Source organism: Massilia aurea, from assembly GCF_014200505.1.
GTDB lineage: Bacteria > Pseudomonadota > Gammaproteobacteria > Burkholderiales > Burkholderiaceae_D > Telluria > Telluria aurea_B.
This window is the reverse complement of the sequence record NZ_JACHBX010000004.1, coordinates 1-57,671: the sequence shown is the minus strand read 5'-3', so window position 1 is coordinate 57,671 and position 57,671 is coordinate 1. Positions and strand designations below refer to the sequence as shown.

General features: G+C 64.4%; 47 protein-coding genes and 2 rRNA genes (1 of these 49 running past the window's edge). 18 read left to right on the top strand and 31 right to left on the bottom strand.

Annotated elements, in window-relative coordinates; translation table 11 throughout:
* From HD842_RS17300 to HD842_RS17250, 11 genes are all read right to left on the bottom strand, one after another.
* On the bottom strand, positions 1-1,275 hold the 5' portion of the coding sequence (locus tag HD842_RS17300) for an APC family permease (RefSeq protein ID WP_183556004.1). The gene continues 210 nt to the left of window position 1, outside the view; only the first 1,275 of its 1,485 coding nucleotides appear in the window; its start codon is at positions 1,273-1,275; its stop codon lies off the left edge, out of view.
* 140 nt (positions 1,276-1,415) lie between these two features.
* A complete protein-coding gene (locus HD842_RS17295; protein ID WP_183556003.1) occupies positions 1,416-2,291 on the bottom strand; it encodes a head GIN domain-containing protein in 876 nt (291 codons plus the stop codon).
* Between the two features lie 124 nt (positions 2,292-2,415).
* Positions 2,416-3,528 (bottom strand): NADH:flavin oxidoreductase/NADH oxidase, encoded by a 1,113-nt coding sequence (locus tag HD842_RS17290; protein ID WP_183556002.1) that lies wholly within the window; start codon positions 3,526-3,528, stop codon positions 2,416-2,418.
* 241 nt (positions 3,529-3,769) lie between these two features.
* Positions 3,770-4,771 (bottom strand): succinylglutamate desuccinylase, encoded by a 1,002-nt coding sequence (locus HD842_RS17285; RefSeq protein ID WP_183556001.1) that lies wholly within the window; start codon positions 4,769-4,771, stop codon positions 3,770-3,772.
* A gap of 13 nt (positions 4,772-4,784) precedes the next feature.
* Entirely contained in the window at positions 4,785-9,491 is a 4,707-nt protein-coding gene (locus tag HD842_RS17280; RefSeq protein ID WP_183556000.1) for an NAD-glutamate dehydrogenase domain-containing protein, read from the bottom strand.
* Positions 9,492-9,588: 97 nt separating this feature from the next.
* Entirely contained in the window at positions 9,589-10,929 is a 1,341-nt protein-coding gene (astB, locus tag HD842_RS17275) for an N-succinylarginine dihydrolase (protein ID WP_183555999.1), read from the bottom strand.
* Between the two features lie 2 nt (positions 10,930-10,931).
* Positions 10,932-12,416 (bottom strand): succinylglutamate-semialdehyde dehydrogenase, encoded by a 1,485-nt coding sequence (gene astD / locus HD842_RS17270; RefSeq protein ID WP_183555998.1) that lies wholly within the window; start codon positions 12,414-12,416, stop codon positions 10,932-10,934.
* A complete protein-coding gene (astA, locus tag HD842_RS17265; RefSeq protein WP_183555997.1) occupies positions 12,409-13,488 on the bottom strand; it encodes an arginine N-succinyltransferase in 1,080 nt (359 codons plus the stop codon). Before astA ends, astD begins: the two co-directional genes overlap by 8 nt.
* Positions 13,479-14,531, bottom strand: a complete 1,053-nt coding sequence (locus HD842_RS17260; protein ID WP_183555996.1) for an arginine N-succinyltransferase — start codon at positions 14,529-14,531, stop codon at positions 13,479-13,481. Before HD842_RS17260 ends, astA begins: the two co-directional genes overlap by 10 nt.
* Positions 14,532-14,599: 68 nt before the next feature.
* Positions 14,600-15,901 carry an acetylornithine/succinyldiaminopimelate transaminase gene (locus HD842_RS17255; RefSeq protein ID WP_183555995.1) on the bottom strand — a complete coding sequence of 434 codons (1,302 nt, stop codon included), beginning with the start codon at positions 15,899-15,901 and terminating at the stop codon, positions 14,600-14,602.
* A gap of 309 nt (positions 15,902-16,210) precedes the next feature.
* A complete protein-coding gene (locus HD842_RS17250) occupies positions 16,211-17,149 on the bottom strand; it encodes a GlxA family transcriptional regulator (protein ID WP_183555994.1) in 939 nt (312 codons plus the stop codon).
* Between the two features lie 225 nt (positions 17,150-17,374).
* Between HD842_RS17250 and HD842_RS17245 the strand changes: the two genes are divergently transcribed.
* The 5 genes from HD842_RS17245 (at position 17,375) to HD842_RS17225 (ending at position 21,893) form a co-directional block, all read left to right on the top strand.
* Positions 17,375-17,803: a MarR family winged helix-turn-helix transcriptional regulator gene (locus HD842_RS17245; RefSeq protein WP_229424815.1), complete on the top strand. Its 429-nt coding sequence runs from the start codon at positions 17,375-17,377 to the stop codon at positions 17,801-17,803.
* Positions 17,800-18,081: a hypothetical protein gene (locus HD842_RS17240; protein WP_183555992.1), complete on the top strand. Its 282-nt coding sequence runs from the start codon at positions 17,800-17,802 to the stop codon at positions 18,079-18,081. Before HD842_RS17245 ends, HD842_RS17240 begins: the two co-directional genes overlap by 4 nt.
* A 92-nt stretch (positions 18,082-18,173) precedes the next feature.
* Entirely contained in the window at positions 18,174-19,007 is an 834-nt protein-coding gene (locus HD842_RS17235) for an HDOD domain-containing protein (protein WP_183555991.1), read from the top strand.
* A gap of 263 nt (positions 19,008-19,270) precedes the next feature.
* Complete coding sequence (gene fabG / locus HD842_RS17230; RefSeq protein WP_183555990.1) at positions 19,271-20,068, top strand: 3-oxoacyl-ACP reductase FabG; 798 nt, start codon at positions 19,271-19,273, stop codon at positions 20,066-20,068.
* On the top strand, positions 20,061-21,893 hold the full coding sequence (locus tag HD842_RS17225; RefSeq protein WP_183555989.1) for a glycoside hydrolase family 15 protein: 1,833 nt from the start codon (positions 20,061-20,063) through the stop codon (positions 21,891-21,893). Before fabG ends, HD842_RS17225 begins: the two co-directional genes overlap by 8 nt.
* A gap of 4 nt (positions 21,894-21,897) precedes the next feature.
* Here HD842_RS17225 and HD842_RS17220 read toward each other — a convergent pair whose 3' ends face one another.
* The gene (locus tag HD842_RS17220) at positions 21,898-22,926 is read right to left on the bottom strand and encodes a zinc-dependent alcohol dehydrogenase family protein (protein WP_221290704.1); all 1,029 of its coding nucleotides are present in this window, start codon (positions 22,924-22,926) and stop codon (positions 21,898-21,900) included.
* 102 nt (positions 22,927-23,028) lie between these two features.
* Here HD842_RS17220 and HD842_RS17215 point away from each other — a divergent pair, with 102 nt between their 5' ends.
* Both HD842_RS17215 and HD842_RS17210 read left to right on the top strand, forming a co-directional pair.
* Entirely contained in the window at positions 23,029-23,922 is an 894-nt protein-coding gene (locus tag HD842_RS17215; protein ID WP_183555988.1) for a LysR family transcriptional regulator, read from the top strand.
* A 103-nt stretch (positions 23,923-24,025) separates the two neighbouring features.
* Entirely contained in the window at positions 24,026-24,994 is a 969-nt protein-coding gene (locus tag HD842_RS17210; protein ID WP_183555987.1) for an IS1595 family transposase, read from the top strand.
* Between the two features lie 150 nt (positions 24,995-25,144).
* On the opposite strand, the gene secF is transcribed toward HD842_RS17210, so the two are convergent.
* The 5 genes from secF to queA all read right to left on the bottom strand — a co-directional run bounded on the left by secF (position 25,145) and on the right by queA (position 30,806).
* Positions 25,145-26,167, bottom strand: a complete 1,023-nt coding sequence (gene secF / locus HD842_RS17205) for a protein translocase subunit SecF (RefSeq protein WP_183555986.1) — start codon at positions 26,165-26,167, stop codon at positions 25,145-25,147.
* Positions 26,168-26,183: 16 nt separating this feature from the next.
* A complete protein-coding gene (gene secD / locus HD842_RS17200) occupies positions 26,184-28,058 on the bottom strand; it encodes a protein translocase subunit SecD (RefSeq protein WP_183555985.1) in 1,875 nt (624 codons plus the stop codon).
* A gap of 58 nt (positions 28,059-28,116) precedes the next feature.
* Positions 28,117-28,449 (bottom strand): preprotein translocase subunit YajC, encoded by a 333-nt coding sequence (gene yajC, locus HD842_RS17195; RefSeq protein WP_183555984.1) that lies wholly within the window; start codon positions 28,447-28,449, stop codon positions 28,117-28,119.
* Between the two features lie 180 nt (positions 28,450-28,629).
* Positions 28,630-29,769: a tRNA guanosine(34) transglycosylase Tgt gene (gene tgt / locus HD842_RS17190; RefSeq protein ID WP_183555983.1), complete on the bottom strand. Its 1,140-nt coding sequence runs from the start codon at positions 29,767-29,769 to the stop codon at positions 28,630-28,632.
* A 14-nt stretch (positions 29,770-29,783) separates the two neighbouring features.
* On the bottom strand, positions 29,784-30,806 hold the full coding sequence (gene queA / locus HD842_RS17185) for a tRNA preQ1(34) S-adenosylmethionine ribosyltransferase-isomerase QueA (protein WP_183555982.1): 1,023 nt from the start codon (positions 30,804-30,806) through the stop codon (positions 29,784-29,786).
* 118 nt (positions 30,807-30,924) lie between these two features.
* Here queA and recG point away from each other — a divergent pair, with 118 nt between their 5' ends.
* Entirely contained in the window at positions 30,925-32,985 is a 2,061-nt protein-coding gene (recG, locus tag HD842_RS17180) for an ATP-dependent DNA helicase RecG (RefSeq protein WP_183555981.1), read from the top strand.
* Here the strand turns inward: recG and HD842_RS17175 are convergent.
* Complete coding sequence (locus HD842_RS17175; protein ID WP_183555980.1) at positions 32,982-33,719, bottom strand: NYN domain-containing protein; 738 nt, start codon at positions 33,717-33,719, stop codon at positions 32,982-32,984. The genes recG and HD842_RS17175 overlap by 4 nt on opposite strands.
* A gap of 209 nt (positions 33,720-33,928) precedes the next feature.
* Between HD842_RS17175 and HD842_RS17170 the strand changes: the two genes are divergently transcribed.
* The 3 genes from HD842_RS17170 (at position 33,929) to HD842_RS17160 (ending at position 35,765) form a co-directional block, all read left to right on the top strand.
* Positions 33,929-34,675: a tetratricopeptide repeat protein gene (locus HD842_RS17170; RefSeq protein ID WP_183555979.1), complete on the top strand. Its 747-nt coding sequence runs from the start codon at positions 33,929-33,931 to the stop codon at positions 34,673-34,675.
* A 66-nt stretch (positions 34,676-34,741) separates the two neighbouring features.
* Positions 34,742-35,404: a nucleotidyltransferase domain-containing protein gene (locus tag HD842_RS17165; RefSeq protein ID WP_229424814.1), complete on the top strand. Its 663-nt coding sequence runs from the start codon at positions 34,742-34,744 to the stop codon at positions 35,402-35,404.
* Complete coding sequence (locus tag HD842_RS17160; protein WP_183555978.1) at positions 35,334-35,765, top strand: hypothetical protein; 432 nt, start codon at positions 35,334-35,336, stop codon at positions 35,763-35,765. The genes HD842_RS17165 and HD842_RS17160 overlap by 71 nt, the downstream gene beginning before the upstream one ends.
* Before the next feature lie 31 nt (positions 35,766-35,796).
* On the opposite strand, the gene HD842_RS17155 is transcribed toward HD842_RS17160, so the two are convergent.
* Genes HD842_RS17155 through pyrC form a run of 4 tightly spaced genes read right to left on the bottom strand, consistent with a single transcriptional unit; the run spans position 35,797 to position 39,028 of the window.
* Positions 35,797-36,156, bottom strand: coding sequence for a glyoxalase superfamily protein (locus tag HD842_RS17155; protein WP_183555977.1), 360 nt, complete (start codon positions 36,154-36,156; stop codon positions 35,797-35,799).
* Entirely contained in the window at positions 36,153-37,154 is a 1,002-nt protein-coding gene (locus tag HD842_RS17150; RefSeq protein ID WP_183555976.1) for a Gfo/Idh/MocA family protein, read from the bottom strand. The genes HD842_RS17155 and HD842_RS17150 overlap by 4 nt, the downstream gene beginning before the upstream one ends.
* Before the next feature lie 15 nt (positions 37,155-37,169).
* Entirely contained in the window at positions 37,170-37,973 is an 804-nt protein-coding gene (locus tag HD842_RS17145; RefSeq protein WP_183555975.1) for a DUF3025 domain-containing protein, read from the bottom strand.
* 5 nt (positions 37,974-37,978) lie between these two features.
* Positions 37,979-39,028 (bottom strand): dihydroorotase, encoded by a 1,050-nt coding sequence (pyrC, locus tag HD842_RS17140; RefSeq protein WP_183555974.1) that lies wholly within the window; start codon positions 39,026-39,028, stop codon positions 37,979-37,981.
* A gap of 264 nt (positions 39,029-39,292) precedes the next feature.
* Between pyrC and HD842_RS17135 the strand changes: the two genes are divergently transcribed.
* From HD842_RS17135 to HD842_RS17125, 3 genes are all read left to right on the top strand, one after another.
* Positions 39,293-40,561 carry a dicarboxylate/amino acid:cation symporter gene (locus HD842_RS17135; protein ID WP_183555973.1) on the top strand — a complete coding sequence of 423 codons (1,269 nt, stop codon included), beginning with the start codon at positions 39,293-39,295 and terminating at the stop codon, positions 40,559-40,561.
* Between the two features lie 84 nt (positions 40,562-40,645).
* Complete coding sequence (locus HD842_RS17130) at positions 40,646-41,929, top strand: metal-dependent hydrolase family protein (protein WP_183555972.1); 1,284 nt, start codon at positions 40,646-40,648, stop codon at positions 41,927-41,929.
* Positions 41,930-41,960: 31 nt separating this feature from the next.
* The gene (locus HD842_RS17125) at positions 41,961-43,034 is read left to right on the top strand and encodes a type II asparaginase (protein WP_183555971.1); all 1,074 of its coding nucleotides are present in this window, start codon (positions 41,961-41,963) and stop codon (positions 43,032-43,034) included.
* A 107-nt stretch (positions 43,035-43,141) separates the two neighbouring features.
* On the opposite strand, the gene HD842_RS17120 is transcribed toward HD842_RS17125, so the two are convergent.
* Positions 43,142-45,025, bottom strand: a complete 1,884-nt coding sequence (locus HD842_RS17120; protein WP_183555970.1) for an ABCB family ABC transporter ATP-binding protein/permease — start codon at positions 45,023-45,025, stop codon at positions 43,142-43,144.
* Positions 45,026-45,081: 56 nt separating this feature from the next.
* Here HD842_RS17120 and HD842_RS17115 point away from each other — a divergent pair, with 56 nt between their 5' ends.
* Positions 45,082-45,525 carry an acyl-CoA thioesterase gene (locus tag HD842_RS17115; protein ID WP_183555969.1) on the top strand — a complete coding sequence of 148 codons (444 nt, stop codon included), beginning with the start codon at positions 45,082-45,084 and terminating at the stop codon, positions 45,523-45,525.
* A gap of 54 nt (positions 45,526-45,579) precedes the next feature.
* On the opposite strand, the gene HD842_RS17110 is transcribed toward HD842_RS17115, so the two are convergent.
* From HD842_RS17110 to HD842_RS17095, 4 genes are all read right to left on the bottom strand, one after another.
* Positions 45,580-47,262 (bottom strand): long-chain-fatty-acid--CoA ligase, encoded by a 1,683-nt coding sequence (locus tag HD842_RS17110; RefSeq protein ID WP_183555968.1) that lies wholly within the window; start codon positions 47,260-47,262, stop codon positions 45,580-45,582.
* An 89-nt stretch (positions 47,263-47,351) separates the two neighbouring features.
* Positions 47,352-49,040, bottom strand: a complete 1,689-nt coding sequence (locus HD842_RS17105; RefSeq protein WP_183555967.1) for a long-chain-fatty-acid--CoA ligase — start codon at positions 49,038-49,040, stop codon at positions 47,352-47,354.
* 173 nt (positions 49,041-49,213) lie between these two features.
* Positions 49,214-50,290, bottom strand: a complete 1,077-nt coding sequence (locus HD842_RS17100; RefSeq protein WP_183556510.1) for an aminopeptidase — start codon at positions 50,288-50,290, stop codon at positions 49,214-49,216.
* Positions 50,291-50,315: 25 nt separating this feature from the next.
* The gene (locus tag HD842_RS17095; protein ID WP_183555966.1) at positions 50,316-52,418 is read right to left on the bottom strand and encodes a molybdopterin-containing oxidoreductase family protein; all 2,103 of its coding nucleotides are present in this window, start codon (positions 52,416-52,418) and stop codon (positions 50,316-50,318) included.
* A 244-nt stretch (positions 52,419-52,662) separates the two neighbouring features.
* Here HD842_RS17095 and HD842_RS17090 point away from each other — a divergent pair, with 244 nt between their 5' ends.
* Positions 52,663-53,856 carry a M20 aminoacylase family protein gene (locus tag HD842_RS17090; RefSeq protein WP_183555965.1) on the top strand — a complete coding sequence of 398 codons (1,194 nt, stop codon included), beginning with the start codon at positions 52,663-52,665 and terminating at the stop codon, positions 53,854-53,856.
* A gap of 45 nt (positions 53,857-53,901) precedes the next feature.
* Here HD842_RS17090 and HD842_RS17085 read toward each other — a convergent pair whose 3' ends face one another.
* Entirely contained in the window at positions 53,902-54,603 is a 702-nt protein-coding gene (locus tag HD842_RS17085; RefSeq protein WP_229424813.1) for a suppressor of fused domain protein, read from the bottom strand.
* A gap of 140 nt (positions 54,604-54,743) precedes the next feature.
* Between HD842_RS17085 and HD842_RS17080 the strand changes: the two genes are divergently transcribed.
* Complete coding sequence (locus tag HD842_RS17080; protein ID WP_183555964.1) at positions 54,744-55,307, top strand: acyloxyacyl hydrolase; 564 nt, start codon at positions 54,744-54,746, stop codon at positions 55,305-55,307.
* Positions 55,308-55,427: 120 nt separating this feature from the next.
* Positions 55,428-56,870 (top strand): DHA2 family efflux MFS transporter permease subunit, encoded by a 1,443-nt coding sequence (locus tag HD842_RS17075; RefSeq protein ID WP_183555963.1) that lies wholly within the window; start codon positions 55,428-55,430, stop codon positions 56,868-56,870.
* 1 nt (position 56,871) lies between these two features.
* Here the strand turns inward: HD842_RS17075 and HD842_RS17070 are convergent, their stop codons facing one another.
* From HD842_RS17070 to HD842_RS17060, 3 genes are all read right to left on the bottom strand, one after another.
* The gene (locus tag HD842_RS17070; protein WP_183555962.1) at positions 56,872-57,156 is read right to left on the bottom strand and encodes a hypothetical protein; all 285 of its coding nucleotides are present in this window, start codon (positions 57,154-57,156) and stop codon (positions 56,872-56,874) included.
* A 174-nt stretch (positions 57,157-57,330) separates the two neighbouring features.
* Positions 57,331-57,443 (bottom strand): 5S ribosomal RNA (rrf, locus tag HD842_RS17065).
* Positions 57,444-57,598: 155 nt separating this feature from the next.
* Positions 57,599-57,671, bottom strand: a 23S ribosomal RNA gene (locus HD842_RS17060); the annotation flags it as partial.

Here is a 57,671-nt window from a genome sequence, read left to right as displayed (position 1 = left end):
ACGGATCACCGGCACCGCGATCGACACCACCATGAACGCCGTCAGCGTGCCCATGCTGACCATATCCCACAGGAAGGTCGAGTCAACCGTGCCGGCCACCAGGCCCACGACGGTGCACACGATGATCGTATTGGCCACCGGCGCCTGCGTACGCGGGCTGACTTTCTGGAACACCTTCGGGATCAGGCCATCACGGCTGATCGCGTACAGGATGCGGGTCTGGCCGTAGATCGTCACCAGCGTCACCGAGAACACCGACACCACGGCGCCAGCCGACAGGATCAGCGCCGGCCAGGCCTGGCCCGTCACGTTCTGCAGGATCACGGACAGGCCGGCTTCCTGGCCTTCGAACAGGTGCGCCGGCTGGGCGCCCATCGCGGCAATCGCCACCAGCATGTAGAACACGGTGACGATCACCAGCGCCGACAGGATCCCGATCGGCACGTTGCGGCGCGGGTCCTTGACCTCTTCGCCGGCGGTGGCGATGGTGTCCAGGCCAATGAACGAGAAGAACACGGTGCCGGCAGCGGCGGTCACGCCGGCCATGCCCGCGTAACCCTTGCTCTCGTCCATATTGAAGAATGGCTGGAAGTTGTTGGCGTCGAAGCCGGTGAACGCAATCGCGGAAAAGAACACCAGGATCGCCAGCTTGATCATCACCATGATGGCATTGGTCGTGGCCGATTCCTTCGTGCCGCGCACCAGCATGATGCCGCACATGATCACGAGCAGGATCGGCGGCAGGTTGATGTGGCCCGGATTGAACGAGACGTTATGGTGGTCCGACACGAACATCGGCGAGCGCAACTCGATCGGTATCTGCCAGTGAAACGCGTTGAGCAGGAAGTTGTTCAGGTAATCGGACCAGCCGATCGACGTCGCACTGGCCGCCAGCCCGTATTCGAGCAGCAGGCAGGCGGCGACGATGAATGCCGCGAACTCACCCAGCGTCGCATACGCGAACGAGTACGAAGAGCCCGATGCCGGCACGCGCCCGGCCAGTTCGGCGTAGCACAGCGCGGTCAGGCCGGCGGTGATCGCCGCGAGCAGAAACGAGAGGACGACGGCAGGACCGGCTTTCGGCACCGCTTCGACCATCGTGAAAAAGATGCCGGTACCGATCGTGGCGCCCACGCCGATCATCGTCAGCGGGAACAGCCCGAGCGAGCGATGCAGGCCGGGCAAGGCGCCGGCAACGCCAACGGATGTGCCCTCGTCGTGATGGCGTCCCGCCGGTTTGGTACGTAGCAGCTTTTGGCCCAGAGTCTGATTCACGGCGAGTCCTTCAGTACGCGGTTGCAATCGCGTTCGACGCCGCCGGTAAGCAGTCCCCAAACGCAGTCTCAAAACGAAGCTGCGATTATAGGGGACTCTGCTGTCGCTGAAGACATTTTGTTTGCATGCGCGACAAGACCTCAATCGAGCAGGTGGATGCGCTCGCCCGTCATGCTGCGCTGGGCCGGCTGGCCATACACGCGGATGCCGCCCGAGCCCGAGGTACGGGCAAACAGCGACTGCCTGACCGTGGCCCGGATGCTGCTGCCGCCGCTCGCGCCCAGGTCGGCATCCTGCGTCGTCAGGCCCGCCAGATCGGCGCTGGCCGAGCCGCTCACACGGGCGTTGAGCGAGCGCACCGCGCCGCTGGCCTCGAGCGAACTCGATCCACTCAGCTCCATGCGCGCGACCTCGCCGTTCACGGGCCCGACGCGCATCCGGCTCGACCCGGACAGCGTGACATCGATGCTGTTGCTGGTGAGCCGGGCCGCATCCAGCAGACCGGAGCCGCTCGCGCGTGCATGCAGGTTGCCGGCGGTGCCGGCCAGCGTCACGCTCGCCGAACCGCTCTTGCGCACATCGAGCGGGGCGCCATTCAAGCCACTCACGTCGACGCGGGTCGCACCCGACGCGCGCACCTCGGTCAGGCGCGGCGTCGTGTAGATGATGCGTAGCGGCGTCTTGCTGCGCAGGTTCTGCTCGGACCAGATGCGCAGCGTGTCGCCCTGCGTCTCGGTGCGAATCAGCGGCAGCAGGTTGCTGTCGGCTTCCACCACCAGCGACGCAACCGGCCCCACGCGCACATCGACCGGCAGCGCGCCGCTCACGTCCAGTGCCGGCAGCGCCGCGATGGCGCGGGCATCGCGCGCCGCAACCCCGTTGCCCTCCGTCGTCCCGCTGCTCCACGATGTATGAACGCGCATGTCGCTGCCATCCTGCGGCGCGACGATGATGGCGCAGCCGGCAAGGGCAGAAAGAGCAGCAAGAGCGGCGGCAAGGGCGATGGAGGTACGCATGGCAGTCCTGACAGGTTGTTGTTCGGGTGATGGCACTCTACCAACCGCCCTGCCCCCCAACGTGCTGCATGCGACGAACTGCAAAAACGGCGCCGTGGACTGCATGCCCCCGGCGCGAACCGTGTCAGCCCTTGCCAGGGTGCGTGGTGTCGAACAGCGTCTTGAATTCATGCGGCTGCGAGCGCCAGTACTGTGGCGGCGCACTTACCTGCGCCCCCAGTTCGGCCGCCGCGTGCCACGGCCAGCGCGGGTCATACAGCATTGCGCGCGCCAGGGCGATGACGTCCGCCTGGCCCGCCTGCAGGATGGCTTCGGCGTGGCGCGCCTCGGTGATCAGGCCCACGCCGATCGTCGGCAGGCCCGTGTCACGCTTGATCCGTTCGGCGAAGCCGATCTGGTAGCCCGGCTCCACCGGGATTTTCTGGGCGGTCGACACGCCACCGCTCGAGACGTGGATGAAGTCGCAGCCGATGCGCTCGAGCTCCTGCGCAAGGCGCACGCTTTGCTCGAGGTCCCAGCCGCCATCGACCCAGTCGGTGGCGGAGATGCGCATCCCGAGCGTCATCGACGGCACGGCGGCGCGCACGGCCGCGAAGACTTCCAGCGGATAGCGCATGCGGTTCTCGAGCGAGCCGCCGTATGCGTCGGTGCGGTGGTTGGCCAGCGGCGAGAGGAACTGGTGCAGCAGGTAGCCGTGAGCGCCGTGCAGCTCGATCGCATCGAAACCCAGCGCGTGCGCGCGGCGTGCCGCGGCAACGAAGCTGTCACGCACCCGCGCCAGGCCGGCGGCATCCAGCGCCAGCGGCGCGGCGTCGCCCTCGGTATGCGGCACGGCAGACGGGCCTTCGGTCTGCCAGCCGTTGGCCGCGTCGGGGCCGATCTGCGCGCCGCCGTCCCACGGCACGTTCGTCGACGCCTTGCGGCCCGCATGGCTCAACTGGATGCCGATCTTGATCGGTGAATGACGACGCATCGCCGCCAGAACCGGCGCCAGCGCGTCGGCATGCGCGTCGGACCACAGGCCCAGGTCATTTGGTGAGATGCGGCCTTCCGGCACAACGGCGGTGGCCTCTAATGTGATCAGCGCGGCGCCGGACAGCGCCAGGCTGCCCAGATGGATCATGTGCCAGTCGGTGGCCAGGCCATCGACAGCGGAATACTGGCACATCGGGGCGATGGTAATACGGTTGGACAGCTCGAGGGGGCCGAGCGAGTACGGTGAAAACAGCATGGTCATGGTGGCTCCTGCATATCAAGAGCACCAGTCTAGCCCGACCTGAAAATTCGTGTCGTCGACCAAAAAAAGCGGGCCGCAGCCCGAATGTGTTCAGTCAAGGACCGTAGGGTGGATGGGTTTCCCATCCACGCGTTCAACCCGCCTTCGCATGCCACAGAGCGGGATTGGTTTGGACGCGTGGACGGCATAGCCGTCCACCCTACAGCTGATAGAACGACATCAGGCCATGGCCCGTTTCGTCCTACCCGATGCGCACCACCATGATCCCGGCGCGCAGTCCTACCCGTACATCCGGGTTCGGGAACACGACCAGTTCTTCGTCGTGCTGCACCGTGTAGGTCGTTGCACCATCCTGCGCGATGACCTCACCTTTTTGCATCGGCGTGAAGTTCCAGGTCTCGCGTCCCACCCGCATGGTAAATGCGTCGGACAGCTTGATGATCGACTGCGCAGTGGCGAACACGCGCGGTGGCGACGTCGCCTGCTGCGCCGGCTGCCCGCGCAGCAGGCGATCCAGCGCACTGGATGCAGCAGCAAACTGCGACAGATCATTCTGTCCCAGCGTGCCAACACGGCCCAGTTCGACCGTGCTGCTGGCCGCGCCGAGATGCTCGGCGGTGAAGTAACTGTAGGTGCCGGCCGATTCGGGATTCATGATGATCGCTTCGATCCCCGCCTCGCCCAGCCACCCCATCAAGCCCTCACGCGCTGCATCGGCAATCAGTTCCGGCACGATCGCGAACATCGGATAGTGCGACGGCCTGATTGCCGTGTGCAGGTCCAGGTGCCAGCGCGCCGGGCCGCTGCCCTCGAAAAACGCGCGCGTTGCCTCGATCAGCGCATCGGCGCGCCCGGCCTCGAAGGTCCCGGCGAGCGAGCCGCGTTCGGCGCGAAACATCCGGTTCAGGTCCGCGTCGATGAAACGCTTGCCGGCGCGGATGGCGTCGATATGCCCGACACACAGCATCAGGTCCACCGCCAGCGCGCTGGCAGAGCGTGACAGCGCATCGACCAGATACGCCACCATCTCGATCGGCCCGGTTTCGTCGCCATGCACGCCAACCGACACCAGCACGCTGGGGCGATCGGCGTCCGGCGTCGCGGCGCGCACCGTCAGGATGCCTGACGCCGGCAACGCAACGACAAAGCCGGCGTCACGAAAACGCTGCGCGACCGCGCCGAAGTCGGCTTCGGCCAGTGCGCGCACCGCTTCCGGCAACCCTGCTGCGGCTGGGGTGCTCATTTCAGTGCTCACCTTATGCAGCCAGACGTTCTGGCGAGAGGCCTTCCGACAGCGCCCAAACGTCCAGCATCGCCTGCTCCAGCTCCGTCGGCGGCGCAAAGCCCGTCAAGCCACGCGCGGCGGTCACTTCGTCCACGGCTGCCTGCATGTCGTTGCCGTTGTGGCCCGCATGCTCGATCACCTGCAGCAGCAGGCGCTGTTGCGCGCGGCGCAGCGATTGCAGCGCGTAGTTGCGCAACTGTTCCTGCGACTTGCTCTGTGCCGGCAGCTTCAGGCCCAGTTCCAGCGTGTCGATGCCGACCTGCTGGCGCAGCAGCGTGCCCACCTGCAGGAACTGCAGCAGCGACATGCCTTCTGGCCGTGGCACCGAGACCGCCGCGAACAGGAACGAGGCTTGCGACTCGATGATCTCGACCGCCTTCCAGGCCGCCGCGAACTGCGGTGGCAGGCCCGTATGGCCATCGGCCTCGGAGCGGAACTTGGCGGCCGCACTCTCGTCGGCTTCGGCGAACAGCGTCGAGAGTTCGTCCAGACCTTGCGAGCCTGGCGGCAGCGACAACACGCCTTCGATCGTGGCGCGTTGCAGCGCGCGGGTGCGGTTGTCGACCGAGACCGACACATCGCGCGGCACCACCAGGGCATCGGCGTCGAGCGCATCGAACACCGGCGCCAAATGCAGCGCAGCCCAGGCCTTGGCCCACGCCTTGACGACTTCGGTGTCGTCGATGCGGTGTTCCAGCGCCAGGTCGCGCAGCATCAGCGGGCCGCAGCGGTTCACAGCTTCGTTGGCCAGCACGGTGGCCAGGATGGCGTTGGCCAGCGGATGGTCCAGCGGATCGCGGGTGGCGACCAGCTGCGCCGGGAAGTAAGGCCGCAGCAGTGCGTCGGCCCAGACTTCGTCGGTCAGCGGCAGCGCAGCCAGCGTGCGCTTGAAGCGGTTCTTGACGTTGGCAATGACCACCGCCAGTTCCGGCGCCGTCAGGCCCAGACCCAGCGCCTTGCGGCGCAGCAGTTCGACATCGCTCGGGAGCTGTTCGAGCTCGCGCGACACGGCGCCTTCGGCTTCCAGGTTGGCGATCAGGGCGATGTAGCCATCGACCACCGCGCCCGTTGCCTGCGCCTGCACTTCGCGCGTCAGCAAATGGGTCTGCAGCGTGTTGTCGCGCAGGACCAGGCGCTCGATCTCGCCGGTCATTTCGTTCAGCGTGCGATTGCGGTCGGTTTCCGACAACTGGCCGGCATTGACTTCGGTGTCGAGCCAGATCTTGACGTTGACTTCATGGTCCGAGCAATCCACGCCGGCCGAGTTGTCGATCGCATCGGTGAAGATGCGGCCACCGGCGAGCGCAAACTCGATGCGGCCGGCCTGGGTCGCACCCAGGTTGCCGCCTTCGCTCACCACCTTGCAGCGCAGCTCATTGCCGTTGACGCGGATCTGGTCGTTGGCGCGGTCCTTCACTTGCGCGTGCGTCTCGGTCGAGGCCTTGATATAGGTACCGATGCCGCCGTTGTAGAACAGGTCGACCGGCGCCTTGACGATGCGGTGCATCAGTTCCTGTGGCGGCAGCGATGTCTCTTCGATCTGCAGCGCCTCGCGGATCTGCGGCGAGAGTTCGATCGAGCGGGCATTGCGCGGGTACACACCGCCGCCGGCCGAGATCAGGCTCTTGTCATAGTCTTCCCACGACGAGCGTGGCAGCGCGAACATGCGCTCGCGTTCCTTGAACGAGACTTCGACATCCGGGGTCGGGTCCAGGAAGATGTGGCGGTGGTCGAACGCCGCCACCAGTTTCAGCTGGCGCGACAGCAGTACGCCGTTGCCGAACACGTCGCCCGACATGTCGCCCACGCCGGTCATCGTGATCGGGTTGTTGGCCAGGTCGTGGCCCAGCTCATAGAAGTGGCGCTTGACCGCTTCGAACGCACCCTTGGCGGTGATGCCCATCTTCTTGTGGTCGTAGCCGTTCGAGCCGCCCGACGCAAACGCGTCGCCCAGCCAGAAGCCGCGCTGCACAGCGATGCTGTTGGCGATGTCCGAGAACGTCGCGGTGCCCTTGTCGGCTGCCACCACCAAGTACGGATCGTCCTGGTCATGACGCACGGTTGCCTCTGGCGGCACGATCTCGCCGCGCACGCGGTTGTCGGTCACTTCCAGCAGGCTCGCAATGAACAGGCGATACACGGCTTCGCCCTCGGCGGCAACCACGTCGCGCGCCGCATCCTTCGGCATCTGCTTGCAGACAAAGCCCCCTTTCGAGCCGGCCGGCACGATGACGGCGTTCTTGACCATCTGCGCCTTCACCAGGCCCAGCACCTCGGTGCGGTAGTCTTCCATGCGGTCCGACCAGCGCAGGCCGCCGCGGGCGACCGGGCCGCCGCGCAGGTGCACGCCTTCGAAGCGGCGCGAGAACACATAGATTTCGCGGAACGGCCGTGGCTCCGGCGCCAGCGCCAGGTCGCTCGTGTCGACCTTGAAGATGATTTTTTCGCCGCTGTTCTGGAAGTAGTTGGTACGCACGGTGGCCAGCGCCAGGTCGATCAGCGCCGCCATGATTTCTTCGGTGTCGGCGTGGTTCACGCCCGGCAGGCTGGTTTTCAGCAGGTACAGCGCACTGCTGCCTTCGTTGCGTTGTTCGTCGGTCAGGGCCGGATCGAAGCGCTGCATGAAGCCGTTGACGAATTCCTTGACCAGGCCAGGCTGGGCGCGCAGCGTTTCGGCCATGTAGCGCACCGAGAACTTCGAGCCGAGCTGACGCCAGTAGCTGATGTACGCGCGCACCAGCTGCACTTCGCGCAGCGACAGGCCGCCTTCGATCGTCAGACCGTTCATGCGGCCATCTTCGGCTTCGTCGTTGAACAGGGCCGAGAACAGTTCTTCGGCCACTTTGCCGATGCCCGGCTTGGTGAGTTTGGCAGCGCTTTCGGCGTCGACCGACAGCGCGGTCACGTAACGGCGCACGCCATCCAGGCCCGTGTGACGGAAGGTCTGCTCGCGGTCGACCGCGATGCCGGCGTTCTGCAGCGCTGGCAGGATGCGCGACAGCGACGGCACGGTCTCGCTCGAATACAGGCGGATCGAGGTGCCGGCAGCGTCATCCTGCTCGATGCGCGCAGTCACGCGATCCGGACGGCAGCGCGTCAACAGTGCGTGCACGTCGCGGAACGCCGTTTCGGGCGCCGTGGCGGAGACAAAACTCACCGGCAGCGTCGGCACCACCTTGCGCATCAGGCTGCGCAGGCGGCTTTCATCGACGCTGTTGGTCAGCTGGGCAAAGCGGTCATGCCAGCCATCGAGCACGCCCAGGAGCGGCGCCTGCAGATCGGTTTCCAGGTCGAGCGGATAGCGGGCCGCATGTGCGATCAGGTACACGCGTGCCAGCGGGCCATCGGCCACCAGGGTCTGGACGTCGACGTCGCGCGCGCCCGAGCTTTCCTTCAGGGCGGCTGCCAGGCTCGCGGCCACGGCGGCGCTGAAGCGCTCGCGCGGCAGGTACACCAGCACGTTCAGGTGACGGCGATACACGTCGCGGCGTGCAAACACCTTGGCGCGCGGCTGCTTGTACAGCGACACCACGGCGCTGCAGACTTCGGCCAGCCATTCCGGCTCGGCTTCGAGCGCTTCGTTGCGCGGCAGCGATTCGAGGATCTCGATGAATTTCTCGGCGCGGAAACCTTCCTGGCGCACGCCGGCGATGCCGAGCACCTTGGCCACGCGGCCACGGGCGAACGGCAGGCGCGCCAGCGGGGTCGAGGTAGCGGCGCGGGTGAACAGGCCAATGAAGCAATGCTCGCCCAGGATGCGGCCCTGTGCGTCGGTATCGCGCACGCCGATGAAGTCCAGCGGCTGGTCGCGGTGCAGCGTGCCGCCCACGTCGGCCTTGACGATCGACAGCGTGTCAGCGCGGCGCGACAGCGTATCGAGGTCGCCCGGAATGCTGGCCAGGCAATCGCCATACACCGGATGCGCGGTGTCTTTCAGCACGCCGATGCGGCTGCCCAGATCGCGTTCGAGTTCGCGCTCGCCCGCCTTGACGACGTAGTAGGCGTAGCCGAACGGCTCGAAGCCTTCGTTCTTGGCCCATTCGAGGAAGGCAGCGGCTTCCTGGCCGTCCGGCGTGCCGGCGGCGGCAGCGGCTGCGGCCACGGCGGTCATGCGGTCGCCCATGGCGACGGCGTCGCGCTGCACGGTGGCAGCGTCGCTGGCGACCATGCGGATGCGCGCGGTCAGCTTGTCGAGTTCTTCGTACTGCAGTTCGTCGTTCAGCAGGCACAGGACGATGGATTCGAGCGGGCTGCCCGCTTCGCCGATGGCGGCCAGCGCGCCGGTGGCGTCGCGGCGTACCGGCAGCACGGCGTTCATGACGCCGGCGGCGACGATGCGTTCCTTGCGCAATGCCATGACGAACGAGTCGACCAGGTACGGGCGGTCATCGTTGAGAATCAAGAGTGCGGTGGCCTTGCCGCCGCGGCCGTCCGAGTAACCCATCGTGGCGATCTGCGCGCCAGGGCCGGTGCGCTGGGCCAGCTGCGAGAAACCGTCGACCAGCACGGGCGCGAGGCTGTGCGGCGCGGTGCCGGCCAGGTCTTCGTCATCGAGCGACTCGAGCCAGGCGGCGATCAGGGCATTGACCTGCGCGCTGCCGGCCGATTGATTGGCTGAACCGTTCTCGTTGATCAGCGCCAGCGTCTGGCCGCGCAAATCGTTGGGCATATCTTTCATCTTGCTTCTCCAAAGTTGTGTGCCTGGTGCGCCGCAGCTCGTGGCATGGCGCTGCCCTGCTTTATATGGACAGGGATTACCCGCCCGAATCCTGCTGTTACAAGTCGTACAGCCCCGGCAAGCCGAGGATGCGTGTGAGTTCTTCCAGCGCAGCGGTGCATTCGAGCGCCAGCTGCGGGTCCATCAGATCCTGCGTCTCGATGCGGTCGCGATAATGGCGTTCGACCCAGGCGACCAGTTGCGCATACAGGGTCTCGGTCATGATCACGCCCTGGTGCATCGCGGCCGCTTCGGCATCGGTCAGCGCCACGCGCAGGCGCAGGCACGCCGGCCCACCGCCGTTGCGCATGCTCTGGCGCAGATCGAATTCGATCAATTCGTCGATCGGTCCACGCCCCGCCAGCAAGCCTGCCAGATAATCGGCAACCGCGGCGTTCTCGCGGCATTCGTGTGGCACCACCAGCGCCATGCGGCCATCGGCCTTGGACAGCAGCTGGCTGTTGAACAGGTAGCTGGCGACAGCGTCGCCCACCGCCACCTGGCTCGTCGCCACGCGCACCGGATGCAGCTCGGTGCCGGCCACGGCCAGCGCGCGCCGCAGCGCGTCGAGCGTGCCCGCTTCATCGGCAAACGCCTGCTCGTGGTAGAACAGCACATTGCCATTGCCAACCGCGATAACGTCATTGTGGAAGACGCCCTGGTCGATCACGTCCGGGTTCTGCGACGCAAACACGGTGCGCGCCGGGTCCAGGCCATGCAGGCGCGCGATGGCTTGCGAGGCTTCCAGCGTCTGGCGCGCCGGGTATTTTTTGGGCGCCGGGGCCGACGGGTCGAACTCGACGCGGCCATACACGAAGAACTCGACGCCGGCGGCGCCGTGGCTCGCGGCAAAGCGCGTGTGGTTGGCCGCGCCTTCGTCGGCAAAGGCCGGCACCGATGGCAGCGGGTCGTGCACCATGAAATGCTCGCTGTTGCCGAAGATCGCGCGCAGCGTACGCGTGGCCTGCACGTGTTCTTCGGAGCGGTGCAGCTTGTTGTTCAGGTTCGCGGCGGTGAAGTGCACGCGGCCATCGAGCGAATCGGCCGACGGGCTGACGGTGGCTGCGTTGGCGGTCCACATCGGCGCGGCCGACCAGGCGCAGGCCAGGATCACGGGCGCTTCACGATAAGCGCGGGCCAGCACGTCGGCGTCGGTGCCCGAAAAACCCAGGCTGCGCAGCAGGCGGAAGTTCGGGCGGCCCTGCGGCGGCATCACCGCCTGCGCAAAACCGCGCGCAGCCAGTTCGCGCATCTTGGCCAGGCCCTGCAAGGCAGCCTGGCGCGGATTGGAGCTGCTGCGCACATTGCTGAACGAGGCCACGTTACCGAACGACAGGCCGGCGTAGTTGTGCGACGGGCCAACCAGCCCGTCGAAATTGAATTCGCGTGCGTCACGCATGGTCAAGCTCCTTCGGCCGGGAAGCTCAAGCCGGGCGAGAGCTTGGCCGGCATGTCCAGCACGGGGTTCTCGATCGAAGCGACCGGATAGGCGCAATAATCGGCGGCGTAATACGCGCTCGGGCGATGGTTGCCCGATTTGCCCACGCCGCCAAACGGCGCCGAGCTGGCCGCGCCGGTGGTCGGCCGGTTCCAGTTGACGATGCCGGCGCGGGCGCGCACGGCAAAGCGCTGCCACAGGTCTTCAGACGGCGACAGCAGGCTTGCGGCCAGGCCGTAGTCGGTGGCGTTGGCCACGCGCAGCGCGTCGTCGAAACTCGCCACGCGGATCACCTGCAGCAAGGGGCCGAACCATTCTTCGTCCGGGATGCCCTGCGCATCGGTCGTGTCGACAATGCCGGCGGTAACAAAACCGGTGTTCGGATCGAGCTGGCGCATCGACAGCAGCAGCTTGCCGCCCTTGGCGACCATGTCTTCCTGCGCCTGCACCAGGCGCGCGGCGACGGCGCTGGAGACGACGGGGCCCATGAACGGCTGCGGTTCGGCGTTCGACGGGCCGACCTGTAACTGCGCGGCCACGGCCACCAGGCGCGCGAGGAACGCGTCGCCGGCAACGCCGTTTTCGATCACGAGGCGGCGCGCGCAGGTGCAGCGCTGGCCGGCCGAGATGAAGGCCGACATCACCGTGTGATGCACGGCCGCGTCGATGTCTTGCACGTCCCAGACGACGAGCGGATTGTTGCCGCCCATTTCCAGCGCCAGCATCTTGCCCGGCTGGCCACCGAACTGTTTATGGAGCGCGGCGCCGGTCTGGCTGCTGCCGGTAAACAGCACGCCGTCGATCAGCGCTTGCTGGCCCAGTGCGATGCCGGTTTCGCGGCCGCCGTTGACCAGGTTCAGCACGCCCTTGGGCAGACCGGCCTGCTCCCACAGCTGCACCGTCTTGACCGCCGTACGCGGCGCGTATTCGCTGGGCTTGAACAACAGCGTGTTCCCCGCGATCAGCGCCGGCACGATGTGCCCGTTCGGCAGGTGGCCCGGGAAGTTGTACGGCCCGTAGACAGCGAACACGCCGTGCGGGCGGTGGCGCAGCACGGCGTTGCCGTCGGCGACCTTGGTTGCGCTTTCGCCGGTGCGGGCTGCATGCGCCTGGACCGAGATGTCGATCTTGTTGGCCATCGTCGCCACTTCGGTGCGCGCTTCCCACAAGGGCTTGCCCACTTCTTCGGCGATCGTCGCGGCGAGCGACTCGGCGTTATCCTTCAGCAGATCGCGAAAACGCGTGGCGATGGCGATGCGTTCGGCCAGCGGCGTCAAGGCCCAGGCTTCGAAGCTGTCGTGCGCGGCTTGCGCAGCGCGTGCGATGTCATCCGGGCTCGAAGCATTGCTGGTCCAGGTCTGGCGGCCAGTCGACGGATCGATCGTCGCGAGTTCAGCGCCGCTGCCGGCGAGCCATTCGCCGTTGATGTAATTCGAGAGATTAGCCATGGGTGTTTTTCCTGGTATTGAGTGTCAGGGTACGCACATTGTCGCCGGCGGCGATGCGCAGCAGCGCCAGCTCGTCGGGACTCAGGACCACGCTTCCTGCGCCAGGCACGGCGCGCGTGAGGATCATCCGGAAGTCGTCCAGGCGCGTGTTCGACACCAGCATGTGTTCGGTGTCGTGGGCGATGTCCTTGGGCGCACCCTCGACCACCTCGCCGGCGTCGATCGCCGGCAAGCCTTGCGCCGCCACGGCCAGCACGCTATCGCGCACGGCGCGCAGTTCCGACACGCGGCCCTGCAGCACGGGGCCGGCGTCGAAAATGTCGACATAGCCTTCGTAGTACATGCCCTCTTGCTCCAGCAGGCGGCGCGCCGGCTGGGTCGAGGTGTGCACCTTGCCGATGACGTCGATGGCCGATTGCGGCAGGTAGTCGACATACAGCGGCTGGCGCGGCATCAGTTCGGCGATGAAGGATTTCTTGCCGATCGCGGTCAGGCCGTCGACATGGTTGAAATCCATCTTGAAGAAGTGCCGGCCCAGGCCTTCGTAGAACGGCGAATCGCCGCCCTCGTCCTGGTAGCCGCGCATCTCGGCGATGATCTTTTCGGTAAACAGCTGCTGGAACTGGGCGATGAACAGGAAGCGGCTCTTGGAGAGCCACTTGCCGTTGAAGCCCACGCGGTATTCAGGCAGCAGAAACAGCGAGCACAGTTCGGTCGAGCCAGTGAGATCGTTCGACAGGTACAGCGTCTCCATGCGCGTGAAGACATTCAGTTCGCGGCTGCAGTGCACCAGCGTACCGATGCGGTAGTTGTAGAACGGTTCGGTCAGGCCCACCGCGCCCTTGATCGCGCAGACGCCGGCAATGCTGCCGTCCTGCGGCTCTTCGAGCACGAACATGTAGTCGCGCTGTTCGGGGCGGATGGTTTCGGCAAACGAGGCCTCGGACGTGGCCAGGCGCTGGCCCAGCATCTCGGGATCGGGCTTCAGCGTCGTCATGCCGCTGCCGGCCTGGTGCGCCATATTGATCAGGGCGTCCAGGTCGGACGTTTTGGCGGCGCGGATCACGAGCATGATGCTTCTCCTTCGATGCGCAGGCAGACGACCTCGTCGCCCGCTGCGACGCCAAGCGCCTGCTGGACGTCGCGCGGTAGCGCGATCGTTGAGCCTTGTTCGAGCGGCGAAGAGTGCAGCGTCACGGCCCGGAAGCCATTGTCGACGCTGGCAACGGCGTAGGCCACCGGCGCGCCGTGGTTCGGCGACTCTTGCCCGGCAGCGGCCACGCGCAGGCGCTGCGACGCGCCGAACGAGCGCAGCGCGTTCTTGTGCGCCTGCAGGATCGGGCCGCCGTCGAAGATGTCGATGTACTCGTCGGCTTCAAAGCCTTCCTGCGCCAGCAGATCAAACGCCATCTGGCCACCCGGATGGATCTGGCCCAGCGCCGCCTGGGCGTCGCCCGGCAGCAGCGGCACGTAGACGGGATAGTGCGGCATCAGTTCGACGATCAGCGTGCGGTTGCGGGCGCCTTCGATCAGGCGCTCGGCTTCGAGAAAGTCCATCTTGAAGAACTTGCGGCCCAGCGCATTCCAGAACGGTGACTGGCCATCGGCATCGACGCGCCCGGCCAGCGGCACGAAGAAGCGGTCGCCAAAGCGGTGCGGCGCGAGCATCGCGTACAGCAGGCGCGCGCGCGACAGCAGCGCCGCCTCGACGCCCGCGCTCTCGCGGTTGCGGACAAAAAAGCCCGACAGGTGCGAGTAGGCAGTCAGCTCGGAGCACAGCGTCAGTGCGTGCACGTTGTGGCTGATGTTCAGGTCACGCGAGACCTGCTGGATGACATCGTTGCGAAACGCGAAATAGGTGCCGTTCGAGCCGGCCGACGCGTGGATGGCGGCGGTGCCGACGACCTCGCGCGAGCGCAGGTCTTCGAGCACGAACAGATACGATTCTTCGCTTGGAATATCGACTTGCGCGGCGAACGAGGCGAGCGAGCGCTCGACGGCGGCATTGATGCCTTCGCGCGTGCGCGGGAGCGTATGCACCCCCGGCATCGAAATAGCAGCCATCGCTTCGAGCGCGCCGATATCCGCGCGATCTACCGGACGGACAACATACATGTGGTCTCCCTGTGGGTCAGTGCGTGCGGCCGGCCGCCTGATTCAAGGCGACCGGCGGGTCCGATGCATCAGGCGGCGTCGGGTGCAGGCACGGGTGCCTCTTTGCGTGGCGCCGCAGGCTCGTCAATGGCGTCGGCCAGGAACTCGGCCACGGCGGCGCGCATGATGCGGTTCGCTTCGGCGATCTGCGCGTCCGAGACGATCAGCGCCGGCGCCAGGCGCACGACGTCCGGACCGGCGATCAGCAGCATCAGGCCCATCTTCTCGGCGATCTTGGTGAAGTCCTTCGAACGGCCTTTCGACGTTTCCGCCATCGGCAGGCCCAGGAGCAGGCCCATGCCGCGTGGCTGGCCGAACACCTGCGGGAAGTCCGCCGCCAGTTGCAGCAGGTTCGTCATGATTGCCACGTTGGCTTCTTTCACGCGCGCCAGGAAGGCCGGCTGGTTGATGATCTCCAGGACCTTCAGTGCGACCGTGGTGGCCAGTGGATTGCCGCCGTAGGTCGTGCCGTGGCTGCCCACGCCCAGGTGCTTGGCGATCTCGGTGGTGGTGAGCATCGCGCCGATCGGGTAGCCGTTGCCCAGCGCCTTGGCCGACGTCAGGACGTCCGGCTTGACGTTCATCTGCTCGTAGGCGAACAGCGTGCCGGTGCGGCCCATGCCCGACTGGACTTCGTCGAAGATCAGCAGCGCGCCGGTCTGGTCGCACAGCTCGCGCAGCGCTTTCAGGTAGTCCGGGTTGCCCGGAATGACGCCGCCCTCGCCCTGGATCGGCTCGACGATCACGGCCGCGACATCATCGGTAATCGCGGCGCGCGCGGCCTCGATGTCGTTGTACGGGATGTGGCTCAGTTCCGGTGGCAGCGGCTCGAAGCCTTCGGTGTACTTCGACTGGCCGCCGACCGACACGGTAAACAGCGTGCGGCCGTGAAACGAGGCCAGGCACGACACGATGCGCGACTTGTGCGGACCGAACTTGGTGTGCGCGTATTTACGGGCGAGCTTCAGGGCCGCTTCGTTGGCTTCGGCGCCCGAGTTGCAGAAGAATGCGCGCTCGGCGAACGTCGCTTCGGTCAGCGCACTGGCCAGACGCAGCACCGGCTCGTTGGTGTAGCCGTTGCCGAGGTGCCAGAGGGTGTTGAGCTGCTTGGTCAGCGCTTCGTTCACTTCAGGGTGGGCGTGGCCCAGCGAGGTGACGGCGATGCCCGAGGTGAAGTCCAGATACTGCTTGCCTTCCTGGTCCCACAGGTCCAGGCCCGATGCGCGCACCGGCACCATGGCGGCCGGGGCATAGGTCGGGACCAGGACGTCGTCGAAGGTCTGGCGGGTGACAGACCGCGTGGCGATACCCGAATCAAGCTGAGCGTTCATGGCTTTTTCCTCATCCAATCAATGTAAATGGCGCGGGATGCTTCTCCCGCATGATCAATTCATTATAGAAACGCTGGCCGACAACTTCTTTTAGAAGTGCGACAGGCATTTTCATTTTTGGACGAGGTAGTTATTGGCATGGAGATAACGGCGCTACTGGCTGGCTTCCATCGCACGTCGTTCCAGCGAAGGCTGGAACCCAAGCTCGTCGCGTGCCTGTAGCGTTAAACTTTGCCGATATGCACGCACACTTGGGTTCCAGCCTCTGCTGGAACGACGTGCGAGGGGACGTAGCCAAGAGGTAAGTAATCACTGCGCCAGCTTCCTCTGCCGCTCTTCGCGTGGCGTATTGCCGAACAGAGCCCCAAAGGCCGTCGAAAAGTGCGAACCCGACGAAAACCCGCACATCAGCCCCACCTGCACGATCGAGTGATTGGTGTCGAGCAGGAGCTGGCGCGAGCGGCGCAGGCGCAGTTCGAGGTAGTAGCGCGATGGCAGGCTGCCCAGGTATTGCTTGAACAGACGCTCGAGCTGGCGCCGCGAAATGCCGGCCAGTTGGGCAATTTCGTCGGTGGACAGCGGCTCTTCGATATTGGCTTCCATCAGCGCCACCGCCTCGGACAGTTTGGGTTGCAGCGCGCCGAAGCGGGCCTGCAGCGCCACGCGCTGGCGCTCGTCCGGGCCGCGCACGCGGTCGATGCACAGCGTTTCTTTTACTTGCGCCTGGACGGTCGCGCCAAACAACAGGTCGACCAGCGTCAGCGCGAAGTCGATACTGGCCGCGCCGCCGCAGCACGTGAGGCGGTTGGCATCGAATTCGTACAGGTTGGGGGTGAGCAGGGCCTGCTCGGCCTGGGCATTGACGTCCGGGTACAGCGCCCACGGCAGCGCCGTGCGCACGCCATGCAGGACGCCCGCGTCGGCCAGCCACAGCACGCCGGCGCCGACGCCGCCCCAGAACGGCGCGGCGCGGCAGCGCTCGACCAGCGCGCGCAGATTGGCCGGGCGCAGCGCGGCTTCGGCTTCGTCGGCCACCAGCAGCACCAGGTGCCAGTGACGCTGCGCGTCGCCCATGAACTTGTCGGGACTGCGCACGTCGACGTGCAGGCGCTCGGGCCCCAGTACCTTGGCGGCCAGCCGCAGCGGCTGGTACAGCCCGGACCAGGTCAGCGCGTCCGGCTCGCCAGCGTTGACCAGGAGCACGCGCAGCAGCCGCTCCTGGGTCAGCAGGGACAGGTCAGGCTGCATCGCGGCGGATGGTCAGGGTCACGAAAAGGAAATGGCCACAGGCCTGTGCAAACGACATGGGCGTACATCATACCGGAGAACATTCACGCAACGGGCCTGTGACTGCCTGCCCGGTAATATTGCGTATCGGTGGACGCGTGGTGCTACCGGCAATGCAGCGGGCGGCTATAATCCCGGCCCATGGGGGAACGATATCTAAAAAGCGTCCGACTGCTGGCCGAGTGCATGCAGAGCTTCGAGCGCGTCTCGGGCGACGCCGTGCGCCAGAATGGCTTGACGCATGCGCAGTTCGATATCATCGCCACGCTCGGCAACACGAGCGGCATGAGCTACAAGGAGCTGGGCGAGCGCACCCTGATCACCAAGGGCACGCTCACCGGCGTCATCGAACGCCTGGAGCACAAGGGCCTAGTACTGCGCGAGCGCAGCTGCGACGACAAGCGCTCGTTCTTCGTGCGCCTCACGCCGGCCGGAGAACAGGTATTCTGCGATGTATTCCCGCTCGTGATCGCACGCGGCAAGGAATTATTCCACGCTTACAGCGACACCGACTTCGCCACGCTCGAAACCGCCCTGACGCTGCTGCGCACCCGGATCACCAGCCACGGCAACGGTCCCCTGCCATCACCACCCCACCTGAAGGAAACGCCTTGAAAACCGCCCTCATCGACGACAAGAAGCCCGCCCATTTCGACAAGCACATCATCGGCAACATCCTGCTCGACGTCGCTCCCCTGGATGAAGTCCAGCAAGAACCGATGCTGATCGGCGTGCGCAACGAAGCCGGCGAAATCTACCGCCTGATCGGCGCTACCAAGCTCAACAGCTACATGAATGCCGTCGAAGAACTGTTCGACCTCGGCCTGGCCGACGAGCTGGAAAATACCGAAGAGCCAAAAGAAGGCTGCGACGCCATCTTCAGCGAAGCGTAATCCGGTCGCAGGGACACCACAGGCCACCGCCCGTGGTTCTCTAGAGCAATATATTTGGTCGCGTTCTGATGGGTTGGGGGTATAATTTTTTGATGGACCAACTCTCCTCCCTCGACAGCATCGCTGCTGAAGCCAGCCGGGGCGAACTCACGTTCCCCACCAGCGTTCACGCATCGCTCAAGTTGCAGCGGGCGTTGAGCGAACCCGATTGCCATATCGACGCCGCCGCCCGCCTCGTGCAGGCCGAGCCGCTGCTGGCCGCGCGCACTGTAGCGATCGCCAACTCCGTCGCCTATAACCGCTCCGGCAACGACGTCACAAGCGTGTCCGCCGCCGTGCAGCGGGTGGGCTTTCGCACGCTGGGCGCGCTGGCCGCATCCGTCATCGTGCGCCAGCTGGCCAGCGAAATCCGCGACCCTGGCCTGCGCAAGAAGGCCGACCAGCTCTGGACGCACTCGGCCCACGTGGCCGCACTGGCGCAAGTCATCGCGCGCCGCGTCTCGTTCGTCGACCATGAAACTGCGCTGTTCGCCGGCATCGTGCACGAAGTCGGCGGCTTTTATCTGCTGTCGCGTGCGGAAGCGATGCCGGGGCTGCTGGACGATAATCTGGAGGCCTGGCTCGACCACGGCGAAGCCGCCATCGGTCGTGGCGTGCTGCACCAGCTGGCCGTGCCGGCGCCCGTGATGAGCGCCATCGAAGCGCTGTGGGACGGCATGCGCGCGCTGCCGCCCGAAACCCTCGGCGACACACTGCTGCTGGCCAATGATCTGGCGCCGTTCCCGTCGCCGCTGTTCGCACCCGTGGGCGCCACGACCTATGCGGGCGCGGCCACCATCGACTTCGTGTTCGGCCACGGCACGCTCAAGGGCGTACTGGCAGAGTCGGGCGAAGAGGTCAAGAGCCTGACCTCGGCGCTGCTGTAGGCAAAAAAATGCCCGCTCGGTGAGGAGCGGGCCAAAGTCCAAAACTAGGGATGTCCTGAAAGAGACAGCCCGATCTTATGTCTGGCGGGGTGCGCACTCGGTGCGCTGACTCACACTGGACGCATTTCAAGCGCCTTATTCAATCCTTCTTTTTCCGCACGACATTGCCACGGCACGCGTGCCGGGCCCATCGCCGCTTTCTGCTAAGGTCATTCTCATATCCGGCGCACGCAACAGTGCGCCCCGACCTTCTGGAGAATCCCATGAAAATCAGCTTGCAAGACCAGGTGGTGCTCGTTACCGGTGGCGATTCCGGCATTGGCCGCGGCATCAGCCTCGCGTTCGCCGAGGCCGGCGCCCAGGTCGTCGTCAACTACAACAGCAGCCGCGACAAGGCCGAAGAGGTCGTCGCCCAGATCACGGGCGCCGGGGGCCGCGCCGTCGCGGTCCAGGCCAATGTCGGGCACGAAGACGACGTCACGCGCCTGTTCGACGAAACCGTCAAGGCGTTCGGCGGCATCGATATCCTGGTATCCAACTCGGGTATCCAGAAAGACGCGCCAATTGCCGAGATGACGCTCAAGGACTGGCAAGCCGTCATCGACGTCAACCTCACCGGCCAGTTCCTGTGCACGCGCGCGGCCATCCGGCGCTTTCGCGAGCAGGGCAACCGTGGCCGCATGCGCGCCAACGGCGCCATCCTGTGCATGAGTTCCGTGCACGAGATCATTCCCTGGGCCGGCCACGTCAACTACGCCGCCTCGAAAGGCGGCATCGGCATGCTGATGCGTTCTCTGGCGCAGGAAGTGGCGCCAGACCGCATCCGCGTCAACGCCATCGCCCCGGGCGCGATCCGCACGCCGATCAATGCCGAGGCAACCGAAGGCGCGGCGGCCGACAAGCTGCTCAAGCTGATCCCGTACGGCCGCATCGGCGACGTGGAAGACGTCGCGGCGCTGGCACTGTTCATGGCATCCGACCTGGCTGACTACATGACCGGCACCACGGTGTATGTCGACGGCGGCATGACGCTGTACCCGGGCTTTGAAGACAATGGTTGAACGTTCAGATCATTCGGCCGGCACCCCGGCGCCAAGACCGATTGCCGATCACGGCGCCATCGGCAACCTGGCCACGATGGCGCTCGTCGCCACCGACGGCACGATCGACTTCTTGTGCTGGCCCGACTTCGACAGCCCCAGCATCTTCGCCGCCCTGCTCGACCCGGACAAGGGCGGCCACTTTACGCTGGCCCCGCAGATGGCGGATGCGCGCGTCGTGCAGACCTACCTGCCCGACACCAATGTTTTGCTCACGCAGTGGCTGAGTGACGAGGCCAGTGTCCAGATCACCGACCTGATGGCCGGCCCCGAGGAAATCGGTCACGGCGCGGCATGCGTGCTGCGGCGCGTGGAAGTCACGAAGGGCGAAGTACGGATGCGGCTCGATTGCCAGCCACGCTTCGACTACGCGCGCCTGCAGCCCGAGGTCAGCATCACGCAGGACCAGGTGGTGTTTTCCGCCGCCGGCGCGCCGTCGCTGCGCCTGTGCGCGCCGGTCGACTTCACCGCTGTCGACGGCGGCGCCGGCGCCACCTTCGTGCTGAAGGCCGGCGAGTCGATCGACATCGTCATGGACGAAGAAGGCGACCCGCCCCTCGACCAGGCGGCGCGCGATACGCTGGTGGTTGACGTGGTCGCGCACTGGCGCAACTGGGCCAGGCGCTCGACCTACAAGGGCCGCTGGCGCGAAGACGTCACCCGTTCGGCACTCGTGCTCAAGCTGATGACATCGCGCCGGCATGGCTCGATGGTCGCTGCCGCCACCTTCGGCCTGCCCGAGGTGCTGGGCGGCTCGCGCAACTGGGATTACCGCTCGACCTGGATCCGCGATGCCTCGTTCACCGTGTATGCGCTGATGCGCCTTGGTTACACCGAGGAAGCCAAGGCATTCACGCGCTGGTCGGCCGAGCGCCCCGGCCATGGGCCCGATGACGGCCAGTTGCGCATCATGTACGCGCTCGACGGCGGCGAAGTGCAGGCCGAAGTCGATCTGGATCACCTGGCCGGTTATGCCGGCTCGCAGCCGGTCCGGATCGGCAACGATGCGGCGACCCAGCTGCAGCTCGATATCTTCGGCGCCCTGCTCGATGCGGTTTATCTGAGCAATAAATACGGCGAGGCGATCTCGCATGCCGGCTGGCTGGGCGTGTGCCACGTGGTAGGCTTCGTGTGCGACAACTGGCGCCGGCCCGACGCCGGCATCTGGGAAGGCCGCGAAGCGCCGCGCGAGCACCTGCACTCGCAACTCATGTGCTGGGTGGCGGTCGACCGGGCAATCCGCCTGGCCAGCAAGCGCTCGCTCACCGCCCCGTTCGACCAGTGGATTGCGGCGCGCAACGACATCTCCAACTACATCTGGGCCACGTTCTGGAACAAGGAACTGGGCCACTTCGTGCGCAGCAAGGGCTCCACCGACCTCGATGGCGCGATGCTGATGATGCCGCTGGTGCGCTTCATCGGTTCGACCGATCCGCAGTGGCTGGCCACGCTCGACGCCATCGGCGACCAGCTGGGCGACGACGCGCTGGTGCTGCGCTACGACCGTGACGATGGCCTCGAAGGCGAGGAAGGTGCGTTCGCGGCCTGCTCGTTCTGGTACGTGGAATGCCTGGCGCGCGCCGGCCGTCTGGAACAGGCGCACAACAATATGGAAAAGCTGCTCGCCTACGGTAACCACGTCGGGCTGTACGCGGAGGAGTTCACCGGCAAGGCCGAGCTGCTGGGTAACTTCCCGCAGGCGTTCACGCACCTAGCGCTGATCAGCGCCGCGACGTATCTCGACAGTGCGCTCGATGGCAGGAACAACCATCCGTGGCAGTTGTGATGGCCTAGGCCATCTCGATCACGATCTTTCCGAACGGGCCTGCCGCCAGGTGTGCCAGCGCCTCCGGTAGCGCCGCCAGCGGGTAGCGCCGGTCGATCACGGGCGCGATGCCGGTGCAATCGACCGCGCGCACCAGCACTTCGAGCGCGCGCCGGTGGCCGACGCTGCTCCCCTGCAGCGTGACCTGCTTGCGCAGCATCAGGCCGGACGAGCCCGAGAACGTGAAGCCGTCGAACACGCCGATCAGCGAAATCCGCCCCTGCACCGCCACCGCATGCAGCGCGCGGTCCAGGTGCGCGCCACCGACCATCTCGAGCACATGATCGACGCCCCGCTCGCCGGTGATGCGGTACACCGCCTCGACCCAATCCTCGCGCGCATAATTGATCAGGTGCGCCGCGCCCAGTGCCTTGGCCCGGTCGAGCTTGGCGTCGCTGGACGACGTGACGATCGCCGTCGCGCCATGCGCCACCGCCAGTTGCAGCGCGAACAGCGAAACCCCGCCCGTTCCCTGGATCAGCACCGTCTGGCCGGCGTGCAGCCGCCCGTGTTCCACCAGCGCGCTCCAGGCGGTCAGGCCAGCCACCGGCAGCGTGCTGGCCTGTGCATCGTCCAGACTTTCGGGCGCCGTCACGAACCAGTCTTCCGGCAACGCCACGTACTCGGCCAGCACGCCGGGCGCCACGCCGCCGAGCGTATGGGCGGGTGGGTGGCGCGCAGTCCCAGCAGGCAAGCCATCAAACCAGCCTGCCTCGAAGGTCGAGATCACGCGCTGGCCCGACTGCAGGCGCCGGGCGTCCTCGCCCACCGCGACGACGACGCCGCACAGGTCCGAGCCCGGGGTCAGCGGAAACACGGGCGGAATGCCCATGCCAGAATCAATCGCCAGCAGGTCGCGGTAGTTCAGCGCTACTGCACCGACCCGGACCAGGACCTCGCCCGGACCAGGCCGGGGCACCAGCGCGCTCGCCAGTGTCAAATTGTCGCGGCCGGGCGCGGCCAGGCGCCAGTGGCGCATCGTGGTTGGAAGCATGAGATAACCTTTAGCGCAGATGAGATGGCTGCCATGGTAATTGCGGATATCCCGGATAATTAGTCCCAAAAACATCACATGATTTATGCCGAAAGTTCTTGAATGACTGCGATTGTCGATACCTCTGCCGGCCTGGCCGCATTTGTCCGCACGATCGAGGCCGGGTCGTTCAGCGATGCTGCGCGCCTGCTGGGCGCGAGTCCCTCGGCGGTATCGAAAAGCGTGGCGCGGCTGGAAGCGCGGCTCGGTGTGCGGCTGATCCAGCGCTCGACACGCACGCTGGCACTGACGGCCGAAGGCGCGCTGTATTTCGAGCGGGTGGCGCCGCTGATCCAGGCGCTGGCCGATGCCGAACAGGCGCTGCGCACGCCGGCCGATGTGAGCGGCCTGCTGCGCGTGGCGGCGCCAAGTGACCTGGGCCGCACCGTGTTTTCCGGCTGGGCCGAACGGTTCGCGCTCGCGCACCCCCGGCTCAAGCTCGAACTAGGGATTGCCGACCGCCAGGTCGACCTGATCCGCGAAGGGTATGACGTGGCGATCCGCGTTGGCGCCCTGCTGGACAACCGCCTGACGGCGCGCCGGTTGACGACGCTGCAGCCGGTGCTCGTCGCCGCGCCGGCTTACCTGGCGCGGTGCGGGCAACCAGCAGAACGGGCCGATCTGGCCGATCACGCCTGCCTGCGCTACCTGACGCCGGCCGGCCCCTTCCCCTGGACCTGGGCCGACGGCAGCAGCCTGGTGCCGGACGGTCCATTCGACACCAACGATGGCGTGGTGCTGCGCCAGGCTGCGCTGGCAGGCGCCGGTATCGCCCAGCTGGCCAGGATTGCGGTGGCCGACGATCTGGCCGCCGGCCGCCTCGACATTGTGCTGCCGCACTTGCCGATGCCAGGGCTGGAGGTACACGCGCTGCATGCCTACGGACGCCAGGCGCCGCAGCGGGTGCGCTTGTTCATTGCCTTTTTGCAGCAGCAATTTGCAGCCGACCACGCTTAGCGACAGGGCAAAAAAAAGGCGCAGTCAACGTTAAATAGAGACTAGTTTTGAACTGAAGAGCACTTCAATGGTCTGACCCTTGTCCCAGCGTCAGGAGTCCATCATGAAAGCGCCACGTTTCAAGGGCTGGTTCGCAAAACTGCCTTCACTGAATCAGCCGCAGCGCCGGCAAGTGCTCGATGCCCTGCATCCTGCAGCCGGACTCGATCAGGTGGTTGCGCTCATCACTGAGGTCAGAGCGGCCGGCCGCTGCTGCCCCAGATGCGGCAACGAGTGTTGCTACCGGCACGGTTTCGCCAACGACTTGCAGCGCTACCGCTGCTGTGCCTGCGGCCGCACCTTTAACGACCTGACCGGTACGCCACTGGCGCGACTCAGGCTCAAAGGCAAATGGCTCGCGTATTCGCAAGTGCTGCTCGATTCACTCCCCGTCCGCAAGGCAGCAGATCGGGTCGGTGTACACCGCAATACGGCCTTTCGTTGGCGCCACCGCTTCCTGCAGTGGGTCAAACTCGACCGACCCGCCGCGCTTAACGGCATCGTCGAAGCTGACGAAACATTTCTGCTCGAATCACAAAAAGGTTCGCGCACGCTTGATCGGCCACCGCGCCGTCACGGCGGCCGCGCTGCCAAACGGGGCATTTCCAGTGAACTGGACTGCATTCTGGTCGCGCGCGACCGCGAGGGACGCACGATCGATGCCGTCACTGGCCGGGGTGCGCTCACGGCTGCGCAACTCGAACGCGACTTGCTGCCCAACCTCCATCGGCAGGCGTTGCTGGTCAGTGACAGCCACGCTGCCTACCGCGCCTTTGCACGCAAGCACAGGATCGCGCACCATAAGGTCAACTTGCGCGCCGGGATGCGTGCGAGGCGGCTAGGCAACCTGGCCATTCATGTGCAGAACGTGAATGCCTATCACCAGCGTTTCAAGTCCTGGTTACAGGGCTTTCGTGGGGTGGCGTCGCGCTACCTGCCCAATTACTTGGGCTGGCTCTGGGCGCTGGATGGTGAGCGGGTTACGTCGCCAGAACAATTGCTTAGCATCGCTATCAGGGTCATCAACAGATAACGCTGACTGAGCCAAAAAAAAACCCGCGCCGTTGCCGGGGCGGGTGAAGTCCAAAACTAGGGATGTCCTGAAAGAGACAGTTCCACTATAAATACGGGCATATTGCGGCTCCGTGCGTTGACACACACAAAACCGCAAAAGTGCAATCGATCAGACGACGGCGCCGTCGGTGTCGTCTTTCTCTTTGACCGGCTTGATCAGGTCTTCACGCTTGACGCCCAGCCACATTGCCACAGCCGCGGCCACGAACACCGACGAGTAGATACCGAAGCAGATACCGATGGCCAGGGCGATCGCGAAGTAGTGCAGCGCGTAGCCGCCGAAGAACAGCATCGACATGACCATCATCAGTGTCGAGCCGTGCGTGATGATCGTGCGCGAGATCGTGCTGGTGATCGCGTGATCGATCACTTCCGGCACGCTCATGCGGCGCTGCTTGCGGAACATCTCGCGGATCCGGTCGAAGATGACGACCGACTCGTTGACCGAGTAGCCCAGCACCGCCAGCGTTGCCGCCAGCACCGTCAGCGAGAATTCCCACTGGAAGAACGCGAAGAAGCCCAGGATGATGACCACATCGTGCAGGTTGGCGACCACGGCGGCGACAGCGAATTTCCATTCGAAGCGGATCGCCAGGTAGACCACGATGCCCAGGATGACCATCAGCAGCGCATTCAGGCCGTTCTGCGCCAGTTCGTCGCCCACCGACGGACCGACGAACTGCACTTGCTGCAGGCTGATCAGCTCTTGCCCGCCGGGGGCGACGCAGCTGGTGCGGTTGAGCACTTCACCCTTGTCGGTCGTCGTTTGCGTCTGCTTGGTCGTGCCCTGATCGTCGCGGCAAATCGCGTTGAACACGGCCGTCGAGCTGCTCGCCGCCGGCGCGCCTGCGACGATCGGCAGACGCAGCATGATGTCCTGCGCGGTGCCGAAGCTGGCCACCTCAGGGTGCGAATAGCCCATGCCGCGCAGCGTGTTGCGGATCTTTTCCTGGTCCGCCGCCTTTGGATACAGCAGCTCCATCACCGTGCCGCCCGTGAACTCCACCGAGAAGTTCAGGGGCTTGGTGATCAGGAAGAACACCGCCGCCACGAATGTGATCACCGAGATCGCATTGAGGACCAGCGCGTGGCGCATGAACGGGATGTCCCGTTTGATCTTGAAAAATTCCATTGTCGTATCCCGGTGCTTACTTCTTGTTAGGCGTCATGCCAGGCTGCCAGACCGTGCCGATCGAAATCTTCGTCAGCTTCTTCTGGCGGCCGTACCACAGGTTGGCGAAACCGCGCGCCACGACCACGGCCGAGAACATCGAGGTCAGGATGCCCAGGCAGTGGACCACGGCAAAACCGCGCACCGGACCGGAACCGAAGATCAAGAGCGCCAGGCCGACGATCAGCGTGGTGACGTTGGAGTCGACGATGGTGTCCCAAGCGTGCTTGGAACCCGCCGAAATCGCCGCCTGTGGCGTCGCGCCGGCACGCAGCTCTTCGCGGATACGTTCGTTCACCAGCACGTTCGAGTCAATTGCCACGCCCAGTGCCAGCGCGATTGCCGCGATACCCGGCAGCGTCAGCGTGATCTGCAGGATCGACAGCAGGGCCAGCAAGAACAGCACGTTGGCCGCCAGCGCCAGCGCCGAGAACACGCCGAACAGGTGGTAATAGATGATCATGAAGATCGCGATCGCCACGAAGCCCCAGATGGTCGAGTGCAGGCCGCGCTCGATGTTCTCGGCGCCCAGTTGCGGGCCGATCACGCGTTCTTCGACGAATTCCATCGGCGCCGACAGCGCGCCCGAGCGCAGCAGCAGTGCCAGCTCGTTGGCGTCCTGCGAGGTGCCCATATTGGTGATCTGGAAGCTCGAACCCAGTTCGCTCTGGATGGTCGGGGCCGACAGCACGTTGTAGACGCCTTTTTCTTTCAGCAGGATCGCCATGCGCTTGCCGACGTTTTCACGCGTGGCCAGGCGGATGCGGCGGCCGCCGTCACCGTTCAGGTCGAGCGAGACGGCAGGCTGCTGGTTCTGGTCGAAGCTGGCGGTGGCGCTCGAAATCGATTCGCCGGTCAGGATGATGTCGCGCGAGACGACGATCGGTGCGCCGCGGCCTTCGGTGAACAGTTCGGAGTTCAGCGGAATCGCTGCCGACAGCTCGGTGCCCGGGGTCACGGTGGTGTCGACCATGCGCAGTTCGAGTGTCGCAGTGCGGCCGATGATGTCTTTCGCGCGCGCGACGTCCTGCACGCCTGGCAGCTGGACCACGATGCGGTCGGCGCCCTGCTGCTGGATGATCGGCTCGGTGGTGCCCAGTTCATTGATGCGCTTGGACAGCGTCATGATGTTCTGCTTGATGCCGTCTTCGACCGAGCGCTTGATGGCTTCGGGCTTCAGGCTCACGACCAGCTTCATGTCGGCGCCATCGGCGGCTTCGGCAAATGCCAGCTCGGTCGACTGCGCGGCCAGCACACTGCGCGCGCTGCTGCGGGTCGCGGCATCGCGGAAGCGCACCTCGATGGTGTCGCGCACGCGCTCGATGCCGGTGTGACGCACGTTCTTGTCACGCAGATTGCTGCGCACGCTCGACTGCAGGGCCTTGACCTTGTTGTCGAGGACCGCCTTGGTGTCGACCTGCAGCAGGAAGTGCACGCCACCGCGCAAGTCCAGGCCCAGGCTCATTGGCGCTGCGCCAATGGCCGTCATCCAGGCCGGGGTGTTCTTCACCAGGTTGACGGTGACGATGTAATCGGGATTGGCAGGGTCGCGGTTCAGTTCGCGTTCGAGGGCCAGCTTGGCCTTGAACTGCTCTTCGGTACCGGCGAAGCGCGCGCGCACCGAGGTGGTGTGGCCCGTGCCTTCGAGGCTGATACCGGTGGATGGAATGCCGGCACGCTTGAGCGCATCCGCAACCACGGTGGTGGAGGCACTCGTGATATTCAGGGTAGAACGGCCTGATGTGACCTGCAACGCCGGCGTTTCGCCAAAGTAGTTGGGCGCCGTATACAAGGCGCCCAGCAACAGCGCAATGACGATCAGTAAGTATTTCCAGACGGGATAGCGATTCATAGTGTTCCGGCGTTCAGGTTAGGCAGTGCGGGTTGCCCCGCACGGCGCACGGCGAGGCTTACAGGGCTTTGAGCGTGCCTTTTGGCAGCAGCGTGGTCACCGAATTTTTTTGCACGGTGATTTCGGTGCCGACGGCAACTTCCAGCGTCACATAGGCTTCGGCCACTTTCGAAACACGGCCGACGATACCGCCAGCGGTCACGACTTCGTCGCCCTTGGCCAGTGCGTCCATCATGGCTTTCGCCTCTTTCTGGCGTTTCTGCTGAGGACGGATCATCAGGAAATACATGACCACGAACATCAGGATCAGCGGCAGGAAGGTCGTCAGGCTACCCATGATGCCGGCGTCGGCGACAGGGGCAGTTTGCGCGTACGCGTTGGAAATGAACACAAGAACTCCGATGGTGAAGTTAAAAAAATAAGCGGTGTATTCTAGCATCGGCCAGAAGCCGCAAACCATATCCGGCAGTATGTCGTCTTGCTTTCAGGTATTGCAAGACAAACCGGCCGATATTGCATGCAGCCCCGACCGTCAATACCGCAAGATCGGGGCCGCAGAGTAAGCAAGTGCTTACACGCCGCGTGCGCGGTCGGCCGCGAACTTGACGCGGAACGCCTGGAAGGCGTCGGCGTCGATCGCGTCGCGCATTTCCTGCATCAGATTCAGGTAGTAATGCAGGTTGTGGATCGTGTTCAGGCGCGCGCCCAGGATCTCGTTCGAGCGGTGCAGGTGATGCAGATAGGCGCGCGAGAAATTCTGGCAGCAGTAGCAGGTGCAGCTCTCGTCGAGCGGCGCCATCTCTTCTTTATAGCGCGCATTCTTGATCTTGACGTCGCCAAAGCGCGTAAACAGCCAGCCGTTGCGGGCGTTTCGGGTTGGCATCACGCAGTCGAACATGTCCACGCCATTGGCCACGCCATCGACCAGGTCTTCCGGCGTGCCCACGCCCATCAGGTAGTGCGGCTTGTTCTCGGGCAGGCGCGGGCCGACGTGGGCCAGGATGCGCTTCATGTCTTCCTTCGGCTCACCAACCGACAGGCCGCCAATGGCCAGACCCGGGAAATTGATGTCTTCCAGGCCAGCGAGCGACTCGTCGCGCAGGTGCTCATACATGCCGCCCTGGACGATGCCGAACAGCGCGTTCGGGTTGCCGCCGCTCGTGAATTCGTTCATCGAGCGCTGGGCCCAGCGCAGCGACATGCGCATCGATTTCGCCGCTTCGTCGGCGGTGGCCGGGCGGCCGTCGATTTCGTATGGCGTGCATTCGTCGAACTGCATCACGATGTCCGAGTTCAGCGCGCGCTGGATCTGCATCGAGATTTCCGGTGACAGGAACAGTTTCGAACCGTCGATCGGCGAGGCGAACTTGACGCCCTCTTCCGTGATCTTGCGCATCGCGCCCAGCGAAAACACCTGGAAGCCGCCCGAGTCGGTCAGGATCGGACCATCCCAGCCCATGAACTTGTGCAGGCCGCCGAACTTGTTCATCACGTCCACGCCCGGCCGCAGCCACAGGTGGAAGGTATTGCCCAGGATGATCTGCGAGCCGACGTCCTTCAGCTCGATCGGGTCCATCGCCTTGACCGAGCCGTAGGTACCGACTGGCATGAAGATCGGGGTTTCGATGGTGCCGTGGTTCAGCTTGAGGCGGCCGCGGCGGGCATGCGACAGGCCGCTGGTGTCTTTTTTGAGCAGGGTAAATTCGAGCATCGTGTTCTCTAGACTTATCGTGAGGTGGTGCTCAAGAGCATGGCGTCGCCATAGCTGAAGAAGCGGTATTCGTTGGCGATCGCGTGCGCATAGGCAGCGCGGATCGGCGCGTAACCGGCAAAGGCCGACACCAGCATCAGGAGCGTCGACTTGGGCAGGTGGAAGTTGGTCACCAGGCGCGTGACAGTTTTAAAGGTGTAGCCGGGCGTGATGAACAGGGCCGTGTCGGCGCTGCCGGCGACCAGCTCGCCGCTTTGCGAGGCCGACTCCAGCGCGCGCAGGCTGGTCGTGCCGACGGCAATCACGTCGCGGCCTGCGGCCCGGGTGGCGCGCACCGCGTCCACCGTCTCTTGCGCGATCGTGTACCACTCGGTGTGCATCTTGTGTTCGCTGAGGTCTTCGACCCGCACCGGCTGGAACGTGCCGGCGCCCACGTGCAGCGTGACATACGCGAAGTTCACGCCTTTCGCGGCCAGGCGGTCCAGCAGCGGCTGGTCGAAGTGCAGGCCGGCCGTGGGCGCGGCCACGGCGCCCGGCTCTTTCGAGTACACCGTCTGATAACGCTGTTCGTCGAATTCGTCGGCGGTGTGCTCGATGTACGGCGGCAGCGGCAGGCGGCCGTGCGCTTCGATCAGGTCGAACACGTCGCCTTCAAAGTGCAGCGTGAAGAATTCGCCGGCGCGCTCGCCTGCCGTCACATCGAAGGCGTCGGCCAGGCGGATGCGGTTGCCCGGCTTGGGCGACTTCGACGCGCGGACCTGGGCCAGTACCGTGCGGTTGTCGAGCACGCGCTCGACCAGCACCTCGACCTGGCCGCCGGACTCCTTGACGCCGAAAAAGCGCGCCTTGAGCACGCGGGTATTGTTCATCACGAGCAGGTCGCCCGCCTGCAATTGGTCGACGATGTCGGCGAACTGGCGGTCGATGATCTGGTCGCCATCGAGGTGCAGCAGGCGCGACGCGCTGCGGTCCGGCAGCGGCAATTGCGCAATGCGCTCAGGGGGCAGGTCGAAGTCGAAATCGGATAGCGAATACATGATGTTCAATTGGTTGGGCAAATCTCGGCAAATCAATGCTGCCAGCTTTACAATAGAGGCTTGAAGCGCATACGGCGAACCTTCTATTTTACGTCAGCAAGCGCCACTTTGCCGCAATATGCCCGCCCCTAAAACCACAACGCCCCCAAAAACGCTCGAAAGCAAGCTCGCCCGCCTTGGCCTGCGCACCGACATGGACCTGGTGCTGCACCTGCCGCTGCGCTACGAGGACGAGACCCAGATCATCACGATCCGGGATGCCTGCATGCGCGGCGGCCAGACCTGGCAGGTCGAAGGCATCGTGACCAAGAACGAAATCTCGTTCAAGCCGCGCCGCCAGCTGCTCGTGACGATCGCCGACGCGTCGGGCGACCTGCTGCTGCGCTTCATGAATTTCTACGGCAGCCAGGTCAAGCAGATGGCCGAAGGCGTGCGCATCCGCGCGCGGGGCGAACTCAAACACGGCTTCTTTGGCGCCGAGATGGTCCACCCGGGCTACAAGATCGTCAACGAAGGCGCGCCCCTGCCCGCCTCGCTCACACCCGTGTACCCGGCCGGCGAAGGCCTGTCGCAGACGGTGCTGCGGCGCGCGATCGCCGACGCGATGAAGCGCATCGACTGGGCCGACACCGTACCGCCCGCGATCCGCAAGCGCATGGACCTGATGGACTTCGAGCCGGCCGTCAAGCTCCTGCACTACCCGCCTGCGGATGTCGACGAGCACGCGCTGATCGAGCGCTCGCATCCGGCCTGGGACCGCATGAAGTTCGACGAACTGCTGGCGCAGCAGTTGTCGCTGAAACGCGCGCAGCGTGCGCGCCGCGAAAAAGGCGCGCCGCCACTGCGCGCGGTGGGCCAGTTGTCCGAAGGCTTCCTGGCCGGGCTGCCCTTTGCACTGACGGGCGCGCAGCAGCGCGTGGTCGAAGAGATCCGCGCCGATCTGCGCGCCGGCTACCCGATGCAGCGCCTGCTGCAGGGCGACGTCGGCAGCGGCAAGACGGTGGTCTCGGCGCTGGCCGCCGCGCAGGCGATCGACAGCGGCTACCAGGCAGCGCTGATGGCGCCGACCGAGATCCTGGCCGAGCAGCACTTCCGCAAGATCGCGGCGTGGATGGAGCCGCTTGGCGTGAAGGTCGCGTGGCTCACCGGCAGCCTGAAGAAAAAGGACAAGGCGGCGTCGAACGCGTTGATCGAATCGGGCGCGGCCAACCTAGTGATCGGCACGCACGCGCTGATTCAGGACTCGGTGCAGTTCGCGAAACTGGGCCTGGTGATCGTCGACGAACAGCACCGCTTCGGCGTCGGCCAGCGCCTCACGCTGCGCAACAAGGGCAGCGACGGCCTGGTGCCGCACCAGCTGATGATGTCGGCCACGCCGATCCCGCGCACGCTGGCAATGACGTACTACGCCGACCTCGAAGTCTCGGTGATCGACGAACTGCCGCCGGGGCGCAGCCCGATCGTCACGCGCGCCATCGACCAGAACCGCCGCGACGAAGTCGTCGAGCGCGTGTACGCCGCGGCGCTCGAAGGCCGCCAGGTGTACTGGGTCTGCCCGCTGATCGAGGAATCCGAAGCGCTGCAATTGCAGACCGCCACCGAGACCTACGAAACACTGGCCGAATCGCTGCCCGACCTGCAGGTAGGCCTGGTACATGGCCGCATGAAGCCGGCCGAAAAGCAGGAAGTGATGGACGCGTTCACGGCGGGCCAGGTGCATGTGCTGGTGGCGACGACGGTCATCGAGGTGGGCGTGGACGTGCCCAATGCGTCGCTGATGGTGATCGAGCATGCGGAGCGGTTCGGCCTGTCGCAGCTGCACCAGTTGCGCGGACGCGTGGGCCGCGGTTCGGCGGCGTCGGTGTGCCTGCTGCTGTACCAGTCGCCGCTGGGCCAGGTGGCCAAGCAGCGCCTGTTGACGATGCGCGAGACGACGGACGGTTTCGAGATCGCGCGGCGCGATCTGGAGATTCGCGGGCCTGGTGAGTTTCTGGGCGCGCGCCAGTCGGGACAGGCGATGCTGCGCTTTGCCGACCTGGAAATCGACCAGTGGATGGTCGATCGGGCGCGCGACGTGGCGCAGTGGCTGCTCGATGGCGAGACGCCGGAGAAGATGGCGGTCGTCGATGCGCACCTGGCGCGCTGGCTGGGTGGGCGTGAGGAGTTCTTGAAGGTTTAGACGGCGCGCAGAATGGGAGATGCCGGTTCAGCTTTGGAGGCCATGCCGACGCTGCAGTGGCCACCGGCAGTCTGGTGCAATCGCAACTGCTCGCAAGCCTCGATCATTGTGCGCAACTTGGTATGGCCGTGCGCTGCTGGCGAAAACCCGGGGCTGGCTTTCCTGAGCTGAGTTCCCAGTTCGCTCAGGTTGACCAGTCCATTTTGGGAGACTTTGGCGACTTTGCGAACTGTCTTGACCAATAAGCTGCGCCAATCAACCACCACGTTTTCAGCGACCGGCGCCGCTGGCGGTTCGACTTTCGCTGCGATGGGCACCGCTTCGTGAAACCGGTCGCACGCATGACGCAAGGCCGCAGGCGTCTTCACTTCGCCAACGACATGCACACCAGCCCCGCGCTCCTGCAGCTTGCGGCACAAGCCGACAAAATCCGAGTCGCTCGTCACGATCACGAACTGGTTGGCGCGCCCGTCGAGCAGCATCTCCAGCGCATCCAGCGCCAGCGCGATATCGGCCGTGTTCTTCCCGCCCACATACTGAAATTGCAGGCACGGCGCAAAGCCGTGGCGAATCAGCGCTTCCTGCCATTTGTTGGTCAGCGAAGCCGCGTTGCCGTAGCCGCGCCGCAGCACCACACGCCCGAGAGTCGATGCATGCTGCATCGCCTGATCGAGCACGGCGCTCTGCGCATTTTCGCAATCGACCAGTACCGCGACATTCCGTTCTGCAGACATGAGAATTCCCGTTAGGCAACAGCTTAACTCTAGCAGGATATTGGGGACAGCCAGATGGCATTTCCCGTCTGGGCGCTTACCGTGTTGTACAAACGCACTGTGACAATCCGTTAGAAATTTCCACCCTGTTTACGGCTATCTTGGCTGAGTTGCAACGCCCTGCCCGGGGCAGTTGCGCCTCTCCTTCACCATTCAATACGGAACCTGGCATGCCTATCGTCGGACTCGGACTGCACTTTCTGATCGCGCTGTTCTTCGCGGTCCACGCGCTGCGCAACGGGCGCCAGATGTACTGGCTGCTGATCCTGTTTTCGTTCCCGGTCCTGGGCAGCCTGGTCTACTTCGTGGCCGAGTACCTGCCCGCGTCGCGCCTTCAGCGCCAGGGCCGCATCGCCACCCGCGCGCTGCAGAAGACCATCGATCCGGGCCGTGACGTGCGTGAAGCGCGGCGTGCGTTCGACCTGACGCCGACGGCCCATAACCAGATGCGCCTGGCCGCCGCGCTGCTGGCTGCGGGCCAGTCCGACGAAGCGGTGCAGCATTACGATGCCTGCCTGCGCGGGCCGTTCGCGGGTGATCCGGAAGTGATCCTGGGCGCTGCGCGCGCCAATGCGGCGCATGGCCAGCCGGCCGCAGCGATTGCGCTTCTCGCGTCGCTGCAAACCCGGCAGCCAGGCTTTCGCGCCGATGAAGTCGCGCTGGCGCTGGGCCGCGCGTATGCCGCGAACAATCAGCAGCTTAAAGCCGGCGTGGAATTCGAGTCAGTGGTGGAGCGCTTCGGCAGTATCGATGCGCGCGTCGAACTGGCGCTGTGGGCCATTGCCAACGGCAAGGACGATGTGGCGCAGCGCGAGCTGAAAGAGATTGCGCATGCGCGCAAGCACATGGAAAAGCACACGCGGGACCTGCATCGCGAGTTGTTCAGGCGGCTGGATGGGGTGACTGCACCAACGTGACGCTTGCCTCCTGGCGCAACCATTGAGTGAACCGTCTATTCAGCCGCGACTTTGACAATACCTCATTTGGGTACTATCATTCCCTTTATGGGTACTTATGCCGAAGCACTTTTCACTAAAACACAGCAACGCGTGCTGGCAGTATTGTTCGGCCAACCGCATCGTTCTTTTTATGCGAATGAAATTATCGAACTGGCGCAGTCCGGTTCAGGTGCCGTACAACGGGAGCTGGCGCGTCTGCAAGCGTCACGCCTCGTGACCGTACAGAAGATCGGAAACCAAAAGCATTATCAGGCAAACCCGGACGCGCCAATCTACGAGGAACTGCGCGGCATCGTCATGAAAACGTTCGGCGTGACCGACGTGCTGCGCAATGCGCTCATCCCATTGTGGCCTCTTATCGAGGTAGCGTTTATTTACGGTTCTTTGGCCAAGGGCACGGAACATGCAGGCAGCGATGTTGATCTAATGGTGGTTGGATCACTGCCATCAAACGTCCAGTTACTCGAACTACTGCTGCCAACGCATGCTCTGCTGGGCCGCGTCGTCAATCCGACGCTCTATACAGCGGCCGAATTTTCGCAACGCGTACAGGTTGGCAAGTCGTTTATTATTCGCGTGCTGGAGCAGCCTAAAGTCTTCGTCAAAGGAAACGAGCATGACATTTCCCGAATCGGCAGCGCTGGCGAACCTGGCCCGGATCGGCAAGTTGAAGGCAGAGCCGCCTGACGCTCGCGAGAGCGCCGGCTTGTTACGCTCAGCGACGGTACGTCTGCAGGATGCCCGGCAACCCATTCTGTCGCTCGAGAGTCGCTTTGACCTGGCCTACAATGCCGCGCACGCGGCCGCATTGTCGGCTTTGAGAACGCATGGCTACCGCAGCGAGAACCGCTATCTGGTCTTTCAGTCCCTCGAACACACATTGGGCTACGCACTGACGCAATGGCTGCTACTCGATCAAGCGCACAAGAAACGCAATCTTGCCGAGTACGAGGGCGATCTTGACGTCACAGAGGGCTTCGTCGAGGAACTGATTGACGCTGCCGCTGCGTTGATCGCGGCAGTACATGCATTGCAGAAGAGATCATGACGTTGATTCTGACACCTGCATGCCGTGAATTCTACGAAATGAAAAACGTCAGGCGATTCCCAAACGGGTCACGCACGGTGAGCTCGCGCGATCCCCAAGGCGTATCTTCGATTGAAGGGCGCGCATAACCATACGCCCTGCCCGTCAGCTCGGCATGCAGAGCATCGATATCGTCAACGGCGATCCGCAGCGCCGCACCAGGACAGCAATCGCCATGATGTTCGCTCAGGTGCAACACGCACCCGTCACGCGCGATCTGCAGGTACAGCGGCAGGTCGGGCGCGAAGCGGTGTTCCCAGTCGACCTTGAAGCCGAGGTAGTCGACATAGAACTGCCTGGCCTTGGCTTCGTCGAAGATGCGCAGGATCGGCGTGACGGCGCCAAGCATCATGCTGGCGGGCGTACCCGGTCTGCCTCATAGCGCAAGCCGATCTGGCGCCGGATCTCGTCCATCACGCCCATCAGCGCCAGCGTTTCGCGCTGCGTCATCACCGGGCTTTCCAGCAAACCGGCTTGCCAGCAGCGCTGCGCTTCGATGGCTTCGTGCACATAGCCGTTGCCGAGATACGGCGTGTCGATCGTGCGCGAAGTGCCGTCGTCGAGCGTGACCGTGACCGATGTCGCGCAGTGGAAGCGCGTGTTTATGCGCACGTGGCCACGCTCACCCGCCACCGTCAGTTCGGCCGGCGTGCGCGCCAGCAGCGAGCAGCTGCAGACCGACATGCCGCCGCCTTCGTGCTTGAGCGTGAAGCCCGTCTGCACGTCGACACCCGTCGGGCCCATCTCGGCCTGGGCGCGGATTTCCGATACCGGACCAAGCAGGCCGGCGGCGATCGACAAGGGATAGATGCCCAGGTCGAGCAGCGCGCCGCCGCCCAGCTCGGGATTGAAGACGCGGTGCTCGGGGCCGAACGTGGCGGCGAACCCGAAGTCGGCCACCACCTGGCGCGGCGTGCCGATTTCGCCGGACGCCAGGATGCGCTGGACTTCCTGGTAGGCCGGCAAGTAGCGCGTCCACATCGCCTCCATCAGGAACAGGCGCTTCGTGCGCGCCAGCGTCACGACCTGCTCGGCTTCGCGCAGGTTCATCGTGAACGGCTTTTCGCACAGGACGCCCTTGCCGGCGCGCAGGGCCATCAACGCATTCTCGACGTGCTGCGGGTGCGGCGTGCCGATGTAGACCAGGTCGATGTCCGGGTTCGCGGCCAGGGCCTCGTACGAGCCGTAGCTGGCCAGCGCGCCGAATTCACGGCCGAACGCATCGGCCGTTTCCTGGCTGCGTGACGCCACGCCGGCCAGCACCGCGCCCGGCACGTCCTTGAGTGCAGTGGCGAAGGCATGGGCAATCTTGCCCGTGCCGAGGATTCCCCAACGTACCGCTTCAGCCATGCACATTCTCCTTGGTTAGCCCGTCCGGCGTGGACGGAACACGGTGGTATCACGATAAAAATCGGCGTCCTGCCCGGGCCACCAGCCCGGCACGCCCAGCACCTGCAGCGGTGTGAAGCCCGCTGTGGCCCCGTTACTCGCCAGGCCTTCGCCCGCCAGTGCCGCGGCCACCTCGCGGTCGATCCAGGCGCGGCGTGCAGCCGGCGTCAGTAGAAAGTAGGCGTCGTCCACGAACACGACGCGCGTGTGCGCCGTGATTGCCTTGCGCGGCGTGACCAGCTTTTCCATCAGCGCGTGGCCGAACAGCCAGACCTCGGCGTCGCGGCCGAACATCGCGCGTCCGTCGTACAGCGCGTCGAGCCAGCGATGCGCGCGCAGGTCGTCGACCAATGCATGTCCAGCGTCATTGTCGCGCACCACCAGCAGCGCCGCGTTTTCGTCAAAAATCGTGGCGGCGTCGCGCGCCGGTCCACGCGACTTGCCCACGCCGGCCTGCGCGATCTGCGCCGCCTGCAGCGTGTTCAGGGCGCGTTTGATCCCCGGGAACGTCAGCCACACCAGCGCATTGAAAAAGTCGTGCAGATTGTCGCGCGTGGGCACCTGCCCTGTCGCGCCGATAAAAGCCTCGTACGCCATGCCGTCGGGCAGGCTCGCTTGCGGCACGAAGCGCAAAGGCTGGCCGGCGCCGTTGCGCAGGTCGAGCGCGCAGGCGGCCGCATTGAAGGCGTCGATGAAGCCGTCGGGCGGCGGCGCGGCGCGCTCGAAGGCCGGGCGCACCGTGTCGTACCACGGCTGCGCCCAGTCGATCGGCGGCAGCATCGGTGTTACAGCATCTTCCAGTTGATGGTCTCGCCCGCGTTGAGCGGTACCAGCTGGTGCTCGGCCATCGGCACCGATGCGGGCAGGGTCCAGGCTTCGCGCTTGAGCGTGATCGTGCCCTCGTTGCGCGGCAGGTTGTAGAACGCCGGGCCGTTGAAGCTGGCGAATGCCTCCAGCTGGTCGAGCGCGCCGGCCTGGGCGAAGGCTTCGGTATACATCTCCATCGCGTGCAGCGCCGTGTAGCAGCCCGCGCAGCCGCAGGCCGCGTACTTGGTGTGCACCGCGTGCGGGGCCGAGTCGGTACCGAGGAAGAAGCGCTCGTCGCCGCTGGTGGCAGCGGTGACCAGCGCCAGGCGGTGTTCTTCGCGCTTGAGCACCGGCAGGCAGTAGAAGTCCGGGCGGATGCCGCCCTTGAACAGCTCATTGCGGTTGTACAGCAGGTGGTGCGCGGTGATGGTGGCAGCGATCGGGCCTTCGGCTTCGGCCACGTACTGGGCCGCATCCTTCGTGGTGATGTGCTCGAACACGACCGGCAGGGCCGGCATGTCGCGGCGCAGCGGGCGCATGACGCGCTCGATGAACACGGCTTCGCGGTCAAACAGGTCGATGTCGCTATTGGTGACTTCGCCGTGCACCAGCAGCGGCATACCGATTTCCTGCATCACTTCGAGCGTCTTGTAGCACTTGGTCAGGTCGGTGACGCCGGCGTCGGAATTGGTCGTGGCGCCGGCCGGGTACAGCTTGACGGCGTGGATGAAGCCCGTGTCCTGCGCGCGGCGGATCTCGTCCGGGTTCGTGTTGTCGGTCAGGTACAGCGTCATCAGAGGTTCGAACTGCACGCCCTCGGGCAGCGCAGCCAGGATGCGCGCGCGGTAGTCCAGTGCCATCGCCGTGGTGGTGACGGGCGGGCGCAGGTTCGGCATCACGATCGCGCGCGCGAACTGGCGCGCGCTGTGCGGCAGCACGCTGGCCATGGCCGCGCCGTCGCGCAGGTGCAGGTGCCAGTCGTCGGGACGGGTGATGGTGATGGTGTCGGGGATTTCGATGGTGGACATGGCGGCTCTCGGAAAACGGATGGCGTATTTTACCTGTGCCGGGGCGCCGTGGATCACCGCGCAACGTGGCGCGACAGTCCACATGCGCCACACGCGACTGCATGCTTGACAGCACTAACAGCCCCTAGGATACTGCGGAACTTGCCATAATCTTCAGAATCAACTGGTCTTTCGGTCCTCGACAGCCAGCCACTGCCCGAACAATTCACCAGCGACAGCGCCGCTGCCGCGGGTGTCGCACAGGTCCCAAAGACAGGAAGCTTTATGAACAATCGAAACCGCCTGACCACTTATATTCTGATCGCGCTGGTGATTGGTATTCTGGTCGGCTATCTGGTCAACACCAACACGGACACCGCTGGCGCGCAAAGCTTCGCCGACACGATGTCGTTGATCACGACGCTGTTCCTTCGCCTGATCAAGATGATCATCGCGCCGCTGGTGTTTGCCACCCTGGTGGTCGGCATTGCCAAGATGGGCGACGCCAAGGAAGTCGGCCGCATCGGTGTCAAGGCGCTGGGCTGGTTCTTCATCGCCTCGCTCATCTCCCTGTCGCTGGGCCTGATCCTGGTGAACCTGTTCCGTCCCGGTGACGCGCTGTTCGCCGCCGGCATGATGCCGCCAGTGGACGCCACTTCGGGCATTACCACCAGCGGCCTGACGATGAAGGACTTCATCACCCACCTGGTGCCAACCTCGATCGTCGACGGCATGGCCCGCAACGAGATTCTGCAGATTGTCGTGTTCTCGGTGTTCTTCGGTACCGCTGCCGCTGCCGTCGGTGCGCGCGCCACGCCGATGATCGACGCCATCGACGGCGTTGCCCACGTCATGCTCAAGCTGACCGGCTACGTGATGAACTTCGCACCGATCGCAGTGCTCGCCGCCGTCTCGGGCATCATCGCCAAGAGCGGTCTGGGCGTGCTGTCGACCTACGGCGTCTTCATGGCCCAGTTCTACTTCGGCATTGCGCTGCTGTGGGTGGTGTTGATCGGCATCGGCATGATCTTCGTCGGCCCGCGCATCCTGCGCCTGATCGCCGAACTGCGCGGCCCGACCCTGCTGGCCTTCTCGACCGCATCGTCCGAAGCGGCGTTCCCGAAAACCCTGGAAGGCCTGGAGCGCTTCGGCGTCAAGAACCGTCTGGCTTCGTTCGTGCTGCCGATCGGTTACTCGTTCAACCTCGATGGTTCGATGATGTACTGCACCTTCGCCGCCGTCTTCATCGCCCAGGCCTACGGCATCGAGCTGTCGATGAGCACCCAGATCACGATGATGCTGGTGCTGATGCTGACCTCCAAGGGCATGGCCGGCGTGCCGCGCGCGTCGCTGGTCGTGATCGCCGCCACGCTGAACCAGTTCGACATCCCTGAAGCCGGCCTGCTGTTGCTGCTGGCGATCGACCACTTCCTGGACATGGCCCGCTCGGCCACCAACGTCATCGGCAACGGCATCGCCACTGCCGTCGTTGCCAAGTGGGAGGGCGAGCTCGGAGAGCCGAACGCCGAACCCGCCATTTCACCGCTGCGCTAGGCACGGCGGGCATTGCCTGACACCGGAAGGCCTTCCAGCGATGGAGGGCCTTTTTTTTTCACAAAAAAAACGAGGGAACGAACGATGAAAACCATGATGGCCGCCAGCATGCTGCTGGCCTTGAACAGCGCGCACGCCGCAACCCAGACGGTCGATTGCGGCCGCCTGCTGGACGTGCAACAAGGCACCTGGCGCGAACGCGTCAGCATCGTCATCGAGAACGGCAGCATCGTCTCGGTCGGCCCCATGACCGGCGCCCCCGGCAACATCGACCTGTCGCGCCACGCCTGCCTGCCCGGCCTGATCGACATGCACGTGCACCTGACCAGCGAGACCCTGCCGGCAGTGGACGCCTACCGCGATCGCCTCACGGCCAACCCGGCTGACATGGCCTACCGTTCGATCAAGTTTGCCGAGCGCACGCTGATGGCAGGCTTCACGACGGTGCGCGACCTGGGCGCGGCGGATGACCTGAACATCGCCCTCAAGCGCGCGATTGCTGCCGGCGACGTGCCGGGCCCGCGCATGTTCACTGCCGGTAAATCGCTGGCCACCACGGGCGGGCATGCCGATCCGACCAACAACCTGTCGCACTTTTTGAACGAGAAGATCGGCACGCCCGGCCCGGTCGAGGGTGTGCTCAACAGCCCCGAAGAAGCGCGCCAGGCGGTCCGCCAGCGTTACAAGGACGGCGCGGACCTGATCAAGGTGACGGCCACCGGCGGTGTGCTGAGCCAGGCCGCCAGCGGCCAGAACTCGCAGTACACCGAGGACGAGCTGCGCGCCGTGGTCACGACCGCGAAGGATTACGGCTTTCGCGTCGCGGCCCATGCCCACGGCGCGGAAGGCATGAAGCGCGCGCTGCGCGCCGGCGTCGACTCGATCGAGCATGGCACGCTGATGGATGACGAAGTCATCACGCTCTTCAAGAAGACCGGCGGCTGGTACGTGCCGACCATCTCGGCCGGCCGCTACGTGGCGGACAAGGCCAAGGTGCCGAATTACTACTCGGCGCTGGTGCAACCCAAGGCAGCGGCGATCGGGCCGCAGCTGCAGGCCACGTTCGCCCGCGCCCACAAGGCCGGCGTGAAGATCGCGTTCGGCACCGATGCCGGCGTGTTCCCGCACGGCGAGAACGCAAAGGAGTTCGGCTACATGGTCGAAGCGGGCATGACGCCGATCGAGGCGATCCGCGCCGCGACCGTCAATGCTGCCGTGCTGCTGGATCAACCCAAGCGCCTGGGCACGATCGCGCCGGGGTTCGCGGCCGACATCATCGCGGTCGAGGGCGACCCGCTCAAGGACGTCAAGCTCCTGGAGCAGGTCAAGTTCGTGATGAAGGATGGCGTCGTCTTTAAAAAGCTGTAAGCTGCCGGGTTTATAAAACCCGGAGACTTTCATGCTGTTTGCTCGATCTGCCCACGCCGCCCTGTGCGGCGTTCTTTTCCTGTTTGCGGCCGCCGTTCAGGCCCAGACCGCCAAGCTGCCGAACGTGACGATCCTCGCCACCGGCGGCACCATCGCCGGGACGGGCGCCACCAGCACGACCACGGTTGGCTACACCGCCGCCACCGTCGGCGTGCAATCGCTGATCGCAGCCGTGCCCGAGATCACGAAGGTGGCCAACGTCACCGGCGAGCAGGTATTCCAGATCGCCAGTGAAAACATCAGCGATGCGCAGTGGCTGCAACTGGCCAAGCGCGTCAACCTGCTGCTGGCGCAAAGCAGCGTCGATGGCATCGTCATCACGCACGGCACCGACACGCTGGAAGAGACGGCATACTTTTTGAACCTGGTCGTCAAGAGCAGGAAGCCGGTGGTGGTGGTCGGCTCGATGCGGCCCTCGACGGCGCTGTCAGCCGACGGCCCGATCAACCTGTACAACGCGGTGCGCCTGGCCGGCACGCCTGAAGCGGCCGGCCGCGGCGTGCTGGTGGCGATGAATGACCAGATCCACGCGGCCCGTGACGTCACCAAGGCCAACACGACGACGGCGGACACCTTCCGCACGACCGAGCTGGGGATGATCGGCTACATCCAGGGCGGCAAGCCGTTCTTTTATCGCGACGTGACGCGCAACCACACGGTCGATACCGAGTTCGATCTGGCCAAGCTCGATACGCTGCCGCAGGTGGACGTGGCGTACGCCTATGCGAACGTGGGCGATGTGGCGGTCAATGCACTGGTGGCAGCCGGCGCGAAGGGGCTGGTGCATGCGGGTGTCGGCAACGGCAGCCTGCCTGCCAAAACCAAACCGGCGCTGGTGGCTGCGCGGGCCAAGGGCGTCATCGTCGTGCGTGCGAGCCGCGTCGGCCAGGGCATCGTGGCGCGCAATGGCGAGGCCAATGACGACCAGCTGGACTTCGTGGTGGCCGATACGCTCAGCCCTCAGAAGGCGCGCATTCTGTTGATGCTGGCGTTGACGAAAACGACCAGCACCAAGGAAATTCAGCGGATGTTTTATACGTATTGATGCACTGCTGGCTGGACGCGTGGACGGCGGAGCCGTCCACCCTACCGCTGGCGCTGACGAAAACGGTCAGCACCAGCGAAATCCAGCGGATGTTTTACACGGTTTGATTACGCGCCGGATACCGTAGGGTGGACGGCTGCGCCGTCCACGCGTTCCAACGCTTCCGGCACCAGCGGCGGCGAGGCCACATCCTCGTCGGGCCGCGCGAGCTGCCGGTCCCACATCTGCGCATACAGGCCGCGCGCCGCCAACAGCGCGCTGTGCGTGCCGCGCTCGACGATCTTGCCGTGATCGAGAACGATGATCTGCTGCGCATCGGCGATCGTCGACAGGCGGTGCGCGATCACCAGCGTCGTGCGGTTCTTCGCGATCTCTTTCAACTGCGCCTGGATTGCCTGCTCGGCGCGCGAGTCGAGCGCCGACGTGGCTTCGTCGAAGATCAACAGCGCCGGGTCTTTCAGCAGCGTGCGCGCGATCGCCACGCGCTGCTTCTCGCCACCGGACAGTTTCAACCCCCGCTCACCCACCATGCTCTGATAGCCATCCGGCAGGCTTTCGATGAAGTCGTGGATCGACGCCGCGCGCGCGGCTGCCACGATGTCGTCGCGGCTGGCGCCGGGCCGGCCATACGCGATGTTGTATTCGATCGTGTCGTTGAACAGCACTGTATCTTGCGGGACGATGCCGATTGCGGCGCGCAGCGAAGACTGGGTGATGTCGCGCAGGTCCTGGCCATCGATCTTGATCGCGCCGCCGTTCACATCATAGAAGCGAAACAGCAGGCGTGACAGCGTGGACTTGCCCGAGCCGCTATGGCCCACCACCGCCGTCGTGGTGCCGGCGGCGATGGTGAAGTCGACATCGAACAGGATCTGGCGCTTGGTCTCGTAGCTGAATTCCACGTGCGAGAACTCGACCTGCGCGCCCTTGATATCCAGCGGCAGCGCCTTGGGGCCGTCGGCCACTTCGCGGTTCTGGTCGAGCAGGCCAAACAGGCGCTCCATGTCGGCCAGGCTTTGCTTGATCTCGCGGTAGATCACGCCCAGGAAGTTCAGCGGCATGTACAGCTGGATCATGAAGGTGTTGACCAGCACCAGGTCGCCCAGGCTCATGGTGCCGTTGATGACGCCCTGCGTGGCGCGCCACAGGATCAGCGTGACGGCAGTCGCGATGATCAGCGACTGGCCCGTGTTCAGGACCGACAGCGAGGTCTGCGAGCGCACGCCGGCATTCTCGTAGTTCTTCAGGCCCTCGTCATAGCGCTTGGCTTCGTAGTCTTCGTTGCCGAAGTATTTCACCGTCTCGTAATTGAGCAGCGAGTCGATCGCCTTGGTACTGGCTTTCGATTCGAGGTCGTTCATCGTGCGCCGGAAGTGCGTGCGCCATTCGGTGACCACCACGGTGAAGGTGATGTAGGAGGCCAGCGCCACGGCGGTGATGATGCTGAACCAGATGTCGTAATTCAGTATCAGGTAGCCCAGCACCAGCGTGATCTCGACCAGGGTCGGCAGGATGTTAAAGAGCGAGTACGAGATCAGCGAGTTCACGCCGCGCGTGCCGCGCTCGATGTCGCGCGTCATGCCGCCCGTCTGGCGGTTCAGGTGAAAGCGCAGCGACAGTGCGTGCAGGTGACGGAACACGCGCAGCGCGATGGTGCGCACGGCGCGCTGCGTCACGCGCGCGAACAGAAACTCGCGCAGCTCGGTGAAGACGGTCATCGACAGCCGCAGCAAGCCGTAGGCGATCAGCACGCCCACCGGCAGCACCATCAGCGCGTGCGGGTGGGCGGGATCGATGGCCAGGCCGTCGATCAGCCGCTTGAGCACCAGCGGCACGCCGACGTTGGCCATCTTGGCCGCGACCAGCGCGCCCATGGCGGCCAGCACGCGCCACTTGTAGACCCACAGGTACGGGAACAAGGTCTTGAGCGTGGCCCAGTCGTTGCGGGGAATGCCGGTAGGGTCCGGCGGAAGTGAGGTATTGCGGCGCATGGGGAGACTTTTGTGGTTCAATTCGGGTCGATTGTAGCTTTTACCGAGAATTCACGATGACCACGCCCGAAAATACCGTTACCACGCCCAGTACCATTCGCCTCCCCGCCGGCAAGATGCCCGAACTGCGGGTCATGCCCGCCCCGTCCGACGCCAATGTGTATGGCGATGTGTTCGGCGGCTGGATCATGGCCCAGGTCGACCTGGCCGGTTCGCTGCCGGCCACGCGCCGCGCCAATGGCCGCGTGGCGACCATCGCCGTGAACTCGTTTTTGTTCAAGAATCCGGTGTTCGTCGGCGACCTGCTGTCGTTCTATGCCGATATCACCAAGGTGGGCAATACGTCGATCACCGTGTTCGTCGAGGTGTACGCCGAGCGCAACCGGCTGGCGGCCGAAGTGGTCAAGGTGACCGAGGCGACGCTGACCTATGTGGCCACCGGTCCGGATCGCAAGCCGCGCCAGTTGCCACCGCTCGAATCGCTGATCGCGAACCGGTAATCCGGTCGTGAAAAAGGCCGCCATGATGGCGGCCTCCAGAACCTCATGCCGGCATCAGCCCGGCTTTTTTTCGTCGCGCAGTTCGCGGCGCAGGATCTTGCCGACGTTCGTCTTCGGCAGTGTCTCGCGGAACTCGACAAACTTCGGCCGCTTGTAGCCGGTCAGCTGCTCCTTGCAAAATGCCTTGACCTGGTCGGCGGTGAGGCTTGCGTCCTTCTTGACCACGTACAGCTTGACCGCCTCGCCCGAATGCTGGTCGGGCACGCCCACGCACGCCACTTCGAGCACGCCCGGCATCGCCGCGACCACGCCTTCGACTTCGTTGGGATACACATTGAAGCCGGAGACCAGGATCATGTCCTTCTTGCGATCGACGATGCGCGTGTAGCCCTTGTCGTCCATGATGCCGATGTCGCCGGTCTTGAAGAAGCCGTCGGGCGTCATGACCTTGGCGGTTTCGTCGTCACGCTGCCAGTAGCCGGCCATGACCTGCGGACCACGCACGGCGATCTCGCCGGCGGTGCCGAACGGGACGGCGTTGCCGGCATCGTCCAGGATGCGCAGTTCGGTCGATGGCAGCGGCAGCCCGATGGTGCCGGTGAACTCGCTGATGTCGCAGCGGTTGGCGGTCACCACGGGCGAGGTTTCGGACAAGCCGTAGCCTTCGACGATCGGGATGCCCGTCGTCTTGAGCCACTTGTCGGCCACGGCTTTTTGCACGGCCATGCCGCCGCCCGGGCACACCATCAGGCCCGAGAAATCGAGCTTGGCGAAATCGTCGTCGTTCAGCAGGCCGTTGTACAGGGTGTTTACGGCCGGGAAGATGTTGATGCGGTAGCCACCCAGCTCCTTGATGAAGCCCTTGATGTCGCGCGGGTTCGGGATCAACAGGTTCATGCCGCCCACGCGCAGGCCAAGCAGCGCGCAGACCGTCAGCGCATAGATGTGGTACAGCGGCAGTGCGCAGGCAAACTGCGCCTGCTGGCCCGCCAGCTGGCGCCCCAGGGTCGGCGCGAACCAGGCTTCGTTCTGCAGCACGTTGGCGATCACGTGGCGGTGCAGCAGCACCGCCCCTTTCGACACGCCCGTGGTGCCGCCCGTGTACTGCAGGAAGGCGATGTCGTCGTGCCCGATCGTAACCTGCCCCAGGGTTTCGCGCGCGCCCTCGGCCAGCACCTTGTTGAAAGCGATCGCGCCTGGCAGCGAGTAGGCCGGCACCATCTTCTTGACCTTGCGCACCACCAGATTGACCAGCGTGCCTTTCAGGCCGCCCAGCAGGTCGCCCATCGTGGCCAGGATGACGTGCTTGACCTGCGTCTGGCCGAGCACCTGCTCGAGCGTGTGGGCGAAGTTTTCCAGCACCACGATCGCCTCGGCGCCCGAGTCGGTCAGCTGATGCTGCAGCTCGCGCGGAGTGTAGAGCGGATTCACGTTGACGACGACGTAACCGGCGCGCAGCACGGCGGCCAGCGCCACCGGATACTGCAGCACGTTGGGCATCATCAGCGCCACGCGCGCGCCGGGTTTCAGGCCCTTTGCCTGCAGCCAGGCGGCCATGCGCTGCGACATCGTATCGAGTTCGGAAAACGTGATGGACTTGCCCATGCAGGCATAGGCCTTGCGGTCGGCGTACTTGCGAAACGCCTCCTCGAGCAAATGCGCCAGCGAGCGATATTGCGTCGCATCGATCTCTGCCGGTACACCGGTTTCGTACGACGTGAGCCAGAATTTGTCCATGTATTCCACTGCCTTCCTTGTTGGTTCCAATAAAACGCCGAAGCCGCCTCGCAGGCGGCTTCGGCTGGTTGCCCATCATCCGCCGTGACTTATGCCACCGTGTCCGCCTGTTTTTCGTCCCGCAGCGCGCGGCGGAGAATCTTGCCGACGTTGGTCTTGGGAAGCTCATCGCGGAACTCGATGTACTTGGGGCGCTTGTAGCCGGTGAATTCCTGCTTGCAGTAGGCCAGCAAGTCGTCCGTCGTGAGGCCAGGGTCTTTTTTTACCACGAATACCTTGACCGCCTCGCCCGAATGGGCGTCCGGCACACCGACCACGGCGCACTCGAGCACGCCCGGGTGGCCGGCGATCACGCCTTCGAGCTCGTTCGGATAGACGTTGAAGCCCGATACCAGGATCATGTCCTTCTTGCGATCGACGATCCTGACGTAGCCGCCCTCGTCCATGATGCCGATGTCGCCCGAGCGGAAGAAGCCGTCGGCCGTCATGACCTTGGCGGTTTCGGCCGGCTGTTTCCAGTACCCCTGCATGACTTGCGGGCCGCGGATCGCGATCTCGCCGCTCTCGCCCCGCGCCACCGGGTTGCCGGCATCGTCGATGATGGCGATGTCGGTCGATGGCACCGGCAGGCCGATGGTGCCGGTAAAGTCCAGCACGTCGGCGCGGTTGCAGGTGGCCACCGGCGATGTCTCGGACAAGCCGTAGCCTTCGATGATGGCCACGCCGGTGATGTCGCGCCATTTGTCGGCCACGGCCTTTTGCACCGCCATGCCGCCGCCATTGCAGATGCGCAGGCCGGAGAAATCGAGGTGGGCGAAATCGGGGTTGTTCACCAGCGCGTTGTACAGCGTGTTCACGGCCGGCAGCATGTTGAAGCGGTACTTGGCCAGCTCTTTGACGAAGCCGGGGATGTCGCGCGGGTTCACGATCAGCACGTTCAGGGCGCCCATGCGCATGCCCCACATGGCGCACGCGGTCAGCGCGAAGATGTGATACAGCGGCAGTGCGCACACGATCGTCAGTGGCTCGCCGCCCGCCTCGCCCAGCGCCGGCGCCGACCACGCTTCGCTTTGCAGCACGTTGGCGATCACGTTGCGGTGCGTGAGCGTGGCGCCCTTTGACGGCCCGGTGGTGCCGCCCGTGTACTGCAGGAAGGCGACGTCGCCGGCCTTGAGCGTGGCCGGCTTGAAGGTCATGCGGGCGCCCTGCGCCAGCGCGTCCTTGAAGGTCACCATGTTCGGCAGCGAGAACTCAGGCACCATTTTTTTGACGTGACGGACCACGAAATTGACCACCATGCCCTTGGCGCCGCCAAGCAGTTCGCCCATGTTCGCCACCACCACGTGGCGCAGCGGCGTCTTGCCCATCACCTTCTGCACGGTGTGGGCGAAGTTTTCCAGCACGATGATCGCTTCGGCGCCCGAGTCGGTGATCTGGTGTTCGAGTTCGCGCGCGGTGTAGAGGGGATTGACGTTGACGACGACGTAGCCGGCGCGCAGCACGGCGGCCAGCGCGATCGGGTACTGCAACACATTGGGCATCATGAGCGCCACGCGCGCGCCGGGCGTCAGGCCGCGGCTTTGCAGCCAGGCGGCGAGCTTTTGCGAATACGCGTCAAGTTCGCGGTAGGTGAGGAACTTGTCCATGCAGACAAAGGCATTGCGGTCCGCGAATTTGCTGAACGATTCTTCCAGCAATTGCACCAGCGAAGAGTACTGATCCGGATTGATCTCTGCCGGCATGCCTGGTGGATACGACTGCAGCCAAATCTTGTCCATGGGTTGCCTCTGTCTCGGGATCTTTTGCAAGATCATGATCGTTCTTGTCGACGGCCGTGCTATGTTGCCGGCTCGCGTGCGCACGAAGCTTATGCCTTTGCTATCGCTGGTTGTGATGCTATCGGGCAGCGCCCTTGTGCGCAAGCGCTTTTACGCCGATTGGAACCGGCCCTCTACGGCAGAGCGCTCATGGTGCGCTGCACCACCTGCAGGCCCGCTGAACCCGTCGCAGCCAGCCCCGTCAACACGCGGGTACGCTCTTTCTTGTCGAGGGCGGCGAGCCGGTTGACGGCCTTGTAGAAACCCGTCCACGTTTTCTCGCGGCGCAGCAGGGCGCGAAACGCCGGCACCAGATCATTGTAGGTCGCCACTGAGGCAAGATGGGCATTGGACAGCGGCTCGGCAAAGAAGCGGTCATAGCCGGCGTAACCGCCCCAGTTTGCCTTGAGCACCTGGTAGTCGTTCTGCAGCGCGATGAACAGGCGGCCCTTGGTGGCGCGCTTGGTGGCGTCCGGTTCCATGCTCTTGTAGGTGCGCTCGAGCTCGCCGCGATAACGCAGCAGCAGCGCCAGGAAGTCGCGCTTGCGCGCCTTGTAGCGGTCGTAGGCTGCGCTCATGGCCGGGTTGCCGAAGCGTTCGAGCCAGGCTTCCACACCGGCCTGCTCCACGGCACTGGCGAACGATTCATTGAATTGCGAGTCGCCCGCGACGTAGACGACCTGGTGCGCGAGTTCATGGAAGATCAGGCGCGCCAGTTCGGCGTCCGGGTAATTGATGAAGGTCGATACCAGCGGGTCGCTGAACCAGCCGAGCGTCGAATAGGCGCTGACGCCACCCACTTCCACGTCGTGGCCTTCTGCGCGCAGTTGCCGGGCATAGGCCTGGGCGTCGGTCTTGCTGTAGTAGCCGCGGTAGTTGACGCACCCGGCCACCGGGAAGCACCACTGGATGGGTTTGAGCGACAGTTCGGGCGTGGCCACCACGTTCCACAGCACGTAGGGGCGTTTGAGGCTCGTGTAATTGGTGTAGCTGCCGTTATCGGGCAGCTGCATTTCCTGGATGGCAAAGCGGCGGATCTGGCGCGCCGCCTCGAGCCGGTGCCGCAATTTGACGCTGGTGCCGGTGTCGGCGATCCAGTCGTCGATCGGGCGCGCATCAGACAGCAGTTGCAGCTGGCCTTGCGCGGCCTGGGTGTAGTACGAGAGCGATGAGCAGCTTGTCAACATCAGGGCCGCAGCTGCCGCGGCCATGAGCGGCCGGAAGGCCAGTGAGAATCTAGAGGGCGTCATCTCGTGTGGGGGGCGCAGCTTTTTCAACCTGCACCAGGGTGTCGTAGAAAGTGGGCGCCCGGCCCATGTCGGTCAAACGCTGGCTGGTAACTTCATTGGCGTTCTTGCCATCAGTGGCCAGTTTCTTCCACCAGATCGACAAGCCCACCACTAATCCAGCGCGCGCCTTGTCGGTCACGCGTGCACGGGCGAGGAACGAACCGCGGTCGTTATAAATGCGCGCCATGTCACCGTGCGCGATGCCGCGTGCGGCGGCGTCAAGCGGGTGGATGTCGAGGTGCGGTTCGCCCTCAGTTGCGCGCAGGCTCTGTACATTGACAAACGTTGAGTTGAGGAAGTTCCGTGCCGGCGGAGAAATCATGGCCAGCGGATAGGTTTTTGCCAGCTCGGGGTTCGATGCGACCGACTCGTACGGCGGGATGTACGTGGGCACCGGATCGAGGCCGTCGGCCAGCATGCTCTCGGAAAAGAACTCGCACTTGCCCGATGGCGTCGTGAAGCCGCCGTCGGCAAACGGCGCGTCCGGCATGTTGAGCTTGCTCCAGCCGGTGCGCTTGAGCGACTCCCAATCGAAGTGCACCGCCCGCGTATCCTTGCTGTTGAAGGCCTGGGCGGCGATGGCGTCGTCGCTCTCGCGGAAGCACGGATCGGTAAAGCCCATGCGCGCTGCCAGCAGGCGGAAGAATTCGGTATTCGGCTTGGATTCACCCACCGGTTCGACGGCGGCGTTATTGGCCATCATGTACAGGTGGCCGTAGGCCAGGTGCGCATCGACGTGTTCGAGCTGGGTGGTGGCCGGCAGCAGGATATCGGCGTAGTCGGCGCTGTCGGTATGGAAGTGCTCGAGCACCACGGTGAACAGGTCTTCGCGCTCGAAGCCCTGCTGCACCTTGCGCGAATCGGGCGCAATGGCCAGCGGGTTGGCGTTGTAGACAATCACGGCCTCGATCTTCGGGCCGAAATCGGGCGCGCTCTCGCGCAGCAGGTCGTCGCCGATCGTGGTCATGTTGATCGTGCGCGGCGTGCGGCCGGCCAGCAGATCCGGGCGCTGCAGCGCCGGGCGGTTGGTCGGGAACGAGGCCGAGCTCGATAGCTGGATGCCGCCTGCGGGCAGGCGCCAGGCGCCCACCAGGGCCGGCAGGCAGGCGATATTGCGCACGGCCATGCCGCCGCCGCGCACGCGCTGGATGCCGTAGTTGACGCGGATCGCGGCCGCTTCGCCGTTCTTCGCGGTCTGGCCATACAGGCGCGCCAGGTTCACCACTTCATCGACGGTGATGCCGCAGATTTCGGCCGTGCGTTCCGGTGGCCATTCGAGGGCGCGCGCCTTGAGTGGCTCGAAACCCAGTGTGTGCTTGTCGATGTAGGCGTGATCGAGCAGGTCTTCCTTGATCAGTACATGCATCATGCCCAGGGCCAGCGCGGCATCCGTGCCGGGCAGCAGCGCAATGTGTTGATGGCATTTTTCTGCAGTGAGCGAGCGATACGGATCGATGGCAATCAAGGTAGCGCCATTGCGCTTGGCTTCTTGCGCGCGCATCCAGAAATGCAGGTTCGATGCGATCGGATTCCCGCCCCAGATCAGGATCAATTTGGCGTTCTGGAACTGTTCGAGGTCGGTGCCGATCGAACTGCCGATGGAATACCGGTAGCCGGTCGCGCCGGCCGTGGCGCAGATGGTGCGGTCGAGCAGCGACGCGCCCAGTTGATTGAAAAAGCGCAGCGACATCGATTCGCCCTGCACCAGGCCCATCGTGCCGCAATAGCTGTATGGCAGGATCGCCTCGGGGTCGCGCGCGGCGATGCCGGTCAGGCGCGTGGCGATCTCGTCCAGGGCGGCGTCCCACGTGATGTGCTCGAACTTGCCTTCGCCCTTGCGGCCAACGCGCCGCATCGGATACAGCACGCGATCCGGGTGGTAGGTGCGCTCGATGTAGCGCGACACTTTGGTGCACAGTACGCCAGCCGTGGTGGGATGGTCCGGGTCGCCCTTGACCTCAGTGGCAACGCCGTTCTCGACTTTGACGAGCAGCGCGCAGGTATCGGGGCAATCGTGGGGACAGGTCGCACGGACGGTGGTGGTGGTCATATTGTTATTTGGGCTTGAATGCAGGCTGCACTGAAAAAACTGCGCTAAACCAATACTTTATACGATTCGGACGGGGTTCGTGACCTCCCCTGACAAGTCTGTTTAAGGCACGCTACAATAGTTAAAACCATGCCATGCAAGGGTGGCAAGACAACCGAGGGGCCTCCAGCAAACCCCTACGCGCAGCGCCTGACGCGCTGCAGCGCGCGGCAGCGTCACCGAGGTCCCCATCGCGGAGAACATCATGAAACTGGTTGAACCTATCCTGGCGTCACTCGCCGAAATCCAGGCAATCCGGCGCGACCTGCACGCGCATCCCGAATTGGGCTACGAAGAACACCGTACCGCGCAGATCGTGGCCGACCGGCTCGAAGCGTGGGGCATTCCCGTCGTGCGCGGCCTGGGCGTGACGGGCGTCGTCGGCATCATCAAGAACGGTACGTCCGAGCGCGCGATCGGCCTGCGCGCCGACATGGACGCGCTGCCCATGCAGGAAATCAATGGCTTCGCCCATGCGTCGACCAATGCGGGCAAGATGCACGCCTGTGGCCACGACGGCCACACGGCGATGCTGCTCGGCGCCGCGCACTATCTGGCGCAGCACCGCAATTTCGATGGCACCGTGTACCTGATTTTCCAGCCGGCCGAAGAAGGCGGCGGCGGCGGGCAGCGCATGATCGAGGATGGCCTGTTCGAGCGCTTCCCGATGGACGCTGTGTACGGCATGCACAACTGGCCAGGCATCGCCGAAGGCACGTTTGCCGTGGTCGACGGGCCGATGATGGCGTCGAGTAACGAGTTTCGCGTGACCGTACGCGGCAAGGGCGCCCACGCGGCGCAGCCGCACCGCGGCATCGATCCGATCATGGTGGCGGTGCAGATCGCGCAGGCGTGGCAAACGATCATCTCGCGTGAAAAGAACCCGCTGCTCACGGCAGTGTTGTCGATTACCCAGATCCACGCAGGCAGCGCCACCAACATCATTCCGGATGAAGCGCAACTGGTTGGCACGGTGCGCACGTTCACGACCGACGTGCTCGACCTGATCGAACGCCGCATGCAGGAAATGGCCGACGGGATTGCTGCCGGCTTTGGCGCGACGGTCGACTTTGGCTTCAAGCGCAAGTATCCGCCGCTGGTGAACCACACCGAGCAGACCGCGTTTGCGATCGAGGCAATGCGCGCGGTGGTGGGCCCGGACGCAGTCAATGTGAATGTCGAACCAACCATGGGCGCCGAAGATTTCGCCTTCATGCTGCAGGCCAAGCCGGGCTGCTATGTCTTCCTGGGCAATGGCGACGGCGACCATCGCACGGGTGGCCACGGTCTTGGACCATGCCAGCTGCACAATGCCAGTTATGACTTCAACGACAACCTGCTGCCAATTGGCGCGAGCTATTGGGTACGCCTGGCGGAGACGAGTCTGCCGGTTGCCTGACAAGGTGGCGGGCCGGGCATCGTGCCCGGTCCTGCCTGACGGTGCCTAGAACAGGCCGAGGAATTTTTTCTTGACCGTATTCTTGCGCGCCGGATCGACGACATCGGTCACGTCCTTGTCGTTGAACTTGTCGATCAGGGCGGCAAAACCCTGGTGCCGCGCCAGATCCAGTTCTTCCTTGAACAGCGGCACGACGCAGTGGAAGTAAATGTCCTTGCCTTCAACCGTCACCGAGTGGAACGGTTCTGGCGCCGACACTGGCGGCAGCAGGATGGCGCCGCAAAAGCCCACGCCCTCGACGTAGGGCTTGGGCGGTGCGCCGTTGGGCAGCGCATGGCCCAGGCCAATCCAGGTACCCTGGTTGTGCGGATAGTGCGCCAGGTGACGCATCAGGGCCACCGGCCAGTACCAGCGTTCTTCCTTGATCGCCGCTTCGTCGAGCTGCCAGTTGGCCGGCAGGGTCATGATCAGCTCGGCGAACGGCGGCGCGCCTTCCGGCGTCGTCATCGGACGCTTGCTCATCCCCGAGGTCACCAGGCGCACGTAAGGGAAGTCGGCGGTTGGTCCGATCACGTGGATGTCGACCTGGACGGCGCCGCCATCGGTCTCGTGGAAGAACATCGCGGGGGCGCCCAGGTGCGTGGCAATGTGCTCGCCGACCGGATCGTGCGGCAGCACGACGGATTCGGGTTGGCGCTGCATCGGGGCGGTCAACGGATACAGCGGAGTGATGGTTGGTTCGGCCATGGTGATTGATCGATATTGTTGCGGCGGGCGCCTATGATACCTGCGCCGCCCGCTTGCGTGGCTGCCAGCACGCTATTGTTCTCGCTAGTACAATACCGCATTATTCCAAAATGTCATCCCCCACCCTTTCCAGGTAGACCATGTTCACTCTCAAAAAAATCAGCATGCTGGCGCTGGCCAGCGCCGCGCTGTGCGCGCCTGCCGCGTTCGCCCAGTCCACCGTGGGCAACGGCTATATCGATTCCGTGTCGTTCGAATACGGTACCAACCCGCAGCAGCGCATGGGCCGTGTCGCGATCCAGTCGGACTGGGACAAGCAATGGTTCGCCGGCAATGGCCGCCATCTGTCGGGTTACTTTGAAACGAACCTGGCCCTGTGGCGCCTGAATTCGTACGAGAACGTTCCTGGTCGCAACAAGAACATCGGCGTGCTGGGCTTTACCCCAGTGTTCCGCTACCAGAACGATAACAAGCTGGGCCTGTATGGCGAAATCGGTATCGGCTTGAACCTGCTGTCGACGCTGTACAAGAATGAAGACAAGGAACTGTCGACCGCGTTCCAGTTTGGTGACCATCTCGGCGTGGGCTACACCACCGCCAAGTGGGACTTTGGCCTGAAGTACCAGCACTACTCGAACGGCAGCATCAAGAGCCCGAACGCCGGCGCTAACTGGATTGTCGCCAAGGCAGCCTACCGCTTCTGATGGGTTTTGTTACCCGCGTGACACCCGCCCCCGCTGCGGGTACACGGCGCGGGTAAATAGCATTTCGTGACACAATCGGGCCTTTCGCGGCGCAGTCCGCGCGCTGTTGTCGAGGCCCGATTGACTCCTTCGCCCACCCTCAAACGCTACCTTCCCTGGCTCGTCGCCATCGCGCTGTTCATGGAACAGCTGGACGCGACCATCGTCAACACCGCCATTCCCAGCATCGCCGCCAGTCTTGGCGTCACACCGCTGAGCCTCAAGTCGGTCGTCACCAGCTATATCCTGGGCCTGGCTGTCGGTATTCCACTCAGTGGCTGGATGGCCGATCGCTTCGGTACGCGGCGCGTGTTTTTTACCGCAATTTCGATTTTCACCTTTGCGTCCGTGTTGTGCGGGCTGTCGGTCGATGCGCGGATGATGACGGGCGCGCGCCTGCTGCAGGGATTGGGCGGCGCGATGATGATTCCGATCGGGCGTCTGTCGATCGTGCGTACGTTCCCCAAGAACGAGTTGCTGGGAGCGATGAACTTCGTCATCATCCCGGCGCTGATCGGTCCATTGCTGGGTCCGACAATCGGCGGGCTGATCGTGCACTGGACCACCTGGCGTGTGATCTTCTTCGTCAATGTCCCAGTGGGGCTGATCGCGCTGTACTTTGTGTGGCGGCATATGCCTGATTACCGTGCGGAGCAGCGGCGCCCGCTTGATGTGGCCGGCCTGCTGCTGTTTAGCAGCGGCACTGCCTTGTTGTCGTGGGTGCTGGAAGTGTTTGGCGAGCACACGCTTGACGGCATCACGGCCGGTCTGCTGTTCTTGCTGGCACTCGGTTTGCTCGGCGCCTATGCCTGGCATGCGTGCCGCACAAAGTTTCCATTGCTGCGCCTGACACTGCTCAAGGTGCGTACGTTCCGCATTGCCGTGCTGGGCGGCTTCGTGACCCGTCTTGGCGTTGGCGGCCTGCCGTTCCTGCTGCCGTTGCTGTACCAGCTGGGCCTGGGAATGCCGGCGTGGCAGTCGGGGCTCATGATGATGCCATCGGCGCTGGCGGCAATGGGAATGAAGCTGTTCGCGCCGCGCCTGCTGGCACGCTTCGGTTATCGCCAGGTGCTGCTGGCCAATACGATCATGATTGGCGTCACCATCGCCATGTTCACGCTGGTCGATGCCGGCTCGCCATTGATCATGATCGTGTGCATCAGCCTGATGCTGGGGTTCTTCAACTCGCTGCAGTTTTCGAGCATGAACACGCTGGCGTACGCCGACATCGAACCGGCGGACTCGAGCATGGCAAGCACGATCTCGAGCTCGCTTCAGCAATTGTCGATGAGCTTTGGCCTGGCGGCAGGATCGATCGTGACCGCCTGGTTCCTTGGTGATGTGTCCCAGACCAATGGGGGTCAGGTGACGCAGGCGATACACCACGGGTTCATGGCGCTGGCAATACTGACGCTGTTCTCTTCCCTGGTGTTCTGGCGCCTGCGCCGAGATGATGGCAACAGTATCAGCCAGAGCCGCGGCGTGGCCAAGGCGGTGGAACCGGTGACGGTGACGGGGCAGTAGGTTACGCCGGCCTTGTGAGGGGCGCGAGGACTTTTTCGCGGTTGTTCAGGATGAAACTTACGAAGGTCGGCTCCTTGACGGCCAGGCGTACCAGGCCCGGCAGCAATGGATAGCAGAACGTGGCTATCTTACGCACGCATTCATCGTCGCGCAGGGCAGCTTGCGCGGCCTGTCCCGTGCCGCCGTGCAGCATTGGTGCGAGCGTGGCGCGTTGTTTGTCTACAATGGCGGCGATGGGCGTCATGAGTCTGGCGTTCAACGCGGCCTGTTCGATGGGATCTGACATGGTGATTCTCCAGTGGTGGTCGATGGAGAATGTTGGCGTAGAGCCGGCTGGTCGATGCTGATGTTGGGCAACAGAGTCGTCAAGTTCCGCTTTGCCTGGAGAGCAGCGACCTATCGATCGCCCATAGCGAAAAGCCCCACTCAGATCACTGAGTGGGGCTTTTCTATATAACTAGCCTGACGATAACCTACTTTCACACTGGTTGCAGCACTATCATCGGCGCAAAGTCGTTTCACGGTCCTGTTCGGGATGGGAAGGGGTGGGACCGACTTGCTATGGTCATCAGGCATAACTTGTACGAATGTCGCTTGAACGCGTGGACGGCACAGCCGTCCACCCTACGTCAGGTGACACTCTGAATCTGGAAGAAGTAGTTTTTATTTGGGGTCGTATTTGTATCAACAACAGCTGAACTCTTGCAACCCTGGACTACCAAGGTTATAGGGACAAGCCGTACGGGCAATTAGTACTGGTTAGCTTAATGCATTACTGCACTTCCACACCCAGCCTATCAA

Bases quoted from the DNA above. Each gene is read 5' to 3' on its own strand.
- HD842_RS17295 (WP_183556003.1), bottom strand. From the start codon at position 2,291: ATGCGTACCTCCATCGCCCTTGCCGCCGCTCTTGCTGCTCTTTCTGCC.
- HD842_RS17290 (WP_183556002.1), bottom strand. From the start codon at position 3,528: ATGACCATGCTGTTTTCACCGTACTCGCTCGGCCCCCTCGAGCTGTCC.
- HD842_RS17285 (WP_183556001.1), bottom strand. From the start codon at position 4,771: ATGAGCACCCCAGCCGCAGCAGGGTTGCCGGAAGCGGTGCGCGCACTG.
- HD842_RS17280 (WP_183556000.1), bottom strand. From the start codon at position 9,491: ATGAAAGATATGCCCAACGATTTGCGCGGCCAGACGCTGGCGCTGATC.
- astB (WP_183555999.1), bottom strand. From the start codon at position 10,929: ATGCGTGACGCACGCGAATTCAATTTCGACGGGCTGGTTGGCCCGTCG.
- astD (WP_183555998.1), bottom strand. From the start codon at position 12,416: ATGGCTAATCTCTCGAATTACATCAACGGCGAATGGCTCGCCGGCAGC.
- astA (WP_183555997.1), bottom strand. From the start codon at position 13,488: ATGCTCGTGATCCGCGCCGCCAAAACGTCCGACCTGGACGCCCTGATC.
- HD842_RS17260 (WP_183555996.1), bottom strand. From the start codon at position 14,531: ATGTATGTTGTCCGTCCGGTAGATCGCGCGGATATCGGCGCGCTCGAA.
- HD842_RS17255 (WP_183555995.1), bottom strand. From the start codon at position 15,901: ATGAACGCTCAGCTTGATTCGGGTATCGCCACGCGGTCTGTCACCCGC.
- HD842_RS17250 (WP_183555994.1), bottom strand. From the start codon at position 17,149: ATGCAGCCTGACCTGTCCCTGCTGACCCAGGAGCGGCTGCTGCGCGTG.
- HD842_RS17245 (WP_229424815.1), top strand. From the start codon at position 17,375: ATGCAGAGCTTCGAGCGCGTCTCGGGCGACGCCGTGCGCCAGAATGGC.
- HD842_RS17235 (WP_183555991.1), top strand. From the start codon at position 18,174: ATGGACCAACTCTCCTCCCTCGACAGCATCGCTGCTGAAGCCAGCCGG.
- fabG (WP_183555990.1), top strand. From the start codon at position 19,271: ATGAAAATCAGCTTGCAAGACCAGGTGGTGCTCGTTACCGGTGGCGAT.
- HD842_RS17225 (WP_183555989.1), top strand. From the start codon at position 20,061: ATGGTTGAACGTTCAGATCATTCGGCCGGCACCCCGGCGCCAAGACCG.
- HD842_RS17220 (WP_221290704.1), bottom strand. From the start codon at position 22,926: ATGCTTCCAACCACGATGCGCCACTGGCGCCTGGCCGCGCCCGGCCGC.
- HD842_RS17215 (WP_183555988.1), top strand. From the start codon at position 23,029: ATGACTGCGATTGTCGATACCTCTGCCGGCCTGGCCGCATTTGTCCGC.
- HD842_RS17210 (WP_183555987.1), top strand. From the start codon at position 24,026: ATGAAAGCGCCACGTTTCAAGGGCTGGTTCGCAAAACTGCCTTCACTG.
- secF (WP_183555986.1), bottom strand. From the start codon at position 26,167: ATGGAATTTTTCAAGATCAAACGGGACATCCCGTTCATGCGCCACGCG.
- secD (WP_183555985.1), bottom strand. From the start codon at position 28,058: ATGAATCGCTATCCCGTCTGGAAATACTTACTGATCGTCATTGCGCTG.
- tgt (WP_183555983.1), bottom strand. From the start codon at position 29,769: ATGCTCGAATTTACCCTGCTCAAAAAAGACACCAGCGGCCTGTCGCAT.
- queA (WP_183555982.1), bottom strand. From the start codon at position 30,806: ATGTATTCGCTATCCGATTTCGACTTCGACCTGCCCCCTGAGCGCATT.
- recG (WP_183555981.1), top strand. From the start codon at position 30,925: ATGCCCGCCCCTAAAACCACAACGCCCCCAAAAACGCTCGAAAGCAAG.
- HD842_RS17175 (WP_183555980.1), bottom strand. From the start codon at position 33,719: ATGTCTGCAGAACGGAATGTCGCGGTACTGGTCGATTGCGAAAATGCG.
- HD842_RS17170 (WP_183555979.1), top strand. From the start codon at position 33,929: ATGCCTATCGTCGGACTCGGACTGCACTTTCTGATCGCGCTGTTCTTC.
- HD842_RS17160 (WP_183555978.1), top strand. From the start codon at position 35,334: ATGACATTTCCCGAATCGGCAGCGCTGGCGAACCTGGCCCGGATCGGC.
- HD842_RS17155 (WP_183555977.1), bottom strand. From the start codon at position 36,156: ATGATGCTTGGCGCCGTCACGCCGATCCTGCGCATCTTCGACGAAGCC.
- HD842_RS17150 (WP_183555976.1), bottom strand. From the start codon at position 37,154: ATGGCTGAAGCGGTACGTTGGGGAATCCTCGGCACGGGCAAGATTGCC.
- HD842_RS17145 (WP_183555975.1), bottom strand. From the start codon at position 37,973: ATGCTGCCGCCGATCGACTGGGCGCAGCCGTGGTACGACACGGTGCGC.
- pyrC (WP_183555974.1), bottom strand. From the start codon at position 39,028: ATGTCCACCATCGAAATCCCCGACACCATCACCATCACCCGTCCCGAC.
- HD842_RS17135 (WP_183555973.1), top strand. From the start codon at position 39,293: ATGAACAATCGAAACCGCCTGACCACTTATATTCTGATCGCGCTGGTG.
- HD842_RS17130 (WP_183555972.1), top strand. From the start codon at position 40,646: ATGAAAACCATGATGGCCGCCAGCATGCTGCTGGCCTTGAACAGCGCG.
- HD842_RS17125 (WP_183555971.1), top strand. From the start codon at position 41,961: ATGCTGTTTGCTCGATCTGCCCACGCCGCCCTGTGCGGCGTTCTTTTC.
- HD842_RS17120 (WP_183555970.1), bottom strand. From the start codon at position 45,025: ATGCGCCGCAATACCTCACTTCCGCCGGACCCTACCGGCATTCCCCGC.
- HD842_RS17115 (WP_183555969.1), top strand. From the start codon at position 45,082: ATGACCACGCCCGAAAATACCGTTACCACGCCCAGTACCATTCGCCTC.
- HD842_RS17110 (WP_183555968.1), bottom strand. From the start codon at position 47,262: ATGGACAAATTCTGGCTCACGTCGTACGAAACCGGTGTACCGGCAGAG.
- HD842_RS17105 (WP_183555967.1), bottom strand. From the start codon at position 49,040: ATGGACAAGATTTGGCTGCAGTCGTATCCACCAGGCATGCCGGCAGAG.
- HD842_RS17100 (WP_183556510.1), bottom strand. From the start codon at position 50,290: ATGGCCGCGGCAGCTGCGGCCCTGATGTTGACAAGCTGCTCATCGCTC.
- HD842_RS17095 (WP_183555966.1), bottom strand. From the start codon at position 52,418: ATGACCACCACCACCGTCCGTGCGACCTGTCCCCACGATTGCCCCGAT.
- HD842_RS17090 (WP_183555965.1), top strand. From the start codon at position 52,663: ATGAAACTGGTTGAACCTATCCTGGCGTCACTCGCCGAAATCCAGGCA.
- HD842_RS17085 (WP_229424813.1), bottom strand. From the start codon at position 54,603: ATGGCCGAACCAACCATCACTCCGCTGTATCCGTTGACCGCCCCGATG.
- HD842_RS17080 (WP_183555964.1), top strand. From the start codon at position 54,744: ATGTTCACTCTCAAAAAAATCAGCATGCTGGCGCTGGCCAGCGCCGCG.
- HD842_RS17070 (WP_183555962.1), bottom strand. From the start codon at position 57,156: ATGTCAGATCCCATCGAACAGGCCGCGTTGAACGCCAGACTCATGACG.